The following is a 57,671-nucleotide window of genomic DNA, read 5'->3' on the forward strand; positions in this document are numbered from 1 at the left end:
AGCATCCCGTCGTTCAGGTCGGTGATGACGAGTTCGGCTTCCGGGTTGTGGGCGGCGATCGCGGCGGACGAAATCCCGGTTCCGGCGGCCGTCTCCAGGATGCGGTGCGGCCGCGAGAGCGCCACCTCCTCCCCCAGCACGTCGGCGTAGTGCTGGAAGAGCACGGGCCCGAGGCCGGTGTCGTAGTGCTCGGGGACCGAGCCGGAGAAGCGGGTGGAGTCGTCCACGGTCAGAGGCTACCGCCGCGATCATCACGCGAAAATGCCCGGGCGACTGCCGGGCTACGGAACGTGTGCAGTGCGGCGCGCAACCGCAGTCGTTCCGCAGCGCAGCAGTCGCGGGGCGCAGCGGGCTAGCCCTTGCTCTTCTTCAACTGCGAGATCGCCTTCGTGACGTCCGCCGTCGCCGCCGCGACGTCCCGGTCCGTTGCGCGGGAACCCGCGACGACGACATCCCCCACTGCGACCGCGTCATCGAGGCGGTCCAGCGAGACCGCCGAGTACGCCGAGCGATCGATGGAGCGAGCGGAGGACAGGGCCGACGTGAGCGGGGTCTTGTCCACGTCGGTGGTCGCGACCGACGCCGCATCCACCAGGCTCACGTCATCGAGGACGCCCCACGCTCCGGCCGAGAGCGCGAAGGAGGCCGTGATGTCCACGACACCGTCGGCGCCGACCCTGATCCCCGGGACGGACGCGGTGTGGAACTGCCCCCACGACGTCATCTCCAGAGGCGCGCTGTAGCTTCCCGCCGCCGTCCGGGCGGTGAGCGTCCGGGTGTCCGACGCCGGGCTGTTCGTCCCCTGCGTCGTGGCACGCAGCACGTACGTGCCGGCCGGCACTCCGGTCAGATGCTGCGAGGCGGTCGCCGTGTAGGCGGAGCCGTTCCAGAACGTCACCGCGGACGAGCCGCTGTGGGCGTCCGACGTCTGCTGCCGGGACGCGGGGCCGGTCAGCGCCCACGCGCTCATATCGGCGTCCTCGAACCCGCCGTTGATCACGTGCTCGGGGGCCACCACCGACACGGTCGCCACGGTGGCCTGCTTGCTCGTCGTCGTACCGGGGATGGAGTAGGTGCCCGGGCCGCGGATCCAGTCGACGGCCTTCGACCACTTCACGTTCGGATGCTCCACGCTCCCGTCGTTGTACGTCACGGCGACGGTCTTCGGCAGGGTCACCTGCTGACCGTCGGTGACGGTGATCGACGGCTGTTCCACCGAGACCACCGCGCGCGGAGCGACCGCGCCCGTGCGGACGTACGAGAAGGTGCTCAGCGACTCGAGCGGGGCGCCGCTCCACGAGAACAGCGACTGGTTGTCCCACGACGAACCGCCGTACCAGGGGCCCACGTTCGCCGGGTCGTACGCGCTCGCAGCGCTGGTCGCCCATCCCGAGCCGAACTTCTCCCAGAGGGCGCGGTTGGCGTCGAGCGCGGACGGAGGCCCGACCGGGAGCCAGGCCGGCTCCCAGTAGTAGACGCCGATCCCCGCAGAGCCGACCGCCGCGACGGCGGCGATGACATCCCGCAGCTCGGTCGCCTGGCCCTGGACGCTCACCGGGTACTGGGGCGCCTGCGAGGCTTGGCCGATCGAGTTCGCGAACCCGTCGCCGTCGTCGAGCGTCCGGACCCAGCTGGTCTCGGCGACCATCACCTTCTTGCCGTAGGTGGTCGCGATCTGCGAGAGCACGGCCGTGAGGTTCTGCGTCGCCCCGTGCCAGAACGGGTAGTAGGAGCTGGCGAAGACGTCGTAATCGACGCCGTACTGCTTCAGCCCCGCCGCGTAGGTCGCGTACCGTCCCGGCGTCTCCGGGTTCGTGAAGTGCACGGCCACCAGCGCGTGCGGGAGGACCTGGCGCACGGCCGACGAGCCGGCCTGGAGGAGCTCGGCGAAGGAGGCGTCGATCGCCGTCCCGGCCCGGGTGTAGCCGGCGATGCCGTTGTTGGTCTCGTTGCCGATCTGGACCAGCTTCACGTCCACGCCGGCAGCCGAGAACCGGTTCAGCGCCGACACGGTGAAGTCGTGCAGCGCTGTGGCGGTCTGATCGACGGTGAATCCCTGCCACGCCTTCGGCGCCAGCTGGCGGCCGGGGTCGGCCCAGAAGTCCGAGTACTGGAAGTCGACGTCGACGCTCAAGCCGGCAGCGGCGGCCCGCTTGCCGATCTCGACCGCGCGGGACACATCCACGTTGCCGCCGCCGTAGCCCTGGCCGGTGCTGTCGTCGAAGGGGTCGTTCCAGACCCGGATGCGGACGGAGTTCACGCCGTGCTGGGCCAGCACCGCGAACAGGTCGGCGGGTCGTCCGCTGTCGTCGCGGAAGACGACGCCGCTCTCCTCGAGCGAGAGCACCGACGAGACGTCGACCCCCATCGCGAAGTCGGGCGCGAGGCCGTCGACCTTCGTGACGGAGACACCGGCCTGAACCGGCCCGGTGTTCGCCGCCTCAGCCGCGGCGGCACCGCCCAGGCCGGCGGCGATGGTGGCGATGGCGAGGGTCGCGCCGAGCGCGAGCCTCCGTGTTCCGAACGGTCGTCGACGTCGCACGAACCGCTCCTTTCGGTCAGGCAGCGGGCGCCGAGTCGGCCGCGTCACTGCGGAGAAACTGTGTGCGCTCACAGTAGTAGCACATCGTTCGCGTCAAGACCAGCGCAGATTCCGCCGACATATGCGCAAAAGGACTGCCTGATTACTGGGAGCGTTCACAGCCTGCGGGGAAAGACCGCGGCCGTTCCAACGACAGTTCCGCTACGCGGATTCGCGGATCACGAGCTCCGTCGGCACGGTGATGGACGCGTACCCGCCGCCGTTCACCTCCTCGAGCAGCATCTGCACCATGGCCCTGCTGATGCGGTCGAACGGCTGCCGCATCGTCGTCAGCTGCGGATCGCTCTGGATCGCAGCAGGCGAGTCGTCGAAGCCGGCGACGGCGACAGCCTCCGGGACTCGCCGACCCTCGGCCTTCAGCACCTCGATCGCTGCCGCGGCCATCCGGTCGTTCGCGGCGAAAACCGCGTCAAGATCGGGCGCTGTGCGCAGCAGCTCCCGCATACCGTCGGCGCCGCTCGGTCGCCCGTAGTCGCCGTACGCCACCAGCGACTCGTCGAAGTCGTCCCCCAGCGCCTCCCGGTAGCCGGCCAGCCGCCCGCGCCCGCCCGAGGTGTCCTGCGGGCCGGCGATGTGGGCGATCCTGCGGCGGCCGGAGCTCTTCAGATAGTCCACCATCTCTCGGGCGCCGTCCTCGTCGTCGGCGGTCACGTATCCCATCTTCCGTTCGAAGCCGAGCGGGATGCCGCAGGCGACGGCCGGAAGGCCGAGACGGTTGATGGCGGACACGAAGCCCTGGCCTCCGCTGTGGGAGGAGACCAGCAGGACGCCGTCCACCGAGCCCGCGGCGATGAACTCCACCGCGCGCCGCTGCTCGTCCGGCGTGGAGGCCATGATGAGGACGAGGGAGACATCCTTCTCGGCGAGCGCATCGGCCGCCCCGCGCATCAGGATCGAGAAGTTGGGGTCCTCGAACAGCAGGTGGTGCGGTTCCGTCAGCAGGAACGCGATGGAGTGGGCACGCGCGGTCGCGAGACTCCGCGCCGCCGCATTGATGCGGTAGCCGGTCTTCTTGATGGCGGCCGTCACGGCGGCGTGCGCATCCGGACTGACCCAGTGGCCTCCGTTGAGGACACGGGACACCGTCCCGCGGGACACCCCCGCCGCGTCGGCGACGTCGTTGATCGTCGGCCGTCGTCGCGCCGCATCGCTTGCCATGACTGAATTCTAGGGACGGATCAGGCCTTCACGGCACCGGCCGCGAGGTCCACGCGCCAGAACCGCTGCAGCAGCAGGAACAGGATGATGAGCGGCACGATGGACAGCAGCGCGCCGGTGATGACGAGGGTGTACATGGCGGGGACGGTGGCGCCCTGATTGAGCAGGCCGGACAGGCCGACCGTGATAGGGAAGAGCTGATCGTTGCCCAGCATGATGTACGGCAGCATGAAGTTGTTCCAGATCGCGACGAACTGGAACAGGAAGATCGTCACCAGGCCCGGGGCCATCATCGGCAGGGCGATCCCGTGGAAGATGCGCAGCTCTCCCGCACCCTCGGTCCGGGCCGCCTCGATGACGTCGCCCGGCACGGCGGCCGCCGCGTAGATCCTGGCCAGGTAGATGCCGTACGGGCTGATGAGCTGCGGCAGGAGGACCGACCAGTACGTGTTCGTCAGCCCCACCTGCGCGAGCAGGAAGTACTGCGGGATCGCCAGGATGACCCCCGGCACGAGCACACCCATCAGCAGCACCGAGAACACCGTCGCCTTGCCGGGGAACTCGAAGCGGGCCAGCACGTACCCGCTGAGGGCGGACACGTAGGTCGAGATGAGCGCGCCCACGCCGGCGTACAGCGCGGTGTTGAGCATCCAGCGCCAGAACAGGCCGTCCCGGTACTCGGTGAGGGCGACGATGTTGTCCCAGAGGTGAGTGCTGGGCGCGAGAGTGAAGGTCGAGAACAGCTCCGACCCGTTCTTGGTGGAGGCGGTGAGCACCCACAGCACGGGCAGCAGGCAGTAGACCGCGCCCAGGAGCAGGATGGCTGTTCCGAAGACGCTGGGCCGGCCGGCGGTCGTCCGCGGCGAGCGTGTCGCCGGGACGCGGGTTGCAGTGATGGTGGTCACGTCAGTCCTCCTGACCGAACGCTCTGCGCTGGACGACGCGCAGGAAGATGAACGACAGCACGAAGGTGCCGAGGGCGATCAGGACGCTCGTCGCCGCCGCCGAGTAGATGTCGCCGCGGATGAACGCATCCCGGTACACCTTCATGAGCGGCGTCCAGCTGCTGGAGATGGCATTGGTGAGCGGCTTCAGGGTCGTCGGCTCCGCGAACACCTGGAGCGTCGCGATCACCGAGAACAGTCCCGTCATGATCAGCGACGGCACGATGATCGGGATCTTGATCCGCCAGGCGATCTGCACCTCGCTCGCGCCGTCGATCCTGGCCGCCTCGTAGATGTCTGTGGGGATGGCGCGCAGCGATGTGTAGATGACGATCATGTTGAATCCGACGCCGCCCCACAGAGCGATGTTGGCGACGCCGAAGATGACGAGATCCGGGCTGAGGATGTTCAGCGGCGTCCCGCCCAGGAGCTTGGTGAGGTAGGCGAAGGGGCTCACCGACGGGAGGTAGAGGAATCCCCACAGCAGCGAGCTGATCACTGCGGGCACGGCGTAGGGCAGGAAGATGCTGACGCGGCTGAAGCGCACGGCCCGCGATCGGCGGGAGTCGAGCAGCAGCGCGAACACCAGGGCGAGGCCGAGCATCACGGGGATGAGCACCGCGCCGTACAGCAGCACCCGTAAGACGCTGCCCAGGAACTCCGGGTCGCTGATCGCGTCGACGTAGTTGGAGATCCCGGCGAATTGGAGGCTCTTACTGCCGGAGCCGAGCCCCAGCCCCTTCACCTTCACCGTCTGGAACGACATCACGACGGTGTAGACGATGGGCGCCGCCATGAAGACGACGAACAGCACGATGGCCGGGGCCAGCATGGCGTAGGGGACGCTCACCGAGCGCCGGGCTCGGCGCCGCCGGCGCGGAGCGGCCGGGGCGTCCGTGCGCGTCGCCGCGGGGGCGCGAAGCGTTGTGGTCACGGTTTCCTCCGTACAGGGAGGGCGGGGCGGACCCGGGTCCGCCCCGCCCTGTCGGTTACTTGACGGTGAAGCCGGACTTCTTGAGGTCGGCCGTCGTCGTGGACTGCATCGTCGCGAGCGCCGCCTCGAACTGAGCCGGATCCTTCGCCTCCGCAGCCTTCGCGAACGCGTCGGTGTAGGCGGAGTAGGCGACGTTGACGTTCGGCCCGTAGGTGAACGAGGCCACCTCGGAGGACGCCTTCGCCGCGATGTCGAAGAAGTCGGACTGGTCGGAGAAGAACGCGGGCGGCGCAGTGAGCGCATCCTTCGACGCCTTCACGTCGGCCGGGTAGATGTTCGCCGTGGTGACGAGCGCCTTCACAGCGGTCGGGTCCGTATTCAGCCACGTGATGAACTCCATGGCCTCCTTCGGGTGCTTCGACTGCGCGGTGACCGCCGTCGACGAGCCGCCCCAGTTGCCGTTCGACGGCTTGGAGGCGTCCCAGTTCGGGAGGGGCGCGGCGGCCCACTTGCCCTTGGTGTCGGCGGCGTTGCCCTCGAGCACGCCAGGACCCCAGACGGAGCTCACCCAGCCGACCTGCGTGCCGTTGTTGAGCGCGGTGTTCCAGGCCGGCGTGTACATCGGCTGGTTGTCGATGACGCCCTGCTGGACGAGGCCGCCCCAGTAGTCGGCCACCTTCTTGCTGGCCGCGGAGTCGATCTTGACGCTCCACGCGTCGCCGTCGACACCCCACCAGGAGGCTCCGGCCTGCTGCGTGAGGCCGGCGAACCATCCCGGGTCGCCGGAGGAGAAGGTGCCAAGGAACTTCGTCGCGTCGGCCGAGTGGATGGCCTTGGCGTCCGCGGCGTAGTCGTCCCAAGTGGCCGGAGCCGTCAGGCCCAGCTGGTCGAAGATGTCCTTGCGGTAGTAGAACATCATCGGACCGCTATCCTGCGGGATCGCGTAGACCGAGTCGCCGCCGAGGGTGACGGAGTTCCAGGCGCCGTCGGTGAAGTGGCCCTTCAGGTCGGCGCCCCCCTGATCCTTCAGGTCGGCGAGCGCGTCGGCAGAGACCAGGGTGGGTATCTTCTGGTATTCGGCCTGCATGATGTCGGGCGCGCCGCTTCCCGCTTTGACGGCGGTGAGCAGCTTGGTCACGGCGGCGTCTCCGCCGTCCTGCTTGTTCACCGTGACCTGGATGTCGGGGTGCGCCTTGTTCCAGATGGCGGCGACCTTGTCCATGTTGGGAGCCCAGGCCCAGTAGGTGAGCTTGACCGGTCCGGAGCTGCCCGAATCGGAGGTGGAGCTGCACGCGGCAGTGGTGAGGGCGAGGGCTGCCGCCAGGGCGACGGCACCGACCCGGAGTGATGTGCGCAAGGTGTCTCCTCGTTGAGTGCGACTGTGAGCGGTATCAGTCATACACAGCCGCGTCGCGGTTGTCAATTCGAGTTTCCCAGACTTTCAGCCATCTGCAGGGTGTGCTAGAACTGGGAGCGCACACAGTCAGGAGAGGCAATGTCGCACGACGCACTGTCGGTGCCCACCACATCAGCACCGCCGTACCCCACCGAACCCCGTCCCACCCCCGAACGGCCCGTCTGGCCACGCGGCACCACGGCGCTGCGCTTCGGTGGCGACTACAACCCCGAGCAGTGGACGCGTGAGACCTGGCTCGAGGACATCGAGCTCATGAAGCGCGCCGGGGTGAACCTGGTCAGCGTCGGCATCTTCAACTGGGGCCTCATCGAGCCGCGCGAAGGCGAGTACGACTTCTCGCAGCTGGACGAGATCATGGATCTGCTCGCGGGTGCCGGTATCGATGTGGATCTCGGCACCCCGACCGCCTCCCCGCCCGCCTGGTTCTGGCGCAGCTACCCGGAGTCGCGCCCGGTGACCCGCGACGGCCTCCCCCTCGCATTCGGCTCGCGCGGCATGGCCTCCCCGAGCTCCCCCGACTATCGCAGGGCCGCGGTCCGGGTGACCGAGCAGCTCGCCCGTCGCTACGCATCCCACCCTGCGCTCGCGATGTGGCACGTCCACAACGAGTACGGCGCCCCGGTCAGCGAGTCCTACGACGAGCATTCGGTGCGCGCGTTCCGGTCGTGGCTGCAGCGCCGCTACGGCACGCTCGACGGGCTGAACACCACCTGGGGCACGGCCTTCTGGGGGCAGCGCTACCAGTCCTGGGACGAGATCGACGCCCCGCGGCGGGCCGCGACGGTCACCAATCCCACCCAGCGGCTCGACTTCGCGCGCTTCACCTCCGACGCTCTGCTGGAGTGCTTCGTCGCCGAGCGCGACATCATCCGCCGGCACACCCCCGAGCTTCCCGTCACCACCAACTTCATGGCGACCAACTGCCCCTCCGTGGATCTGTGGCGCTGGGCGCGGGAGGTCGACGTCGTGGCGAACGACCACTACCTGGTGGCCGAGCGGCCCGATAACCACATCCTCCTGTCGATGGATGCCGACCTCACCCGGTCGATCGCCGGAGGCCGCCCCTGGATGCTGATGGAGCACTCCACGTCGGCCGTCAACTGGCAGGGTCGCAACATCGCGAAGCGGCCGGGCGAGCTGAAGCGGAACAGCCTGGCACACCTGGCGCGCGGAGCCGACGCGGTCATGTTCTTCCAGTTCCGCGCGTCCCGCTCTGGCGCCGAGAAGTTCCACTCCGCGATGCTCCCGCACGCCGGGACAGAGACGAAGGTGTGGCGCGCGGTCGAGGAGCTGGGCGCCGATTTGGCCGCACTCTCCCCGCTGCGCGGCAGCACGGTCACGTCACGTGTCGCCATCCTCTGGGACTGGCAGTCGTTCTGGGCGCAGGACCTCGAATGGCGGCCCTCGGTCGACATGCAGCACCGGGAGCGGATCGAGGCGTTCTACACGGAACTGTGGCAGCTCGGTGTGACGACCGACTTCGCGCACCCCGAGTCGGATATCTCCGGGTACGACCTCGTCGTGGCCCCGAGCCTCTACCTCGTGTCGTCCGCGGCCGGCGCGAACCTCGCCCGCTACGTGGAGCAGGGCGGAACGCTCCTGGTCTCCTTCGGCAGCGGGCTCGTCGACGAGAACGAGGCGGTCCATCCCGGAGGCTTCCCCGGCCCCCTGCGCGACCCGCTGGGGCTCTCCATCGAGGAGCTGCTGCCCTTCCGTCTCGGCGAGACGGCGACCCTCGACAACGGGGGGACAGCCGACGTCTGGGCGGATGACATCATCCTCGGCTCGGCCGAGCCGGTCATCCGCTTCACGGACGGCCGCGCCGAAGGCCAGCCGGCGCTCACCCGCAACAGCTTCGGCGCCGGCACGGCGTGGTACCTGTCGACCCGTCCGGACGCGGGAACGCTCCGGCGCATCCTGGAGGGTTCCCTCGCGGAGGCCGGTGTCGCTGTGGAGGCGCCGCCTGCCGGCGTGGAGACCGTGGTGCGCTCCTCCGAGGCCTCCTCCTGGCGCATCCTGCTCAACCACAACGCGTCGGAGGTCGCGGTGGAGGCCCACGGGAGGAACGCCCTCTCCGGCGAGCGCCTCGACGGCGAGGTCACCATCGCGGCAGGCGATGTGCTCATCGTGGAGACGCCGAAGCAGCGCGGCTAGCCCGGGCGACTGCCGGGCTACGGAACGGGTGCGGTGCGGCGCGCAACCGCAATCGTTCCGCAGCGCAGCAGTCGCGGGACGGCGCGGGCCGCCCAGCATCCTCTAACCTTCCGCTATGACCGCCCGCATCGCGAACGTCACCTTCCACGCCGAGAACCCCGTCGCGCTCTCCCGCTTCTGGAGCGCGCTCATGGGCTATCCGGAGTTCACCGGCTGGGAGGACGACGAGATCGCCGCCCTCCGCGAGGCGGGTATGAGCGAGGAGGAGATCGCGGACCGCTCCGAGGCGTGGGACGGCGATCGCGCCCACCAGCGCCTCTACTTCAGCCGCTACCGTCACGGCAAGCGGCAGCGCAACCGCGTCCATCTCGACATCACGCCGTTCGGGGACCGCCGTGCCACCCGCGACGAACTGGAGGCGGAGCGCGACCGCCTGGTGGCGCTCGGCGCGACCGAGGAGAAGACCCTCAGCGGCTTCTGGGGCCCGTACGAGGAGTTCGTGATCATGATGCGCGACCCGGAGGGCAACGAGTTCTGCCTGCAATGACCGGGACACCCTTGCAGGAGCCGCACTCGGAGGGCATTCGACCGACTTCAGGATGACGGGCCGCGCTAGCGGAGGATGGCCGCGGCGACCATCCCGGCGGACGCGGTTCCGAGGACGGCCACCAAGGTCAACGAGACCCGGTGCGCTGCGGCCCACGGCGGGAGACGCCGGACGCGAGCGAGCCGGTGCGGCCGGCGGCGGGACGTCCGGCGTGGCTCTTCCGGCGCCGCGTCATCCCGGTCGAGGAGGGTGTTCGGGACGAACTCGACGAGTCCACATTGCTTGCACATGCAGACGTAACGATGCACAGCCAGTCCGACGCCGTAATAGGGGTTGGGGAAGACCCGAGCGCGGGTGCCGCAGTGCGAGCACCACCTCGGTCGTGCCGGCGGGTACGGCTCGGTCATCGAGCATGACCGTCGTCGTGTCGGCGCGGGTCGTTCGTCTTCACTGTTGCTGCCTTCGTCCATCGGGGAGGACACGGTGGCCCTCCCCACCCGAAGGAGAGGGCCACCGTGCGTCGTCGGGCCGGGGGAGCCTCGACGGATCGACGCTATGCGCACGTCGCGCGGCACGATATCCGGGCAGCGCGGAGGAGCATCCGATCTGCGCACATGGCGAGTTCGCGTGGCCGAACGCGACACGTAGACTCCCGGCATGCAACCCACGGCAGACGAGATGTTCGCGGCCCGCCGTGTCGCATCCTGCCGCGGCGTAGAGCAGGTCAGGGAGGTGCTCAGCGACGTGTTCCTGCCCGTCGACTTCCCGTCGGCGAACGGCTCCACGCCGATGGTCATGCGCCTCAACGCCCTGCGAGTTGGGCATGTCACGTGCGGGTACATGCGGTTCCGCGATGCAGTGCGCATCCAGACCTCGGAAGCGGAGAACTACCACGTCGACATCCCGACGGCGGGACGGGCGAAGATGCGCGCAGGGCTCGGGCGGCCGATCTACGGAACGCAGCAGGCCGCAGGCGTCTTCATGCCCGGACGCCCCGTCCAGCTCGACTGCGGGGACGACTTCGCGCAGCTGTCCCTGATGTTCCCCCGGGCGGCGCTCCAGCTGGAGCTGGCGAACCTTCTGGGCGAAGAGCTCCCGCGTCCCCTCGAGTTCAACGCCGAACTCGACGTGGCGACGCCCGGAGCGGGCATGATGCTCCACACTCTGCGGCTCATTGACGACGCCTCCCGACTGGACGACGGACCGCTCGCGAGCCCCCTGGTGTCGCAGCGCCTGGAGCAGGTGCTGATGCACAGCCTCCTGTTCGCGCAGCAGCACAACTACTCGGGCGCCCTGACCGGGCCTGCGCCTGCCAGCGGCACGCGGCCCGTCTCACGCGCTGTGGAGCTCCTCCGCAGCGACCCTGCGCATCCGTGGACGGTGGGCGAGCTGGCGTCGGAGGTCGCCGTGAGCGTGCGCAGCCTCCAGGACGGGTTCCGGAAGTCGCTCGGCACCACCCCCATGGCGTTCCTCCGGCGCGTCCGGCTCGACCGCGTGCACCAAGAGCTGTCCCACGCGGAGCCCGGCGCCGTCCGCGTCACCGAGGTGGCCGCCCGCTGGGGCTTCCTCCACCTCGGCAGGTTCGCCGCCGCCTACCAGGACCAGTTCGCCGAGCGCCCGTCGGACACCATGCGGTCCCCCCGCACGCCCCGCGCAGGTCGCCCTCGGTGACCACGGCTCACCGGACGGTCCAGTTCAACGGCCGAGCCCTGCTGCCGACTCGACGACCTCGTCCACGAACCCGTACGCGCGCGCTTCGTCGGCGGTGAACCAGCGGTCGCGGTCGCCGTCCTCGATGATCTGCTCGACCGGCTTGCCGGTCTGGTCGCTGGTCAGCTCCGCCATGCGGCGCTTGAAGTGCAGGATCTGCTTGGCCTGCACCTGGATGTCCGCCGACGTTCCGCCGTACCCGCCGTGCGGCTGGTGCATGACGATCGAGGCGTTCGGGAGCGCATAGCGCTTGCCGCGGGCGCCCGACGACAGCAGGAACTGCCCCATGGAGGCGGCGAAGCCGAGCGCGAGCGTGGCGACGTCGGCCTTGACGAAGTTCATGGTGTCGTAGATCGCCATTCCGGCGGTGACGGAGCCGCCCGGCGAGTTGATGTAGAGGAAGATGTCGCGGTCGGAGGCGATCGAGTCGAGCAGGAGCAGTTGCGCGCAGATCTCGTTGGCCGTCTGGTCGGTCACCTCGCTGCCGAGGAACACGATCCGCTCGTCGAGCAGCCGTTGCACTGGAGAGGTCTTATCGGTGTCCATGCCCTTCAGTCTGCGAGCGCCGCCGGGCTGAAGCCCAGGGCTTCTGCCGCTGGCAAATCTGCCGGAGGCAGACAGCCGTACCGCGATGCACGATCCGTTCAAGACCGGGAACTCGAGAGCGCCTAACGTCGGGTGCCGTGAGCACGAGCCCTTCCCCCGACGACCGGACCTTCTTCTCGTCACGCCGCGAGCTGCCGCTCGACGCGGCCTCCTGGCCGGAACTCGGGGTGGAGGTGCGGACCCTCCTGTTCTCCGCCGGCGACGTCGTCCGCCCGGATGAGCACGAGGTGCTGTGGGAAGCCGGAGCCGGCTACGACCTCTACCTCGTGCTGAACGGCGGGATCCACCTCATCGACCGCAGGGACAGCCGGGTGGTGTTCGTGGTCGAGGCCGGCGACTTCGTCGGCGAACTGGGCATGCTGATGGGGCAGCCGGCGTTCCTCGCGGGCTCCGCGATGCCGGGCAGCGTCCTCCTCCGAGTGCGGATCGCGGAGGTGAAGCGGCTGATGGCCGCATCCAGCCTCCTGAGCGACTTTCTGATGGCGGCGTTCGAAGCCCGCCGTCGGTTGCTGGTGCAGCGCGGCGAGGGAGGCCTGGTGCTCGCCGGGGACGAGGGCGACCCGGACCTCCGGAGGATGCGGGCATTCGTCGAACGCAACGACCTGCCGTACCGGATGGTTCCGCGGGCCGACCGGGAGGCGTGGGGTGCTCTGGCCGCCAGCTGCGAGCTCCCGGAGGACGGTTCCGCGGTGGTGACCGGCCGGCAGCGCGTTCTCAGGAACCCGACGACCAGAGAACTGGCGACAGCCTTCGGGCTCGACCTCGCCGCGCCCGCAGAAGGCGCGCCGACCGATCTGCTCGTCGTCGGCGCGGGGCCGGCCGGACTCGCGGCGGCTGTGTACGGCGCCTCCGAGGGGCTGCAGGTGATCCTCGTCGACGAGGTGGCCCCCGGCGGGCAGGCGGGCACGTCGTCCCGGATCGAGAACTACCTCGGCTTCGCACGCGGGATCTCGGGAGGCGAACTGACCCGGGCGGCGACGCTGCAAGCGGTCAAGTTCGGGGCGCGGCTGGTCGCTCCCCGCTCGGTGACGGCACTGCGGCGCGGGGAGAACGGCTTCGTGGCGCGCCTGGACGACGAGACGGAGGTGACCACCCGCAGCGTCGTGGTCGCCACGGGTGTGCAGTACCGCGAGCTGGAGGTGCCGGGCATCCCGGAATTGGAGGGCCGGGGTGTCTACCATGCGGCGACCGAGCTCGAGGTCCGGGAGTGCCTCGGCAGCGATGTCGTGGTGGTGGGCGGAGCCAACTCCGCCGGGCAGGCCGCCCTGTTCCTCGCCCAGTACGCTCGCCGCGTGCACGTCCTGGTGCGCCGCGACAGTCTGACGGAGACGATGTCGAGCTACCTGGCGCAGCGGCTGGTGGGCCACGACCGCATCCACGTGCACACCGGGTCGCGCCTTCGGACGGTGGAGGGCGATGACCACCTGCGCGCAGTGGTCTGGTTCGACGAGAACGTCGGCAGCGATGTGCGCGTCGAGGCGCGCGGGCTGTTCGTCATGATCGGCGCCGTCCCGCGCACGGGGTGGCTTCGTGAGGCCGGCGTCGAACTCGACGACCGCGGTTTCGTCCGGACGGATGCCGCATACGCCACCACGGTGCCCGGGGTCTTCGCCGTCGGTGACAGTCGTTCCGGTTCGGTGAAACGCGTCGCGTCGGCGGTGGGCGAAGGATCGGTCGCGGTGGCGGCGGTGCACACCTACCTTGCCGGCGCCTGATCGCCAGCCGGACGCGTGGCGAGGAAAGGCAGGTACGACGCGGAGTGATCGTGGCCGCAGGCGCACCGTTCGACATCCCCATGGAGCAGGCGGCTGGGGGTGAGCCCGGTCAAGCGGAGGCACTCTCGGTTCAGGTGCGCCTGATCCGCGTATCCGGCGTCGACGGCGATGCTCGCGATCCCGTCGGCGCCGCGTCTGCCGGTCGCTGTGGCGCCGGCTTGAGCGAGGGCGAGGAACGCTTGGAAGCGCAGCGTTCGCTGGAGCACTTTCGGGCTGAGCCCGGCCGCATGGAGAGAACGTCTCCGCAGCTGGCTTTCCGACAGGGAGACGTGCGCAGCGACCGCGCTGACCTCCATGGGGCGCCAGGGCATGAGCGCAGCGACCGCCTCCCGGACGAGCCTGTCAACGTTGTGCGCGGAACGGAACTCGCGCAGAAGAATCGCCTCCAGGGCGGCGACCGCGCGCTCCACCCCGTCCGCCTCGGCCATCGCCTCGCCGAGCCGATCCGCCAGGCCACCCCACAGCTCGGCGAGTCCGATGCTCTGGTCGACCAGCTCGTGGAGCATGACGGGCAGCGGTGGCGCCGCCGCGGGCAGGAATCGCACGCCGACGATCGTGGTGCGGGGCGGGATGACTTCCAGCCGCGGGCCGGTCAGTGGGCCGGTGAGGCGCGGGTGGCCGCCGAGGGGGATGTGGATGTCGATACCACCGGTGGGGAGGTGGCGTTGCAGGTAGGGCGCTTCGCCCGTCCGGTGCACCCAGACCGTGCGCACCACGTGCGCCAGCGCCGGCATCGGCGGCCTCTCGATGTACGAATCCACACGTCCTCCCCCTTGACCAGACTGTCACCGCCTCCCGGCCAACGACAAGTGCGGGGCGAAAAGGGACACGGGAGCGTGCTCGAGTTGAGCAGCGGTGATTCAGCGGGGGTTGGCGGCACGCCAGGCGACGTAGTCGACGACAGCGCCGCCGACATCGAATTCCGGAGCGAACCCGGTGGCCGCCGTCAGGCGGGAGATGTCGAGGTACGGGTCATCACTGGAGCCGCCCGATCGGCCGTCCAGCAGATCGACGTGCGCGCCGGGGATGGCGGCGGCCAAGGCATCCGCCAGCTCCCGGTGCGTGTAGCGGTGGCCGCTCGAAACGTTGTAGGCGGTATGGGACAACGTGCCGGCGGTCATCAGGAGTGCGATCGCGCGGCCGGTGTCGGGGGCGTAGCCGAAGTCGCCGCCATCGTCGGCATACAAGGGCGGTACGCCTTCGCCGCGACCCAGGGCTCCGACGTACGGCGGGATGATGTTGAACGGCGATTCCGGATCCATCAGCGGCCCCCAGGTGCTCCCGATCCGCAGGAGGACCGGGTGGACTCCCGTCCCCGCCAGCGTGAACGTCGTGAGCGGCTCGACAGCCTTCTTGAGTGCGACGATCGCGTGCGGGAGGTCGGCGAGCGGCAGATCGAGCTCCTCGCGCCACGGGATCTCCGGTCGGCCGGTGTAGACGCCGATGCTGCTCGCCACCGCGAATCGGCTCACGTGCCAGGCTCGGGCGGCTTCGAGCGCGGTGAGCAGTCCGGAGAGGTCGCGGCGGAAGAAGTCGACGGGGTCCGCCTCGGGGATGCTGCCGGCCAGGTGCACGATGTCGCGGATGTCGTACCGGTCGCCGAGGGCGAGGAACGCCTCCCGGTCGGTGACATCCAGCGTTTCGACCGTGACGCGGCCGGCGAGGAACGACGGCAGCGGAGTAGGACGGTGCGAGGTCACGATGACCTCTTCCCCGCGGTCGGCGAGGGCGGCGGCGGTGTGCGCGCCGATCATGCCCAGTCCACCGGTGACGAGGATCACCGCTGCACCTCGTAGTGGAGGTGCGTGACGTCGGGGGCCGCGACCACGTCCAGGATGCGGAGCCGGATGTGTGCGGGGAACTCGTGGAAGAATCGCCGACCCGCTCCGAGCAGGATCGGCACCTGATGCAGGATCAGCTCGTCCACGAGCCCGGCCTTCAGCGCCTCCGTCACCAGGACGCCGCCCATGAGACCGACGTCCTTGCCCGCCGCAAGCCGCTTGGCCTCCTCGACGGCGTCGACGATGCCGGTGCTGACGATCGTCTGCCGCGCGTTCGCCGGAGGGAACGGGGTGCGGCTGAGTACGACGAGCGGCGCGGTGGGATGCGGTGCTCCCCCGGCGAAGTCCTCCGAATCGGTGTAGGTGGTGTGGCCGGCCAGTGTTGCGCCGACCCGGGAGGCCAGCGCGTCGAAGATCCGTGCGCTCGGCTCGGTGAGATGGAACCCGTCGAAGACCTGACTGGGCACGTCACCGCTGCCGTACCAGTCGAAGAGAGCGCCACCGTCTCCGAGGCCGCGCCCGTGGCCGGGGTCGCGGCCCGTGATGAAGCCGTCGACGGAGACGGCCAGGCCGCAGATCACAGTGCTCATGCTGGAACCTCTTTCGTATCGCCTTGTGGGGAGCCGGTTGAACTGCCCGTCTGTTCGGGTGGGATCGACTGCGGGAAGTGGAAGAACTCGCTCGGGTCGTACTGGCGCTTGACGGCCGACAGGCGCGCGAGGTTGTCCCCGTGGTAGGCGGTCAGCGGGTCGTCGAGGGCGAGATCGGGGAAGTTCGGGTAGACGCGCCCGGACGCTTCAGAGTGCACGGTCGCCCAGGACCGGTCGACCCACGGGTCCTCGGGCGAGCCGACGTGCTCGAGCAGGTACCGCTCCGTGCGATGGGCGAACGCCGTGTCGCCCGTGGCGACCCGGTCGTACGCACCTCCCATCGCCGTGAACGTGAGCCGGCGCTCGACCGGCGCCCCGTCACTTGCCAGCTCTCCCATCAGTGCGGCCGTCGTCCGGTCGGTCATGGGTCGAGAGAAGAACTCCGACCGGATCCGGATGCCCTGGCCCACGGTGGCGCGGCCCCGGTCGGCGAGTGCTTCCTTGAGGGTGGAGAACGGGACTGCGCCGCTGACCTGAGGCGGCGCTATCCCGGCGGACGCGGCGAACTCCCGCAGGAGCGACTCCGTCTCGGCCGCGGGGAGCGTGGACACGCCGGTGAAGGTCGCCGTGGGCCTGCCGGAGGACGTCCTCTCGACGGTCAGATTCATCGTCAATTCGTCCGGCGCATCTCCTGCCGACCGCTGCCAAGCGGAGAGGACGCGCGCCAGGTCACCGGCGACCGGCCCCGACTCGATCGCTCGGACGACGGGCTCCGGCACGGTGGAGAGCCGAAGAAGGGTGACGACGCCGAACTGTCCGCCTCCCGCTCCGCGCAACGCCCAGAACAGGTCCGGCTCGTGCTGCTCGTCGCACTCGACGGTGCGGCCGTCCGCCAGCACCACCCGAGCCGCGAGCAGCCGGTCGCACGTGAGCCCGTGCGCTCTTCCGAGAAGCCCGATGCCCCCACCGAGCGCGAGCCCCGCCACGCCGACGGTGCTGCCGCACCCGGCCGGTAGGGTGCGGTCTCGATCGTGCAGCGCGGCGTAGAGCCCGCCCAGGAGGACGCCGGCGCCGACCTCGACGGTCTCGTCGTCGACGAAAGCGACCCCATCCAAACCGGAGAGGTCGAGGACGATGTCTCCGCTCGACGACCGACCGGCGAAGCAGTGTCCGCCTCCCCTCGGCGTCACCCGGAGTCCGGCGGCCGACGCGTATCGGATGCTCCTCACCACGTCCTGTTCGGAGCGGCAGCGCACGACGGATCGCGGTCGTGCGTCGCCAAGTGAACCCATGTACTGAGGCTACGAAGCAACCCCCGCACCACTCTTGAACAAAACGAGCATCGCGCCGGGCTGCGGCGAAAGGCCGCAGGATGGCGTGGTTCCACATTCGTGACGAATCGGTGCTCCACGGCGACCAGAGGCCGCATTCGTCACGAATCGCTAGAGCAGCGCCGAGACGCCCACGGCGGCGCTGTAGATCGCGAGGCCGGCCAGCGCGCCGACGACCGTACCGTTGATGCGGATGAACTGGAGGTCGCGGCCGATCTGGGTCTCGATCTTCTCGGTCGTCTCGGACGCGTCCCACGACTGCACGGTCTCGGTGATGACGTGCGCGATGTCGCTCCGGTAGCTCGTCACGAGGTGCAGTGCCGCGCCGGTCAATCGAGTGTTGAGGGAGGCCCGCAGCTCGTCGTCGGCCCGCACCCGGCGGGCGACGTCCGAGACGAACGCCTCCGCACGGCGCCGCAGCTCACCGTCCTCGTCCGACAGTGCGTCGATCGCCGCGGTGCGTGCCGCCGCCCACGCCGAGGCCGCCAGCTCGCGGATCCTCGGGTCGTCGAACGCGCGTCCCTTCGCCGCCTCCAGCCGCTCGATCGTCGGTTCGTCGTGCTGCAGCCGGTCGGCGAACTGCGCGAGGTACTCGTCGAGTGATCGGCGGAGGGGGTGGTCCGGATCTTTGCGGGTCTCCCGGACGAACCGGCGCACCTCGGCGTGGAGGCGCTCGTCCACGACGCGGTCGACGATCGACGGCAGCCACGACGGGAGGCGCCGCGACACCATCGGCGCGAACACGTCCGGGTTCGCCGCGAGCCACTCGTCCAGCCTGTCCAGCAGCAGGTCCACCGCCTCGTGATGGCCGCCCGACTCGAGCACCCGGGCACCGAGCCGGCCGAGCGGCGGACCCCACAACGGCGTGACGAGGTGCGTGCGCACGACTCCTTCGATGGCTTCCCGCATCCGGTCCTCGTCGAGCAGCGCCACGAGCCCGGTCATGCCGCGCGACGACTCCGCCACCACTCGGCGGGCGTTCTGCGGCTGCGAGAGCCAATCGGCGGCCGCGCCGGCGAGGTCGATCGTGCCCAGCTTGCCCGCCACCACCTCGTCGGAGAGGAAGTTCGTCTCCACGAACTCGCCCAGGCTCGCCCCGATCTCGTCCTTTCGGGTCGGGATGATCGCCGTGTGCGGGATGCGCAGCCCCAGCGGGTGCCGGAACAAGGCGGTCACCGCGAACCAGTCCGCCAGCGCGCCCACCATCGCGCCCTCGGCGGCGGCGCGCACGAACCCGAGCCAGGGGTAGCGGTCCTGCAGCGCGAAGGCCACGGCGAACACCACGGCCGCCGCGACCAGCAGACTCGCGGCGAGCGCCTTCATCCGCCGCAGCGCGAGCCGGCGTTCCGCATCGGTCGGGAGAACAGTCACGCCGAGAACAGTACGCGTGCCGTTCACGGCGTGGCGTCCGGGAAAATGCGCGCGAGGGCCGGAGTCAGCTGGGAGTGCCGACGCCGCGGAGCACGCACAGCGTCTTCGGGGCGCCGACGAAGTCGCCCTTCGCCGTCCACTTCTCAGTGCCGCCCGGCTTGACGGAAACGGTGGTCTGCGCGGTTCCGATGACGGTGGCGCTCTCGGTGGTGAAGAAGACCGTGATCACGCTGGTGCTCGCCTTCTTCCCGTGGTTGACGGCTGTGCCGGTGGCCTGCCAGCCCCCCTGAGCCTCACTGCAGCCCTGAAGTCGGACGTTCGCCCGCGCTTCCGTGCTGTCGGGGATGTCGGTCGGGATGCTCGTCGGCTGCGAGACCCCGGCCGGCAGGCCTGGAACGGACGCTGTGTGCGTCGTCTTCGTCGCCGCGCCGGGCGATTCCGTGCACCCGGCGAGACCCGCTCCGGCGGCGAGGAAGGCCAGGATCGCGCCCGTCGCCGCGAACCGTCGGAAGCGGGTGGTGCCGTCATTCATGTGGTGCAGTCCTTCTTTCGAACGCTCGCGAGTGGTTGTCGGGCCCGGTTCACGCCTGCCTGCGGCGACGGTACCCGATCACAGCCAGCAGGACCGCTCCCGTGATCATCAGGCCGGCTCCGACGGCGATGGCGTACCCGCTGAGCACCGACCCGGTGTGGGCGAGCCCCGGGTCGGCGACCGCGACGATGCTCGGGGGCTCGTCGGGGACCGTCACGGCCGACGGCGGCGACGCGACCGTCCCCCCTCCCGCCGTGGTGCCGGTCGCCGTGGCGGTGTTCGCCAGCTTTCCTGCGGCCACATCCGCTGCGGTGACCGTGTAGGTGGCTGTGCAGGTCACGACTGCTCCCGGGAGCACCGTCGCCGCAGTCGCCGGGCAGCTGATCGCCGAGAGCGCACCGGTGCCGGTGAACTTCCCTTCGACGGGTTTCACGTCCGTGAGGGTCACGTTTCCGGTGTTGGTGATCGCGAAGGAGTAGGTGACGACCTGGCCGACCCGGGTGATGAGCTCCGTGTTCGCGGTCTTCACCAGGGCCAGTGCCGGCGCCGGCGGGGCCGGGACGACCACGGTCGACGGCGGCGCCTCCACGACGGAGCCCGTCAGCGGCGTCCCGTGGGCGGTCGCCGTGTTCGTGACCTTCCCGGCGTCCACGTCGGCCTGGGTGACCGTGTAGGTCGCTGTGCAGGTGACCGACGCTCCGGGCGCGAGCGACGCGGCTCCTGCCGGGCAGGACGGTGCGCTCAATGCGCCGGTGCCCGTGAACGCGCCCTCGTCCGGCGCCACATCCGTCAGCGTCGTGTTGCCGGTATTGGTGATCAGGAAGGAGTACGTGATCACCTGACCGACGGCGTACGACGCCTTGTCGGAGGGCGACGCCGACTTCACGACGGTGATGCCGGGCGACGGCACAGCGGTGACGATCGCCGTGGAGGGCGGCGACACCGGCGGGGTGCCGGATGGCGGCGTCCCGGTCGCAGTGGCGGTGTTCGTGATCTGGCCCGCATCCACGTCCGCCTGGGTGGCGACGTAGGTCGCGGTGCAGATCACCGACGCCCCGGGAGCCAGCGGCCCGGTCGGGCACGTGGCGGCGGGGGCGGTTCCCGTGCCGGAGAACGCCGTCTCGGCGATCGTCACGTTGTCCAGCGTGACGTTGCCGGTGTTCGTGGCCACGAACGAGTAGGTGACCGACTGTCCGGCAGCAGTGATGGTGGTCGGCGTGGCCGACTTCACCAGGCCGATCGACGGGTTGGACGGCGCGGGGATCTTCACCTCCGACGGCGGCGACTCGACGGGCGGTCCGGACGGCGGCGTGCCGTGCGCGGTCGCCGTGTTCTGCACGGAACCCTGATCCACATCCGCCTGGGTCAGCGTGTAGGTCGCCGTACAGGTCACCTGGGCTCCCGGGAGCAGCGTCGCCGCCCCGGCCGGGCAGGTCGCCGCCGACATCGAACCGGACCCGGTGAACGCGGTCTCCCCCACCCCGACGTCCGTCAGGGTCGTGTTGCCGGTGTTGGTGATCAGGAACGAGTAGGTGACCTCTTGCCCCACCGTGAAGTGGCCCGGATCGTTCGGGGTCGCCGACTTGACGATCGTGATGGCCGACGCGGGCGGCACCGTGACGATCACGGTCGACGGCGGCGACACCGGAGGCGGACCCGAGGGCGGCGTCCCGGTCGCGGTGGCCGTGTTGGTCACCTGGCCGGCGTCCACATCCGCCTGGGTGAAGGTGTACTCGGCGGTGCACGTCACGGCAGCGCCGGGTGCGAGAGATGCTGCGCCCGCCGGGCACGCGATCGTCAGTGCGCCCGTGCCCGAGAAGGCGGTCTCATCCACCGTCACATCGGTGAGGGTGGTGTTGCCGGTGTTCGTCACCAGGAACGAGTAGGCGACCGTGTCGCCGACCTTCCCGGCCGTCGCCGGTGTGGCCGACTTCACCAGCGTGATGGCCGGCGCGGGCGGCACCGTGACGATCACGGTCGACGGCGGCGAGACGGGAGGCGGACCCGAGGGCGGCGTCCCGGTCGCGGTGGCGGTGTTCGTCACCCGACCAGCATCCACATCCGCCTGCGTCAGCGTGTAGTCCGCGGTGCACGTCACCGTGGCGCCCGGTGCAAGGGAGGCTGCACCCGCCGGGCAGACCGGTGCGCTCATCGTGCCCGTGCCGCTGAACGCGCCTTCGACGACGGTCACATCGGTGAGGGTGACGTTGCCCGTGTTGGTGACCAGGAACGAGTAGGCGACCGTGTCCCCGACCTTCCCTGCCGTCGTGGGGGTGGCCGACTTCACGACGGTGATGGCCGGCGCCGGCGGCACGGTGACGATCACCGTCGAAGGCGGCGACACCGGAGGCGGACCCGACGGCGGAGTCCCGGTCGCGGTGGCCGTGTTCGTCACCTGGCCGGCATCCACATCCGCCTGCGTGAGCGTGTAGTCCGCCGTGCACGTCACCGTGGCGCCCGGCGCGAGGGAGGCTGCGCCCGCCGGGCAGGTGATCGCCGACAGGGTCCCGCTGCCCGAGAACGCGGTCTCGTCCACCGTCACGTCGGTGAGGGTGACGTTACCGGTGTTCGTGACCAGGAACGAGTACGTGACCTGGTCGCCGACGGCCCCGCCGGTGGCCGGCGTGGCCGACTTGACCACGGTGATCGCCGACTCCGGGGCGGCCGTGACGATCGCCGTCGAGGGGTTCGACACCGGCGTCGACGCGTCCGGAGCGGTGCCGGTGGCGGTCGCCGTGTTGGTCACCTGACCGGCATCCACGTCGGCCTGCGTTGCGACGTAGGTCGCCGTGCAGGTGACCTGACCGCCGGGGAGCAGAGTCGCCGGCGGACACACCGGAGCCGGGGCGGCGCCCGTGCCCGAGAAGGCCGTCTCGGTGACGGACGGATCCGTCAGGGACACGTTGCCCGTGTTGGTCACCAGGAAGGAGTAGGTGACCGTCTGGCCCGCCGCGGTGATCGTCGTCGGGGTCGCCGACTTGACCAGGCTGATCGCCGGGTTCGACGGAGCCGGGATGGTCACCTCGGACGGCGGCGACACCGGCGACGGGCCCGTGGGCGGTGTGCCGGTCGCGGTCACATCGTTCGTGATCGACCCCTGGTCGACATCCGCCTGGGTCACGGTGTAGGTCGCCGTGCAGACCACCTGCGCGCCGGGTGCCAGAGAGGCCGCCCCGGCCGGGCAGACCGGCGCGGACAGGGTGCCGGAACCGGTGAACGAGCCCTCGATCGGGTGCACGTCGGTCAGGGTGACGTTGCCCGTGTTCGTGATCACGAACGAGTACGTCACCACCTGGCCCACCGTGAAGTGGCCCGCATCGCTCGGCGTCGCCGACTTGACGATCGAGATGGCCGGCGCCGGAGTGGCCGTCACCACCGCCGTCGACGGGGGCGAGACCGGAGACGGACCGTTCGGCGGAGTGCCGGACGCCGTGGCCGTGTTGACGATCTGCCCGGCATCCACGTCCGCCTGGGTCGGCGAGTACGTCGCCGTGCAGGTGATGCTCGCACCGGCGGCGAGGGATGCCGCGCCGGCCGGGCAGTCGATGACCGGCGGCGTCCCTGTGCCGCTGAAGGCCGTGTCCGTCACGGTCACGCCGGTCAACGGGACGTTGCCGGTGTTGGTCACCAGGAACGAGTAGGTCACCGGCTGGCCGGCGGCGGTGATCGTCGTCGGAGACGCGGACTTCACGAGCGAGATGCCCGGGATCTGCACCGGCGTGTTGGTGGAGCAACCGTCCGCGGCGCACGTCCCGCCTGCTCCGGTCGGGATGGCCGTGTTGGTCAACGACAGGTCGCCCGTGTCGGTCGCGTCGACCTTCACCTGGTAGGTGATGGTCGCCGTCGATCCCGGAGCCGGCGCGACCGCGAGCGGGCCCGACCAGCTCAGCGTTCCGCCGTTCTCCGACACGGTGCCCGCCGTCGCGGTGGCCGATCCGGCGACATAGGCGCCGTCGTCGGTCACTCCCGCCAGCGCATCGCTGAACGAAGCCGAGTCAGCACCCGTCGCCGCGTAGGCGGCGGTGCCGGTGTTCGTCACGGTCACCGTGTAGGTCACCACGCCGCCCTGCAGCACGGCCGCAGGCGCTGCGGACTTGCCGACGGTGTACGAACGCACCGGGGTCGTCACCGTGCAGGCGGGATCCGCGGAGCCGGTGGGGCAGTTGCTCGCCCCCGGAGGTGTGACCACCGTGTTGGCCAGGACCTTGTCCCCCGTGTCCGGATCCTTCACCGTCACGGAGTACGTGATCGTGATAGTCTGTCCCGGCATGATCGCCGGTGCGGTCCACCCGAGGATGCCGCCGGTGACCGTGGGCGTCCCGGCCGTCGCCGTCGCGTCACCGTTGTAGGTGGCGTCGTCCAGCACGCTGGAGAGGTCGTCGCTGATCGACGGGTTCACGAACGGAGCGGAGCTCGTCGCCGGCTCGGTCACCGTCACGGTGTAGTGGACGACCGCGCCCGGCGTGGCCGCCGCACCAGCATCGGAGGTCTTGGTCACGGTGTACGGCTCGGGCACGACGAACCCGGCCGGGTCGCTCGCGGTCAGCGCGGGGCCGCTGGGCGGGGTCACCGAGGCCGACGCGGTGTTCACCGTCGTGCCGACCGTGGCCGTCAGCTGGCAGCTGAACACCTGGGAGGCACCCGCGGCGAGGGAGGCGATGGTCCCTCCACAACCGGGGGCCTGCGGGTCGGAGACGACCACGCCGGCGAGCGCGCCGGTGCCCTTGTTCGTGGCGATCACCTCGAACGGCACGGTGTCACCTGCCGCGTACTGGGCGAATCCGGCAGCCGTGTTCGCGTCCAGCCAGGAGGGGTTGGCCGACGGGTCTGCGGGGCTCGGGTTGCCGCCCTTCGCCAGCACGTACTTCTTCAGGTCGAGCGCGTAGCAGTCCCCGATCGTCGTCGTCGCCGACGACAGCATCGGCAGGGCGGTGTGACCCGCGATGCTGTTCGCCGAGTTCACCATCACCTGGCCGGGCTTGTTGTCGCCCGCCGCCGGCGCGGTGCAGCTGGCGCCCGCGGGCGTGGTGAAAGCGATCCGGATGTTCTGGCTGGCCCCCGGGGCGAGCGCCGGGCCGATGATGCGCACCGCGGTCGGCTTCGCCGGCTTCGTGGTCGTCCAGCCGACGGTGTTTCCGGTGATGCTGCCCGGCGTTCCGCCGTTCGATGCGGAGCGCGGGTCGTTGCTGAGCGAGCCGGTGGATGCGGTGCTGTAGTACACGGTGGCGCCAGCGGGCGCCGTCACACCCGTGACCGTGTAGCTGCCGTCGATGGTGGTGCCCCGGCCGTCCGACGTGCTGGGAAGGATGTCGATGGTGTCGGTGTAGGGGTTGTTCACCGGGTCCTGGGAGGTGACGACGAGGTCCCAGGCCGACGAGTCGCCGTAGAACGACAGCGTGTTCGCTTCGACCGACTTGCCGAGCGTCGTCGCTCCGTTGTTCGGGACCCGGACGCTGGCGGTGGCCTGCCGCGCGGCGACGGCGCGGTTGTCGCCGGCGACATCGATCTGCGCCGTGTTCGTGAGCACCGTGCCCGGCGCGATCGACCCGTTCGCGGGGATCTGCGCCTTGTACGTGATCGGCTGGGCGGTGTTCGCCGGCACGTTCGTGAACGTGTAGGTCAGCACCTGCTGGCCGGAGCCGTTCGTCGAGAGCGTCGGCGTCGGCGTGCCGGAACCGGCGACGTACGTCATCCCGGTCGGAAGGGTGTCCGTCACGGTGAAGGTCTGCCTGGGCGGACTCTGCACGGCCAGGTCGGCTTCTGCGGTGAGGTTGAACGTGACCGGGACGCCGGGCTGCGCCGTCGTGCTCGGGGTCGTCTTCGTGATGACGCCGGTCGGTCCCTGGATGCGCATCGCATCCCGGATGCCGTTGGTGTTCGGCCCGTAGGTGCTCCCGGGGATGGTCCCCGTGGCGTTCGGGTTGGTGCTGATGTTGATGTAGTTGTTGAGCGTCGGGTAGCCCGGGAAGGTGGTCCCCGTGTTGTACGGGGCATTGAACGCGCCGACCACCCACGACTCCGCGCCGATCGGCGCTGTCGGCGGTACGTACCCCCACACCCGCAGGAAGTGGTGGAACTGCTTGTCGACGGCCGGGTTCCAGGTCATCTTCACGGCTGTCACACCGGCCGGAAGGCTCACGATGCACTTGTCATCCGAGTATGCGGGCGAGATCGACGCCGTCTGCGTGGAGCATCCGGCCGGCAGCGGGGCCGAGATCCACGGGCTTCCCGCCACGCCGACCGGCTCACCGCAGGTCTCGGTCTTCGTGTTCAGCGCATCCGTCCGGTACCAGATGTGCGCCGACGTCATGTTGGAGTACGACGCTCCGTCCGCGGCGAGGAAGTCCGCGTAGCGTGGCGTGAACGCGGCCGGGTTCTGGATCATCACACAGGAGCCCGCCAGATCCGCGCCGCCGGGTCCGCTGTAGGTGGACCAGGTAACGCTGTCGGCCTGGCCGCCGAGCGGCTGATCCGCAAGCGTGTAGGGGCCGGGATTGGTCGAGGAACCGGCGGCCGGCCAGGGGAACGTCTTGGTCTGCGCCGCTCCGGGGGCCGCCCACAGGTTCGCATCCCAGGGCGAGCGGCCGGCGGTCGGGCTGCCCATCCAGATCATGGAGAAGACGCCGGGGGTCACCAGCGTGGTGCCCGACGAGTCGTTGGCGGTGCTGGTCTCGGCCTGGCTCACGCCGTCGACGAAGGTGAACGGAGTCGGCGTCGCCGTGAACGTCACACCCGTGGTGGCGGTGATCGGGGTGGTGTAGCTGAACTTGAGCTGACCCGCCGCGATGAAGGTGCTCGTGGACGGGATCGCGTTGCCGAGGCTGTCGGTCGTGGGGACGTGCTGCAGCGAGTAGTCCAAGCCGCTCAGGGTCACCGTGTAGTGCGTTCCGCTTCCGGTGATGGTGCAGGTCGGGGCGTTCGTGCGGCTGGGGAAGGCGGAGCCCGAGTACGGAACCCCGGTCGCCTGGGCCGAGTCGTCGACCGGCGCGCAGCCCTCCCACTGGAGGCCGGGGAGCTGGCCGGCGACCGACACGCCGATGTCGACGGTGAACGAGTACGTCGCCGGCCCCGGGATGCTCCCGGTCGTCATCGCGACGCCGTAGTCGACCACGATGGACGGACGGTTTCCGCCGCTGCGGCTCGAGATGGTCGACTGCTGGTAGTTCTGGTTGGGGGCGCTCAGCACGAGGTCCATGCCGTGGGTGCCGGTGATCGGGATCCCGGTCGTCGCCGACGGGCCCGCCGTCGCGACCGCCGAGTCGGAGGTCGCGATGCCCGACACGGCGAGCCTCGACCCGACCGCTCCCGTCGCCCGCACAGCGGCCTGGATGACCGTCGCCGTCCCCTCCGTGATCGTGCCCAGGTTGCAGACGAGGGTCGATCCGTTGGCCGAGATCGAGGAGGCCGGTGTCACGCCTTTCGTCTTGCAGACCGCCGGGATCGAGGCGAATACGCCGTTCGCCACGGTGAGGGTGGCCCGCACATTGTCGACCGGGTTGTTGGCCTGCGGGTTCGTCGCGTCGTTCGTGCTGATGTGCCACTCGGAGGTGACCGCGGCCCCGTACGGCGCGCTCGCCGGGCTTCCCACCCAGTTGCTCGTGATCTCGTGCACCGCGGTCGTCGCCGCATTCGCGGGTCCCGCCAGGCTGAAGACGGAGATGGCCGCGACCGCGACGGCCGCTGCGGCCGCCAGAACCCGGTGGCCGCGCGTGGGCCGGTCGCCGAACCAGAACAGGGACCGGATGCCCGACCCCGACCGGCGGACACCACGCTGAGCAGACGTGCGACGCGTCACAGGAAGCCTCTTTCGGTTTCGCCGCGACGCCACCCGAGCACGCGGTCACGCTGAGCTAATCGCACCGCCGAGCGGTGACGCCACAACAACCGGCGCTTTTCACCCCGGGTTCACCCTGGACGCGCCCCGATCACCCCCGGTGGGGGGTCAGTCCGCCAGGTCCGCCCAGAGCGCGGTCGAGATGTACCGCTCGCCGGTGTCGGCGATCACGGCGACGACGGCCTTCCCGGCGTTCTCCGGACGGGAGGCGACCTGGAGGGCCGCCCAGACGATCGCGCCGGAGGAGATCCCGGCGAGGATACCCTCCTCGCTCGCCAGTCGCTTCGCCGTGGCGATCGAGTCGTCGAGAGCCACGTCGACGACCTCGTCGTACACCGACGTGTCGAGGATCTCGGGGACGAAGTTGGCGCCGAGACCCTGGATCTTGTGCGGGCCGGGCTTGCCGCCGGTGAGGATCGGGGAGTCGATCGGCTCGACCGCGACCACCTTCACGTCGGGCTTGCGCTCCTTGAGCACCTGGCCGACGCCGGTGATGGTGCCGTCGGTGCCGATGCCGGCGACGAAGATGTCGATGTCGCCGTCGGTGTCCGCCCAGATCTCTTCGGCCGTGGTGGCGCGGTGGACGGCGGGGTTGGCCTCGTTGGCGAACTGCCGGGCCCAGACGGCGTTGTCCGTCTCTGCGACGATCTGCTGCGCCTTCTCGACCGCGCCGCGCATCCCCTCTGGGCCGGGCGTGAGCACGATCTCCGCGCCGAACGCGCGCAGGAGCACACGACGCTCGGTGCTCATCGTCTCCGGCATGGTGAGGACCACCCGGTAGCCGCGTGCCGCGCCGACCATCGCGAGCGCGATGCCGGTGTTGCCACTGGTGCCCTCCACGATCGTCCCGCCGGGTCGCAGGTCGCCCGACTTCTCGGCTGCGTCGATGATCGCCACGCCGATCCGGTCCTTGACGCTTCCTGCGGGGTTGAAGAACTCCAGCTTCGCCAGGACCGTCGCGCCGGCGCCTGCGGCGATCCGGTTGAGCTTGACGAGCGGCGTGCGGCCGACTGCTTCTGTGATGTTCTCGTAGACCTGTGCGGACACGGGGCTCTCTTTCGGTTGAGGGATGGGTGGAGGCGGACCGGGCTCAGGCGAGCTCGGTCAGTGGGCGACGGGCGACCCGCGCAGACGGCAGGTCGTCGACGATGGTGGCTGCGGCCCGGGCGCCGTTGCCGGCGGCGATGATCATCTGCTGCGGTCCCGGCGCTACCACATCGCCGGCCGCGTACAGCCCGGGAACGGACGTCCGGCCGCCGTCGTCGGTGACGAGGAATCCGTCGTCGGACCGGTGCGGATGGAGGCCGCCGAGGAAGTCCGTCGCGACGTGCCATCGCGGGCGGACGAAACCGCCGTCGATCGGGAAGGACCGTCCGTCCTGGAGGAGGACGGAGTGCACCGCTCCGCGTTCCCCGTCGAGGTCGGCGACCGCACCACGCTCGACCCGGATCCCGAGCGCTGCCAGGGCGGTCTCCTCCGGCTCGGTGACAACGGGAGCCGCATTCGTGAACACGGTGAGGTCGTCGGTCCAACGGGCCAGGTGCACCGCCCGCCGGGCGATGTCGGGGGTCTCACCGATGAGGGCGAGGGCCTTGCCCCGCAGGTCCCAGGCGTCGCAGGCGACGCAGCTGAAGACGCTCATCCCGTAGAACGCGCGGATGCTGGGAACGCCGGGAACCGTCTCGGTGAGCCCGCTGGTCAGCAGCACGGCAGACGTCTCGACCGACCGATCCTCGCCGGGACCTCGACCGGCGATGTCGACGGTGAAGCCGTCGCCGTTCCGGCGGAGGGAGACGACCGACCGCCGCTCCACCTGCTCGACATTGTCGTAAGCCGCGAGTTCGGCCTTCGCGAGCGCACGCAGCTCGGTGGGGCGGATGCCGTCGCGGGTCAGGAAGCCGTGCGAACGGAGGGTGGCGGCGTTGCGGGGGCGGCTGGCATCCACCAGCACCGCATCCACCAGCGCCCGCGCCAGGTTCAAGGTCGCCGAGAGCCCGGCCGGGCCGCCTCCGACCACGACGACGTCAGCCATGCGCGGCCAGCTGCGGCGGGAGCGCGGCGATGAGGGGGTGGTCGTAGGTCTGGGGGCCGACCTTGGATGCTCCGCCGGGGTTGCCGAGCTCGCTGAAGAACTCGATGTTCGCGGCATGGTAGTCGGCCCACTCTGCGGGGAGGTCGTCCTCGTAGTAGATCGCCTCGACCGGGCACACCGGCTCGCACGCTCCGCAGTCCACGCACTCGTCGACGTTGATGTAGAGGGAGCGCTCGCCCTCGTAGATGCAGTCGACCGGGCACTCGTCGATGCAGGCGCGGTCCTTCACATCCACGCAGGGCAGCGCGATCACGTAGGTCATCGGACGATCACCTCGCGGTTGGAGATGGCGACCTGCTCGTCGCGCGGCACGACCTTGACCCGCTCGCGCACGACCTCACCGGCGAAGTCGGCGCCGAGGGCCCGCTCGTGGGCGTCGAGGGCGAGCCACCCCTCCCACGTGGTGAAGCGCACGCCGCGGGAGGCGAAGAAGTCGAGCACCGCTTCTTCTCCCGGGCGGGGCGCCTCGGCGAGCGCGGCGTGGTCCTCGAGCAGCTTCTCGATGGTCTCACCCGCGTCGCTCTTGGTGTGGCCGATCAGACCGACCGGGCCGCGTTTGATCCAGCCGGTCGCGTAGAGACCCGGCACCGGCTCGCCGTCGTCGAGCACGCGGCCGCCGTCGTTCGGGATGACCCCGCCCGCCTCGTCGAAGGGGACGTCGCGCACAGGGGTGCCCCGGTAGCCGATCGCCCGGTAGACGGCCTGGACCTCGTAGTCGACGAACTCGCCGGTGCCGCGGATGCCCCCGGCCCCATCCGGTTCGGTGCGCTCGAAACGGAGACCCGTGACGGCGTGCTCGCCGAGCACTTCGACCGGCTTGTGCCAGAAGTGCAGGTGCAGACGACGCGGCGCACCGGTGGGCTCGCGGTCGCGCCAGGACTGCAGGATGCGCGCCATGACCTTGGCCTGGTTGCCCGCCGCGCGCCGCTCGCCGGTCGTCACGTCATCACCGGGGCGGCCGAAGTCCTCGTCGTAGAGGACGATGTCGACTCCGGGAACCTCACCGAGCTCCCTGAGCTCGATCGGGGTGAACTTGATGTCCTCCGGACCGCGGCGGCCGAAGACGTGCACGTCCTCCACCGGCGAGGCGGCGAGGCCCGCGTGGACGTTGTCGGGGATGTCCGTCGTCAGCAGGTCGGCCGGGTGCTTGGCGAGCACGCGGGCGACGTCAAGCGCCACGTTGCCGTTGCCGAGCACCGCGACCTGCGGGGCGTCGAGCGGCCAGTGGCGCGGCACGTCGGGGTGGCCGTCGTACCAGGAGACGAAGTCGGCCGCGCCGAAGCTCCCCGGGAGGTGCAGCCCCGGGAGGTCGACCACGGAGTCGCGCTGAGCGCCGGTGGCGAAGATCACCGCGTGATAGAGGGACTGCAGCTCGTCGACCGTGATGTCGGCACCGACCTCCACGTTGCCGATCAGGCGCACGGATCCGTCGGACAGCATGTCGTGCAGGGAGGTGACGATGCCCTTGATGCGCGGGTGGTCCGGGGCGACGCCGTACCGGATCAGACCGTACGGTGCGGGGAGCGACTCGAACAGGTCGATCCTGGCGTCGATCCCCGCCTCGGCGGCGCGCGTGCGCAGGATGTTGCCGGCGTAGATGCCGGCGGGTCCGGCGCCGACGACGGCCACTCGGAAGGGTCGGGTCATTGCTGTGCCTCTCGTGTGGGTTCGCTGCTGTGCGATGCGATGGGGGTGGGAACGAGGTCGGAGTCCGCCAGCCGCACGACGTCGCCGACGACGATGACGGCCGGCGACTGCACGCCGCGCACGGCGGCCTCGGCGGCGATGGTGCCGAGCGTGCCGACGGTCACGCGCTGACCCTCGCCGTAGCCGTCCTCGACGATGGCGACCGGGCAGTCGGCGCCGCGGCGGCCTGCGGCCAGTGTCGCGGCCGTCGCGGCGAGCCCGGAGACGCCCATCAGCAGGATCACCGTGTGCTCGGGGCCTCCCGGGACGTCGTCGATGTCGGTGTGCGCGGACAGGACGGTGAAGCCTGCGGCGACGCCGCGGTGCGTGACGGGGATGCCCGCGATGGACGGGACCGCGATGGCGCTGGTCACCCCGGGCACGACCTCGACCGGGACGCCGGCGGCCCGGCAGTACTCGGCCTCCTCGCCGCCGCGCCCGAACACGAACGGGTCGCCGCCCTTCAGCCGCACGACGCGCTTGCCTGCGCGGGCGTGCTCGACCAGGAGCTCGTTGACCTGCGACTGGGGCACCGGGTGGTGGTGCGGCCGCTTGCCGACGTCGATGACCTCCACGCCGGGCGCGAGGTCGTCGAGGAGGGCGCGCGGGCCGAGCCTGTCGGCGATGACGACATCGGCGGCAGTGAGCAGCTGACGGCCGCGCACGGTGATCAGGTCGGGGTGGCCCGGGCCGCCGCCGACCAGGGCGACGGAGCCGACGCGCTGCTCGGTCATCGGGATGCCCCCGTCAGTCCACGGCGGCGCAGCAGGGCGCGCTCGACCGGTGCGAAGAGGACCAGCTCGACGACGATGCCTACCACCAGGATGGTCAGGATCGTCGCCAGCACGGTGGGCAGATCGGCGAGCTCCCTGCTCTGCTCGAGCATGGAGCCGAGGCCGAAGCCGAGCGAGCTCGCGATGATCTCGGCGGCCATCAGCGACCGCCAGGCGAACGCCCAGCCCTGGCGGAGGCCGGCGACGTAGCCGGGCAGCGCGGCCGGGAACAGGATGCTGGTCTGCAGCCGGCGGCGGTTGGCGCCGAGCACCACGCCGACCCGGCGCAGCTGCGGGGGCACCTGATCGATGCCGGCGAGGAGGCCGTTGACGATCGACGGGATCGCGCCGAGCAGCACGACGAAGTACACGGCGGCGTCCGTCAGCCCGAACCAGAGGATCGCGGCAGGGACCCAGGCGACCGACGGCAGCACCTGGAGGCCGGAGAGGATCGGGCCGACAGCCCGGCGCAGCCAGCGCACCTCGGCCAGCAGCAGCCCGAGCGGAGTGGCGATCACCACGGCGAGCAGGAACCCGAGACCGCCCCGGCCGAGGCTGGTCGCGATGGCCGTGCCGAGGCGGCCGGAGGTCGCAGCGTTGCCGATCGCCGACGCGACGTCGGCCGGGCCAGGGTACAGATCGGGTCGAGGGTGGGCGATGACGGTGTACAGCTGCCAGGCGGTCAGTGCGGCGACCACGAAGATGGCGGTGGGCAGGGCCGCTCGGACGATCCGGCGGGCGCGTCGCGGGGCGGCCTCCCGGTCGGTCTGGAGCGAGTCGAGCCCGGCCTCCAGCGCGTGCAGCTCCGAGACCCCGGTCCGGGCGGATGCGGATGCGGGAACGGGCGCGGACCCCGGTGCGACGGTTCCGGTCACGGCGGCTTCAGGCGGCATTGCGGATCAGCTCCTCTCGCAGACGTCGGGTGATCTGGTCGTCCAGGCGGGCAGTCTCGACGGGGTCGGCGCCGGCGCGCACGGTCGGCGGAACCTCCCACTCGTCGGCCACGCGACCCGGGCGCGAGCTGAGCAGCACGACGCGCTGGCCGAGTCGCAGGGCCTCGCGGACGTTGTGGGTGACGAACACGATGGTCCGGCCCGTCCGGCGCCAGATCCGCTCCAGCTCGACGTGCAGCAGGTCGCGGGTGATCGCGTCCACGGCGGCGAAGGGTTCGTCCATCAGCAGCACGTGCCGATCCTGTGCGAGGGCCCTGGCGAGGGCGACACGCTGGCGCATCCCTCCGGACAGCTCGTGCGGCCTCCGGTCGGCGGCGTGCGAGAGCGAGACCAGCTCAAGGAGCTCGTCGACGCGCGCCCGGCGCTTCCCGCGGGGGAGGCCGCCGAGGTCGAGGGCGAGTTCGACGTTGCGGCGAGCGGTCAGCCAGGGCAGCAGTGCAGCATCCTGGAACATCATGGCGACGGGCCCGCTCGGCACCCTGACCTCGCCGGCGGACGGCTCGTCCAGGCCCGCGACGAGGTTCAGGATGGTCGACTTGCCGCACCCGGACGCCCCGAGCAGGCAGACGAACTCGCCGTCGCCGATGCTCAGGTCGACGCCGTCGAGCACGACGGGAGCCGTCGCGCCGAAGCGCTTGCTCACTCCCGCCAAGGTGACGGCGGTGCGGTCTCGGTCGCTCACGGTGCTACCCCAGGCCGCCGGACGAGATGACCGGCTGTTTGGCGGCCGCCCGGACGGCGTTCAGCGCGGACAGGTCGAACAGCCCGGCGAGCGATCCCTTGGTGCCCAGCCCGACGGTCGTCGCGTGCGTGACGAGCGTCGGGAAGGTGGCTGCGGCCGGGTCGACGGTGAACGTCACGTGCTGGAGGGCGCGGGTGATCACCGGACCGGTGAGCGTCTTGCCGGTGTCCGCCTTCAGCTGCGCGTTGATGTCGGCTGCAGCCGCAGTAGTGTCCTTCAGCGCGGCGACGGCGTCGGCGTTGCCCTTCACCAGGGCCTTCACCGTCTGGGGATGCGCCTTGAGGAACGAGGTCGAGACGGCCAAGACGGTGGTCGGGAACGTCCCGCCGGGCCACAGGCTCGCCTCGTCGACGAGCACCTTCGCCCCGCCGTCGACCACGAACCGGGACACCCACGGCTCCGGGACCCACGCGCCGTCGAGCTTGCCCGCCTGGAACAGGGTGAGCGCCTGAGCGTTGTCCGTCGGCGCGATGGTCAGGTCGCCGCCGCCGGTGAGCGAAGCGTGCAGCCCCTTCTTGGTGAGCCAGTAGCGCAGCGCCACATCCTGGGTGTTGCCCAGCTGCGGCGTGGCGATAGTCCTGCCCTTCAACTGGTCGGCCGAGGTGATCCCCGGCTTCACGACGAGGGCGGCGCCCCCGACCGCGACGCCCGACACGATCTTCAGCGACTGGCCGGCGCTCTTCAGGTAGGAGTTGATGGCCGGGCTCGGCCCGATGTATGCGGCGTCGATCGCTCCGGCGCTGAGGGCCTCGATCTCGGCGGGCCCTGCGTTGAACTGGCTGGTCTTCAGGGTCGTCTTTCCGAGGGCCTTTTGCAGCAGGCCCGTGTGGATGCCGACCAGCGCCGGCGCGTGGGTGACGTTGTCGAAGTAGCCGACCCGGATGGTGGCGGCCGGAGTGCCCGCGCTCCCCGAGGCGCCTGTGCTCGCCGCCGTCGCACCCGCGCAGCCGGTGAGGCCGATCGCGGTTGCGGCGACGACCAGGGCGACGGCGGTGCGGACCAGGGTGGTGGCGGTGCGGAGCGGAGTTCGCATCGGAGAGCCCTTCAGGAGGAGACGATGCCGGCGGCGAGGGTCGCGCCGGACTGCGGGTGGATGAGCAGGAAGGCGCCGGTGCTCCGGTTGACCGCATACGGTTCCACGGGGAGCGCCTCGGCCAGCTGCAGGGAGACGTGGCCGATGTCGTTGACCTCGAGCGCGTCGGCGGGCACCACCTGCAGCGTGGTCAGGTCGCGCCGGCCGGCGATCGCGGTGAGCCGGGCCTGGACCGTTGCCGTGCCCCACTTCAGGAGGAGCCTGGCGCCAGGCACGGCACGGGACGCATCCAGCCAGAACAGCTCGGCGGACAGCTCGGCCGACGGCTCGGGGACGGTGCCCGCGGCGGCGATCACCGCACCGCGCGCCACGTCGAGGTCGTCGGCCAGGCTGAGCGCGACCGACTGCGGCGCGACCGCGGAGGACACGCTCCTCCCGGCGACGTCGATGCGCGTGACGACGGTGGTCGCGCAGCCCGGGTGAACGGTGACCCGGTCGCCGACGCTGACGGACCCCGAGGCGATGCGCCCGGCCGCCGACCGGTAGTCGCGGTAGTCGTCCGCCGCAAGCTCCGGCGCCAGAGCACCCTGCGGGCGGAGGACGAGCTGCACCGGGAGCCTCAGCTCCTGCGCGGTGGCCTCCGCCTGGTCGGCGGTCGGCAGCGACTCCAGCAGTTCCAGCAGCGCGGGTCCGTCGTACCAGGGCGTGCGCGACGATCGGTCGGCGACGTTGTCGCCGTCGACGGCGCACACCGGCACGACGTGGAGGCCGTAAATGCCGAGCTCTGCGGCCACGAGCACGAGGTCGTCGGCCACCTGGGCGACGCGATCCGCGTCGAACCCGATCAGGTCGATCTTGTTGACGGCCACGATCACATGCGGTACCCGCAGCAGGCCGATCACGGCGAGGTGGCGACGGGTCTGCTCCAGCACGCCGCTTCGGGCGTCCACCAGCAGTACGACCGCGTCGGCGGTGGTCGCACCGGTGACCATGTTGCGGGTGTACTGCACGTGGCCGGGGCAGTCGGCGAGGATGAACGACCGTGCGTCGGTGGCGAAGTACCGGTAGGCGACGTCGATCGTGATGCCCTGCTCGCGCTCGGCACGCAGCCCGTCCGTGAGCAGGGCGAGATCGAGTCCGCCGGCCTCGCCGCCGAAGCCCCGCTCGCGCGAGGTGCGCTCGACCGCCGCAAGGTGGTCGGTGAGGATCGCCTTGGAGTCGTGCAGCAGGCGGCCGACCAGGGTCGACTTCCCGTCGTCCACCGACCCGGCGGTGGCGAACCGGAACAGCGTCCCGCGGGTCGTGATGTCGACGGCCGGCCGGGTGTTCTCGTCGAGCTGGAGCGTCATCAGAAGTATCCCTGCCGTTTCCGGTCTTCCATCGCGGCTTCGGAGATGCGGTCGTCGGCGCGGGTGGCGCCGCGCTCGCTGAGCGTGGAGGCCGCGACCTCCCGCACCACGGCGGCGACATCCCGCGCGTCGGACTCCACCGCGCCGGTGCAGCTCATATCGCCGACAGTGCGATAGCGCACCAGCCGCCGCTCGACGGTCTCGCCGGGATCGGGCGGCGACACGGGTCCGGTGGCCCGCCACATGCCGTCACGGGAATACACGTCGCGTTCGTGCGCGTAGTACAGCGGCGGGAGCTCGATGCCCTCCCGCTCGATGTAGCGCCACACGTCCAGCTCTGTCCAGTTGCTGATCGGGAACGCCCGCACGTGCTGGCCCGGCGTGTGCCTGCCGTTGTACAGGCTCCACAGCTCGGGCCGCTGGTTGCGCGGATCCCACTGCCCGAAGCCGTCGCGCAACGAGAGGATGCGTTCCTTCGCACGCGCCTTGTCCTCGTCGCGGCGGGCGCCGCCGAACACCGCGTCGTGCCTGCCCGCTTCGATCGCGTCCAGCAGGGGAACGGTCTGCAGCGGGTTGCGGGTTCCGTCGGCGCGCTCGGTGAGGCGGCCGTCCTCGAGGTAGTCCTGCACTCGGGCGACGCCGAGCGGGATGCCGAACCGCTCAGCCGTCGCGTCGCGGAAGTCGAGGACCTCCGGGAAGTTGTGACCGGTGTCCACGTGCAGCAGCGAGAACGGGATCCGTGCCGGCCAGAAGGCTTTCGCCGCCAGGTGGAGGACGACCACCGAGTCCTTGCCGCCGGAGAACAGCAGGACCGGCCGTTCGAACTCGGCGACGACCTCCCGGATGATGTGGATGGACTCGCTCTCCAGCTGGTCGATCAGGTCGAGCGACGGCGGAGCGGTCAGGACGCCGGTCATTGGTGCAACCCGCATTCGGTCTTGGCGAGCCCGGCCCAGCGGCCCGAGCGCGGGTCCTCCCCTTCGGCCACCGGCTTGGTGCACGGTTCGCAGCCGATCGACGGGTACCCGTTGGAGAGCAGCAGGTTGAGCGGCACCGCGTTCGCGGTGGCGTAGTCGAGCAGCTCGTCGAACGTCCACGCGGCGAGCGGGTTGACCTTCACCAGGCCGTTCTTCTCATCCCACGCGACGTACGGCGTCGCGGTGCGGGTGGGCGCCTCCTCGCGGCGGACGCCGGTGAACCACAGCTCGTATCCGCTCAGCGCGCGCTGCAGCGGCTCGACCTTGCGACGGGCGCAGCACAGATTGGGGTCGCGGGCGAACAGCTCCGGGCCGAACTCGGCGTCCTGTTCGGCGACGGCCTGCCGCGGTGTCACATCGACCACGCGCACGTCGAGGGAGCGGGCGACCTCGTCTCGCGTCGCGTACGTCTCCACGAAGTGGTAGCCGGTGTCGAGGAACAGCACGTCCACCCCGGGCAGTGCAGAGGCCACGACGTGCGGGAGGACGGCGTCGGCCATGGAGCAGGCGACGGCGGTGTGCTCCACGGCGAAGTTCTCGGCGACCCAGCGGACGATCCGGTCGGCCGTCGCGTCCTCCAGCTCGCGGGCTCCGCTCTCGGCGAGCGCCCGGAGCGCGTCCGCCGAGCGCAGCCCGCCCGGCCTCACGGGCGGACGGCCCAGGTTGATCGCGCTCACTGAAGTGCCTCCTCGTCTGCCCGGTGCGCCCACTCGGCGAAGGTCTCCGTCTCCGCACGGTCGGCGAGGAACCTCGTCACGACCCGCTCGACGTAGTCGGCGATCCCGTCGGCCGTGACCTTGAGGCCGCGGACCGTACGCCCGAGCCCGGCCTCGTCACGGTCGCGCGAGGCGAGCCCGCCGCCGAGGTGTACCTGGAATCCGGGCACCTGCCCGCCGTTCCCGTCGGGGAGCAGCTGGCCCTTCAGCCCGATGTCGGCGGTCTGGATGCGCGCGCAGGAGTTGGGGCAGCCGTTGACGTGGAGGCTGAGCGGCGCTGGGAGGTCGAGCCCCTCCAGCCGCCGCTCCAGCTCCTGCACCGCGGTCGTGGCCGTCACCTTGGTCTCCACGATGGCGAGCTTGCAGAACTCGATGCCCGTGCAGGCGATCGTTCCCCGGCGGAACACGCTCGGGCGCGCGGACAGGCCGAGAGCCTCGAGCTCCGCAACGGTCTGCTCCACGGCGGTCTCGGGGATGTCGAGGGCGAGGATCTTCTGGTGCGGCGTCGTGCGCAGCCGGGACGAGCCGTGACGCTCCAGCAGGTCTGCGAGGGCGCCGAGCATCGTGCCGGAGACGCGGCCGACGAAGGGGGTGACCCCGATGAAGTACCGGCCGTCCTTCTGCTTGTGGACCCCGACGTGGTCGCCGGCACTCGTCGGCGCGGCCGGGGCCGGGCCGTCCGCCAGCGGGGCGCTGAGGTACTCGGTCTCGAGGACCTCCCGGAACTTCTCCGCGCCCCAGTCGGCGAGGAGGAATTTCAGGCGGGCCTTGTTGCGCAGCCTCCGATACCCGTAATCGCGGAAGATCTGCACGACCCCGTGCCACACCTCCGGCACCCGCTCGGCCGGCACGAACGCGCCCAGCCGCTCGGCAAGCCGCGGGGTGGTCGACAGACCGCCGCCGACCCACAGGTCGAATCCGACGCCCCGTTCGGGATGCTCGACCACGACGAACGACACGTCGTTGATCTCGTGGACCACGTCCTGGCTGGGGTGCCCGCTGATCGCGGTCTTGAACTTGCGAGGAAGGTTCGCCAGCTCCGGGTCGCCCAGGAATCGCTCGGCGATCTCCTCGATGAGCGGCGTCGGGTCGATCAGCTCGTCGGCGGCGATCCCCGCGACCGGCGAACCGAGGAACACACGGGGCACGTCGCCGCACGCCTCGGTCGTCGACAGCCCGACGGACTCCAGCCGCCGCCAGATCTCGGGCACGTCCTCGACCCTGATCCAGTGCAGCTGGATGTTCTGCCGGTCGGTCAGGTCGGCGGTGTCGCGCCCGAACTCGGTCGAGATGCCCGCGATCGTGCGCAACTGCTCGGTCGTCAGCTGGCCGCCGTCGATCCGGACCCGCAGCATGAAGTACTCGTCCTCGAGCTCGTGGGGCTCGAGCGTCGCGGTCTTGCCGCCGTCGATTCCGGGCTTGCGCTGCGTGTACAGCCCCCACCAGCGGAACCGGCCGTGGAGGTCGGTCGGATCGATGGATGCGAAGCCACCGTCGGCGTAGACGCGCTCGATGCGCTCCCGCACCGCGAGACCGCCGTCCTCCTGCTTCCAGGCCTCGTTCGCGTTCAGCGGAGCCTTCCCGTCGACCGCCCACTGGCCGTTCGGCCGGGCGTCCGACCGGCGCGGCCGGGCAGCCGCCGGAGCGGTGCGCTGTTCGGAGATCGTCACGCGGTAGGTCCTTCCCTCCGCCACGGGCGGATCGAGTAGGGAACCTAGGACGGATGCGAGGTCCGGCGGAAGGGCAAGGGTAATAAATGGACGCAATCCAGAAATGCCCCGCTTGCCGTCGGGCATCCTGGTCGGGCCGCGCGCCACCGCCACACCACCGGATCCCCCGTGATCGGAGCACTCATGATCGCCATCCTCACCGTCTCGCATGGAACCTCCGACCCGCTGGGCCAGCAGGCGATCGGGCGGTACGCCGAGGCGGTCCACGCCGCCGTCGACGCCGACCTCGCGCACCACGCGTTCGTCGACGTGCAGCAGCCGGATGTCGGTGAGGCCCTGCGCACCCTTCCCGCCGACGCCACGATCGTGATCGTGCCGCTGCTCCTGTCGCGCGGCTACCATCTCGGCCACGACATCCCGGCAGCCTCCGCCCCCTACGGCGACCGGGTCATCGTCGCGCCGGCGCTCGGACCGGACCCGCGACTCGCCGAGATCCTCACGCGCCGGATGCTCGAGGCCGGGCTGCGGCCCGACGACCGCATCGTGCTCGCCGCCGCAGGGTCCAGCGACAGGGCCGGTGTCGAGGACGGCCTGCAGGCGGGAGCCCTCCTCGCCGCGGCCTCCCGGCGCCCGGTGACCGTCGGATTCCTCAGCGCGGCGGAGCCGACGCTGGACACCGCCGTGTCCGCGGCCTCGTCCGACGTGCCGACGACGGCCAGAGTCCTCGCCGCGAGCTACCTGCTCGCGCGCGGCTACTTCCACCGACAGGCCGAACGTTCGAACGCGGACGTCGTGACGGAGCCGTTGCTGCGCACCGACCGGCCCCCCGAGTGGGAACTCGTCGCCGTCGCACGGGAGCGCTACTTCGCCGCGCTGTCCGACTCCGGCATCGCACTGTCACCCTTCTCGGCACCGCGCCTGCGGACGAGCGCGACCAGCGATGCGACGAGGCCGTAGCCGGCGCCGACGAGGAGGATGACCGCGGTCACCCTCACACCGGGGAAGGCCGCTCCGGGCGAAAGAGTCAGACTCGCGACCGCCAGCCCGATCAGCGCCACGCTGAGCGCGCCGAAGAAGACCAGTGCGCGTCTGCGTTCGGTTTCGGGATCGGACACGGCTTCCTCGTTTTCCGTCATGGCCGGGCGTGGCCCGTTGCGGGGACGCTAGAGCCTCCAGGCCCGGCGAGCTAGCCGCCGTGACGGAATATGACGCGGTCCACCCGGGGCGGGGCTCCCGTCGCACCGAAGCGCGTCACACCTCGAGCGCAGTGGACGCGCGGATCACCAGGCGGCACGGCAGGGACTCCACACCCGACTGCGTCTCGCCGTCGATGGCGGCGAACAGTCATCGCCCGGCGCGCGGCCGATCACGTCTGCGAGACCTTCGGCGCCGACGGCATCCAGGGGGTGTGCGGGCATCCGGAGATCGAGGTCGCGCTCGCCGAGTTCGCGCGGTACACGGGCGACCGCAAATATCTGGAGCAAGCGCGACTGTTCATCGAACGGCGCGGTCACCGCACGCTGGCCGACATCGAGTTCGGCCGGCAGTACTTCCAGGACGAGACCCCGCTGCGCGAGACGGACGTCATGAGCGGCCACGCCGTGCGCGCGCTCTACCTGGCCGCGGGCGGCGTCGATGTCGCCGTCGAGACCGGGGACGACGAGCTGCTGAGCGCGCTCCGCACGCAGATGGCGAACACCATCGGACGACGCACCTACCTGACCGGCGGAATGGGCGCGCACCACGAAGGCGAGTCGTTCGGCCTGGACTACGAGCTCCCGCCGGACCGCGCCTACTCGGAAACCTGCGCTGGCGTCGGGTCGGTCATGGTCAATTTCCGGCTGCTGCTGGCCACCGGCGAATCGCGCTACGCCGACGCGATCGAGCGAACGTTGTACAACGTGGTCGCCGGCTCGCCGGGCGAGGAGGGAACGTCGTTCTTCTACACGAACACGCTCCACCAGCGGGTGCCCGGCTCCACGCCCTCTCCCGATGAGCAGAGTCCGCGCGCCGCATCGAGCCTGCGGGCACCGTGGTTCGACGTGTCGTGCTGCCCGACCAATGTCGCGCGCACCTTCGCGTCTCTCGGCGCCTACGTCGCCACGTCGTCCGCCGACGGCCTGCAACTGCACCAGTTCGTCAGCGGCGAGGTGAAGGCCGAGCTGGCCGCGGGCCACGTCAGCGTGGCGATCGAGACCCGCTACCCCGACGAGGGGACCGTGCGCGTCACCGTGGCCGAGACGGTCGCGGACGAGTGGGAGCTGGCGATCCGGGTCCCCGGTTGGGCGCGATCCGGCGGCCTGCTCGTGGTGGGCGATAGTGAGCCTGAGACCGTCGCTCCCGGGATGGCCCGGGTGAGGCGCCGGTTCGCTGTCGGCGACGTGGTGGAGCTGCGACTCGACCCCGCCCCGCGCTTCACGTATCCCGATCCGCGGGTCGACGCGGTGCAGGGCAGCGTGGCCGTCGAGGCCGGCCCGCTGGTGCTGTGCGTCGAATCCGTCGATCTTCCGGATGGGGCCGGCGTCAACGAACTGCGGGTCGACCCCGCTGTCGCCCCGCGCGTCGCCGACGGCAGGACCGTGGTGACCGGGCGGATGGCGCGCTTCGAGCCGACCGACTGGCCCTACGACCCGGAGGCGGAAGATGTGGACGAGACCGCCGCGTTCGAGTTCGCCTTGACCCCGTACCACCGCCGCGCGAACCGCGGGCCCGCGACCATGAGAGTGTGGATGCCATGCGCGTAGCAGTGATCGGTGCCACCGGGCACGTCGGCAGCTATCTCGTCCCCCGACTGGTTCGGGCGGGCCACGAGGTCGTCGCGGTGACGCGCGGCCTGAGCCAGCCGTACCATCCGGACCCGGCGTGGGAGGCCGTGCAGAGGGGCCAGCTGGACCGCGAGGCCGGCGACGCCGACGGGACCTTCGCGCCCGCCATCGCCGACCTGGACGTCGACGCCGTGATCGACATGGTCTGCTTCACGGTCGACTCGGCCCAGAAGCTGGTCGACGGGCTGCGTGGGCGGGTGAGCCTGCTGCTCAGCTGCGGCACGATCTGGATCCACGGCCCGGGCACAGCGGTTCCTCTGGCGGAGGAGGACGCGCGGGAACCCTTCGGGGAGTACGGCGTGAACAAGGACGCGATCGAAAAACTCCTGCTGGCCGAGTCGCAGACACCGGGCGGTGTGGCCAGCGTCGTCCTGCATCCCGGTCATATCACCGGCCCCGGCTGGAACATGATCAACCCGGCAGGGAACCTCGACCTCGACGTCTGGCGGCGGCTCGCCGGCGGTGAGGAGGTCGTGCTGCCGAACTTCGGTCTCGAAACCGTCCACCACGTCCATGCCGACGACGTCGCCCAGGGATTCGAGCTGGCACTGACGAATCCTGGGGCGGTGGGGCACGGCTTCCACCTCGTCTCGGACCGCGCGCTCACCCTCCGGGGGTTCGCCGCCGCGGCGGCCGGCTGGTTCGGCGAGCAGCCGGTCCTCCGATTCGAGCCGTTCGACCGGTTCGCCGAGTCCGCGGGGCAGGACCATGCCGCGGCGACGTGGGAGCACATCTCGCGGAGCCCGTCGATCAGCATCGAGAAGAGCCGCCGCATCCTCGGCTACGAACCGCGCTACAGCAGCCTCCGAGCCGTGGGCGAAGCTCTGCAACGGCTGATCGACGACGGGAAGGTCGAGACTCGCGGTCGTGCCGTGCCGGGGCACGTCCTGCATGACCGGCCTTCCCCTTAATGGCGAGTAGATCCAGCCTTAACCGCGTTATTGGCGAGTATACTCGTCATTAACCAGCAGAGGAGGCGACGGTGATCGATACACAACCAGCGAAGGTACTTCGTGCAGCGCGCGAGATCGGAGAGGACTTCGCCGGGTGGCGGAAGGTCCTCGGGCTCTCTGCCCAGCAGGTCGCCGAGCGCGCCGACGTGACACGTGACACGCTGAGGAAGCTCGAGCACGGGGACCCCACTGTCGGGTTCCACGTCGTCCTCAAGGTCGCCCGCGCTCTCGGCATCCTCGACACCCTCGCGGGCGCGCTGGATCCCCTGACCACCGACATCGGCCGCGCCCGCGCCTCCTTGCTCTCCCGGCAGCGCGTGCGATGACTCACTACGACGGACTCCAAGTGCACCTCGAGCTCGCCGGCACGACAGTGCTCGTGGGCAACGCCCAGTTCCACCGCGGGCGCGGTGCGCTCACCTCCACCACTTTCCAGTACGACCAGAGCTACCTGGCGAACCCCGCTGGCTACGCCATCGATCCCGCGCTGCAACTGGTCACCGGTACTCAGTACGTGCAGGGGCTCCCCGGCGCGTTCGCCGACTCGGCACCCGACCGCTGGGGGCGCAACCTCATCACGAAGCGCGAGCGCGCCCTCGCCCGCGAGGAGGCACGACGCCCTCAGCAGCTCGACGATGTCGACTTCTTGACCGGCGTCGGTGACATCACCCGCCAGGGGGCTCTCCGATTCCGGCCGAACGATGGCGTCGGTTTCCTGGATCCCGGCCATACCGTTCCGAGACTGGTCCGGCTGCCCGAGCTTCTGCACGCCGCCGACGCCGCCGCACGAAGCGGCGACGACTTCGAAGCGGTGAAAGCGCTCCTCGACGCGGGAACCGGCTCCCTCGGCGGTGCTCGGCCGAAAGCGGCCGTGCTGGGCGATGACGGCAAGCAGCTGATCGCGAAATTCCCGCACCACGAGGACGACTGGGATGTCATGGCTTGGGAAGCCACCGCCCAGGAGCTCGCCGCGGCGGCCGGCGTCACTACTCCCCCACACCGGCTGGTGCGTGTCGAAGATTCGCACATCCTCCTGCTGGACCGCTTCGACCGCACGATGGGGTCGGACAGGACCGCACCCGGCCGCGTCGGGTACATCAGCGCAATGACCCTCCTGCAGCACCACGACGGCGAAGGCGCCGATTACCTCGACATCGCCGAAAGCATGGAGGAGATCAGCGCTCGCCCGAAGGACGACGCCCGGCAGCTGTTCCTCCGCGTCGCGGTCAGTGTGGGCCTGAACAACACCGACGACCACCTGCGCAATCACGGCTTTCTCCGCAGCCGCGGCGGATGGAACCTCTCCCCCACCTTCGACATCAACCCGAATCCCTCCCTCGACGCCAGGCAGACCTCGATCGCCGGCGCAGAGACAGCGGAGGACGAAACGGAGGGTTTGCGCGAGTTGGGACGCGCGTGCCGCATGACAGGCGACGAGATCGGCGCGGATCTGGCTCGCACCGCCGAGGTGATGACCGGATGGCGCACGGTCGCCACCCGCAACGGGGTGAGCCGAGCCGACATCAGTCGCTTCGAGCTGAGCTTCGATGTCGGCATCCGGACGGTTCTCGATGCCGCACGGCCCGATCCGACCGTCGTCCCGTTTGCAGGGCCGCAGCCCGGCAGGACGCGTTCAGGGCGTCGCTAACTCGTCTGCGTGTGCGACGGCGGGATCCCGACCGGCGTCGGACACCCCGGTGCTCTCCCGCGGCAGCAGCAGGTGGGGGGCGACGATCTCCTGCGCCGGCAGGGCCGGGTCGTCGATCCTGGCCGCGATGCGTGCGATCGCCTGCTCGGCGATGAAGGGCGTGTCGAGGGAGACGGTGCTGAGAGACGGCCGTGCGTAACGTCCCTCTTCGATGTCGTCGATGCCGATGATCGCCACGTCGTCGGGCACCTGCAGGCCCGCATCGAACACTGCTCGGGCTGCACCCATCGCGAGCAGATCGGAGTAGCAGAAGATCGCATCCGGCCGAGGCGACTCGGACAGCAACGACGACGCGGCGGAGTACCCATCGGCGCGACTGTAGTGGTCGGCCGAACGGACCAGCGACGTGTCGAGACCGAGCCCGGCACGCTCGAGCGCCCTCGTGTAGCCCTCCGTCCGCTGCTGGGGAGTCGCGTAGTGCTCCTTGGGCTGCGTCCCGATTGCCGCGATCCGGGTGCGGCCGATGGCGATCAGGTGCTCGGTCGCGTCGACGGCCGCCTGCACGTTGTCGATGGCGACGTGATCGAAGCGGCCATCGAACGTGTGCTCGCCGAGGAGCACCAGTGGCATGCTGCGGGACGCGTTGACCTCGCTCAGCTCGGACTCCGTGGCGAGCGGCGCGAACAGCATCCCGTCGAACAGCATGTTGCGGTCGGTGCCGCGGAGCAGGTCCTGCTCGCGATCGTGGTCGTGGCCCGTCTGGTCGATCATCACCTGGTAGCCCACGTCCGCCGCCGCCGTGATGACGTCTCGGGCGAGTTCGCTGAAGTACGGGACGTCGATCTCCGGCACGACGAGGGCGAGGAGGCCGGTCCGCCCCGTGCGGAGGGTTCGCGCGACCGGATTGGGGCGGTAGCCGAGCTCGTCGATGGCCTGCTGGACGCGCTCCCGCATCTTGGCGCTCACGTGCTCGTAGCCGCTCACCACGTTGGAGACCGTCCGCACCGAGACGCGTGCGCGCTCGGCGACGTCCCGAAGTGTTGCCGGCATCCTGCCCCTCCTGCCCTCGCAGAGCCCTCACTCTACCGTTTGCAACCGTTGCAAACATCCTGTACCGTTTTGCATACGTTGGCAAACACGGGCCTGCAGTGACCAAGACCCGGACCGCCGACAACCCGGAACCCGTCCGATCCCCCTTCGGGCGACCGCACAAAGGAGTGTCATGAAGCTCACAACCCCGAAAGGGCGAAAGACCGCGATCACGCGGTTCATCGCCCTCGGCGCAGCCGGCCTGATCGCGGTCGGCCTGTCCGGCTGCGGACCCGACATCGGCTCGGGCGACCCCAGCGCATCCAGCACGGAGCTCACCGCACCCACCGAGAAGTCGCCCAAGGGAGAGATCACGATCTGGGACCGCTCCGGCGACCTCTTCAAGGTCTTCGACGCCGCGATCGCCGACTTCAACAAGGTCTACCCCGGCATCACCGTCCACCACGAAGCCGTCGACATCGATGCCAAGCTGCAGAACACCCTGATCACGGGCACCGACGTGCCCGACGGCGTCTTCCTCGACGACGCGAAGGTCGGCGGATACTCCGAATACCTCTGGAACCTGAAGGATGTGCTGGCGCCCTATACGAAGGACATCGCCAAGCAGAAGATCGACGTCAACACGGTCAAGGGCGGCATCTACGGAGTGCCGTTCGACCTCGATCCGGGACTCCTGTTCTACAACCAGAAGGCGTTGAGCGCGGCCGGGATCGACCCGGCGTCGATCAAGACGTACGACGACCTGGTCGCTGCCGGCAAGAAATACCAGCAGTACAAGCCGGGATCGAAGCCCATCCATCTGGAGCAGAGCACCTTCCTCGGCCAGCTGCAGCTGGAGATGTACACGAGCCAGCTCGGAACGAGCATCGCCGACGCCGACGGAAAACTGCGGCTCGACTCCCCCGCGTACAAGCAGATCCTGGGCTGGCTGGACGACGTCCAGAAGCAGGGACTCGGGACGCGCGCCGAATACCTGAGCCCCAGCGACATCGGGGCGCTCGACTCGGGAGACGAGGTCTTCTATCCGTGGTCGATCTGGTTCGACTTCGCGCCCCAGCAACAGCTCACCGCCACCAAGGGCGACTGGCGCGCTATGCCCCTGCCCGCGTGGAAGGACGGCGGCGCGCGAAGCGGCGCGATGGGAGGCTCGTCCTTCGTCCTCCCCAAGGAGGGCAAGAACTCTCAGCTGGCCTGGCTGTTCTACAAGTTCCTGATGTACGACAAGGCCGGATACACCGCGGTCTACGGACCCAACGACGTCTACCCCGGCGGCCTCAACACCTCGATCCCCGCCTACGAGCCGGCAGCGAACCCCGACAAGCCCTTGTTCAAGCCGATCGAAGCGATGGGCAACCAGGACCTCTGGTCGACCGCGATCGAAGCGGGCAAGGATATCCCGGGCGGTGCGCCGTTGCCGACCTGGTGGGCGGGCGCCGTCGACTACCTCGGCAACGACATCCAGAAGATGCTGGATGGCTCACTCACGCCGGATCAGGTCATCGAGCAATCGTCGAAGGACATCCAGTCCAACCTGATCGACCGACAGTAGCCATGCCGGGCCGACCCGACCGCCGAACCGAGGAACGACCGTGACCACGACCACCGCAGCTCCGCCCGCGCCGCCCCGCGCGACCAGGGGGAGCAGAGGCTATTCGATCCGCAGAGCGCTCGCGCCCTACCTGTTCGTCCTGCCGTTCGTGGCCATCTTCCTCGCGTTCAGCATCTATCCGCTCCTGTTCACGTTGCGCCTGAGCTTCACGAACTGGCACGGATCCGGTGCGGCGGAATGGGTCGGCCTCGGCAACTACGCCTACCTTCTCGGAAGCAGCGCCTTCTGGTCGTCGCTGGCGAACTCCGGCATCCTGTGGTTGCTGATCGTCCCCATCCAACTCGTCGTCTGCATCGTCGTGGCCGTGCTGCTCGACAATGCCAAGCTCCGCCTCCGCGGGTTCTACCGGGTGGCCTTCATCGTGCCGTTCGTGACGCCGCTCGTCGCGGTGGCTCAGATCTGGATCGTGCTGTTCGATCAGAACTACGGGGCGGTGAACGGGGTCCTGAACCTCGTCGGGTTGCCGGATGTCGGGTGGCTGGTGACCAGCCAGTGGGCGAAGCCGACTCTCGCGCTGCTCTTCCTGTGGAAGACGAGCGGGTTCATCATCATCATCCTGCTGTCCGGGCTGCAGTCGATCGACTCGAACATCTACGAGGCCGCGGAGATCGACGGCGCGACCCGGGTACGGCAGGTGTGGAGCATCACCGTCCCGCTGCTGCGGCGCACGATCATGTTCGCCGTCGTCCTCCAGACGCTGGCCGTGTTCCAAATGTTCGCAGAGCCATTCGTCGTGACCAAGGGCGGCCCGTACGGCTCCACGACGACTGCAGGCCTCTTCCTCTACAACCACATCACCCGAGCCGATCTCGGGACCGGCGCAGCCAACTCGTTCCTGCTCGTCATCGTCGTCATGGCGCTGTCGCTCGGGTTCGTACGGCTCCTGCGGGCGAAGGACTGAACGTGACCACCACCACAGAGAGAACCGCCGACGCGCCCGCTCGCACCGCGCACGAGCCGCGCCGCATCCACCGTCGGCCGCTCATCGGGTCCAACGTCTTCCTGATGATCCTGACGGTCGCATTCCTCGCCCCCGTCGTCTGGGCGATCGTCTCCGCCTTCAAGCCCGCCGGCGACATCATCCGCGACCCCCTGGGATTCGATCCGACGACGTTCACGCTCGACAACTTCCGCGGGATGTTCCAGGACGTGCCGATCGCATCCGGATTTCTGAACACGGGCATCGTCCTCGTCGTCAAAGGCGCGATCACCCTGTTCTGCGCACCACTCGCCGGGTACGCCTTCGCCAAGTACGACTTCCGCGGCAAGAACCTCATCTTCGGCACCGTGCTGGTGACGCTGATGCTCCCGACCATCGTGCTCATCATCCCGCTGCTGCTGGAGATGAAAGAGCTCGGCTGGGTCAACACCTACCAGGCCCTGATCCTCCCGGGATCGGTCGACGCCTTCGCGATCTTCTGGATGCGCCAGGTCATCTCCGCCGTACCGGACGAGCTCCTCGACGCCGCCCGGGTCGACGGCTGCGGTGAATTCGGGATCTTCTGGCGCATCGTCGTCCCGGTGATCCGGCCGGGCCTCGCCGGACTCGCCGTCCTCACGATCATGAACATCTACAACGACTTCGTGTGGCCGGTCGTCGTCGCCAGCTCCAGCAAGATGGCGACCCTCCAGGTGGTGCTGTCCACACTGGCCCAGAACATCTCGGGCAACAAGGTGGGCGCCGACTACGCGACCGTCACCGGTGAACTGCTCGCGGCGAGCTCCGTCGCCCTCATCCCCCTGCTCATCCTCTTCATCGTGCTGCAGAAGCACTTCATCAACGGCATCCTCGCCGGCAGCGTCAAAGGCTGATCGCATGCGCGCCGAACCAACGAAAGGCACTCCCTCAATGCCCCTCCCGAAGCCCGAGTACCCGCGGCCCGACTTCGACCGATCCGAGCGCTGGCTCTCCCTCAACGGCGAGTGGGGATTCGAGCCGGCCGGTGGCGAACCGACGACGATCGTCGTCCCCTTCGCCTGGGAGACGACCGCGTCCGGTGTGCGCAGGACCTGGCTCGAGCGCGCGGTCTACCGGCGGACGATCACCGTGCCGGCCGAATGGGACGGCAGGCGGATCATCCTCAGCTTCGGCGCGGTGCACCATGCCACCCGCGTCGTCGTCGACGGCGCGCTCGTCGGCACGCACACGGGCGGCTACACGTCATTCGAGTTCGACGTCACCGATGCCGTTTCGCCCGGACGGGCGTCGGAGCTGGTCGTCGAGGTGGATGCGCCGGCCGACAAGCGCGAGATCCCGCACGGCAAGCAGCGCTCCATCCCCCGGGACGACTACGACGGCGTCTCCTTCACTCCGACCTCCGGCATCTGGCAGTCGGTCTGGCTGGAGGCGCGCGGTCGCACGTACGTCGCATCCGCGTCGCTCCGGGGCGACTCCCTGACCGGATTCGCGATCTCCGGCACGGTGGCCGGGGATGCGGTGACTGGCGATGCTCCTGCCGACGTCTCCGTCGTGGCGACGATCGACGGCCGCGAGACGACGCTGCCGGCGGACGCGGACGGCCGGTTCGAGGGATTCCTGAGCGTCGACGAGCCGCACCTGTGGAGTCCTTCCGACCCGCACCTCTATGCGGTCGAGTTGCGCATCGGCGAGGGCGCGTCCGCCGACCGTGTCGTCGCGACGGCCGGGCTGCGGAGGATCGAGACCAGGGGCGAGCAGCTCTTCCTCAACGGGCGTCGCCTGTACATCCGGGGCGTGCTCGATCAGGGCTACTGGGCCGAATCCGGACTCACCGCGCCGGATGACGCCGCCCTCGCCCGCGACCTGGAACTGGCCAGGGAACTCGGCTTCACCCTCGTCCGCAAGCACCTCAAGTTCGAGGAGCCGCGCTGGCTCCACTACGCCGACCGGATGGGCATGCTCGTCTGGGCGGAGCCCGCCTGCCCCAGCCGTTTCACCCCCGAGTCGGCGCGCGCATTCGAGGAGCAGCTGCCCGACATGGTCCGCCGCGACGGGAGCCATCCCTCCATCATCGTGTGGGGACTGTACAACGAGGAGTGGGGCCTCGACTGGGACATCCCGGGCAGCCCCGAGCGCGCCGCCGCCGCAGTGCACGCGTACGACACGATGCACGCCCTGGACGATTCGCGCCCCATCGTCGAGAACTCGGGTTGGGCGCACGTGCGCACCGACCTGGTCGACTGGCACTACTACGACGAGGACCCGGCGACCTGGGCGGCGAACGTCGCCGCACTCGCCTCCGGCGAGAAGGACTCGTTCGAGGTCAAGCTCGGCCCCGACTTCCTGGTCGACAAGTCCTTCTACGGCTCTGAAGACTTCCCTCGAACCGGCGTCCCCATCCTGAACAGCGAGTTCGGCGCCGGATTCACCAGCCTCGAACGCGCCTGGCACGTGCGCTGGCAGACGCAGGAGATCCGCCGCCACGACCGCTTCGCCGGCTACGTCTACACCGAACTCGCCGATGTGGAGCACGAGATGGCCGGTCTGCTCGACACCGAGCGCCGAGCCAAGGACTGGGGCGGGCTGAGCCCGGCGGACATCAACGCCGAGACGGTGCTGATCGTCGACCTCGTCCCACAGCGCGCCGGAGCGGACATCGCGATCCCCGCCGGCCCCCTCCGCTTGGATGTGCGCGCCTCGCACCACGGCGAGTCCGCGCTCGCCGGGGTCCTTCTCGCAGCGTGGACGGCGCCCGGTTCGCAAGCCCCTCCCACCGACCGTGAGGCGGCGGATGCGCGAGCGGAGCTCTCCGTCGTGCCGTTCGTGGTCTCCGACGCTGTCACCCTGGCGCTCCCCGCGCCCGGGCGCGCAGCCCGCCTGCACCTGTGGCTCGACGTCGACGGCGCAACTGTCGCGCACACGTTCGTGGATGCGGCGCCGATCGAGGAGCCGAACCGGCGCGGAGCGCGCGCGAGCTGACCAGGGGCGGGTCCCTGCATCCCGTCGGAACGGTGAGGAACTCCGGCTTCGAGACCTCACTCCTCGTCCCGCCCTCCGACCGCTACGCCGTGCAGGCACTCGCGGCCGACGGATCGGTGCTCGGGACGTCCAGCGCGGTCGGCGTCTGAGGGGGCCGGCCCACTCGCAGCCGTGTGGGGCGCGTAGAGTCGCTGCATGTCCGAAGAGGATCTCGGATCCCATGAGCATTACGCGGAACAGCTTCGAAGCCGTGCGGCCGCAGCAGCCCTGACAGGTCAGGACTTGCGCCTGGCCGTGCTCTCCGCTGCCGCAGGTGCAGACGTTCCCGAGCCATACGGGGCGCTGGTTCGCCAGATTACCGAGGACTCTGCGCGTGTCACCGATGGCCAAGTACAGGCAGTCCGCCAGTCCGCGGGTTCCGACAAAGCTGCATTCGAAGTGGTCCTCACCGCCGCGATCGGAGCCGGTTTGGATCGGTGGGACGCGGCGCAACAGGCGATCAGCGAGGCAGACGATGCGGCTCGCTGAGATCGACCGCGGGGACACCCTCCGGCACCGCATGCTCATCGGCATGATCTCCCGGGTCTCCGGCATGAGGCTGCCGGATGCCGCACGTGTCGCGTTCTATCACCACGACTTCGCCGGGCCGGCGCTCGGCGCGTGGGTGCAGAAGACGATGCGGGGCCCCAGCCCGTGGACCATAAGCGAGCGGGAGCTGATGGCCGCGACGGTCGCACGCTGGAACGCGTGCCCGTTCTGCGTGGGCGCCCACTCCGCCGTCGCCGTCCGCGGCATCGATCGGGCCGTCACCGAAGCCGTGCTTCTGGACTACCGCTCCGCTCCCATCTCGACCCGGTTCAGGGCCGCGCTGACGTTCATCGAAAAGATGACCCTCACACCGAACCTTCTCACCGCCGACGACGCCCGGGCCGCCTTCACGGACGGGCTGACTGTCGATGAGCTCCGTGACGCTGCTGCTGTTGCTGCCGTTTTCAACGTCATCACCCGCTATGCGAACGCGCTCGAGTTCGCCATTCCCCCCGACGCGGAGTTCGACAAGGCCGCCGGGATGCTGCTGCGACGGGGGTACTCGTAACCGTCGGGATGGTGGAGGACGCGTACCGCTCGTCCATCGCAGGAGACGACAGTCAGGTGGGTTTGGGGGAAAGCAAACCCCCGCGTCCCTCATCAAGGCGGGGATCGCGGGGGCTTGCACGTGGCGGTACCGGTGGGATTTGAACCCACGGTGGGCTTTCACCCACACAACTTTTCGAGAGTTGCACCTTCGGCCGCTCGGACACGGTACCGCGGACTATCGTACGCGATTCGGGCGGGCGTCTCCAATCGAGCGGAGGCGGTGCCGGGGTCGGCCGTCCGGGGTACTGTTCCGTCCATGAGAGCAGTCGGGCGCATCCTCCTCGCCGCCGCCGGCCTCCTCACGGGGGCACTCGCGGTGGGCGGCTGGCGGAGCGTTCAGGCGAAGAAGTCGTCCGTCGCCGAGGGGCGGGTGCGGCTCAACGAGATGCTCCCGGTGCACTCCAAATGGTGGCGGGATGCGGCCAAAGACCCCGGCGAGCTGCTGTACGTGGCGATCGGCGACAGCGCCGCCCAGGGCATCGGGGCCTCAGCGCCGAAGAACAGCTACGTCGGCGTGATCGCCGATCACCTCCGAGCGGTGACGGGCCGGTCGGTCCGGGTCGAGAACCTGTCGGTGTCGGGCGCGACCGTCGCCCTCGCGGTGGCCGACCAGCTGCCGCGCTTCGCCACCCTGCAACCCGACATCGTGACCGTCTCGATCGGAGCGAACGACATCGCGTCCTTCGACCCGGTGAGGTTCCGGGACGGCATCCGGGCGGTCCTGGCCGCGGTTCCGGACCACGCGATCGTGGCCGACCTCCCCTACTTCTACCTGCCCTGGAACGAACGGCTGGTGGCCGAGGGCAACCAGATCCTGCGCGAGGAGGCCGCAGCTCGCGGTCTCACGGTCGCGCCCCTCCACTCCACTATGCGGCGGCAGGGGCTGCGCGGCGCGTTCACGCAGTTCGCCGAAGACCTCTTCCACCCCAACGACCACGGCTACCGGGTGTGGGCGTCCGCGTTCCTCCCCGCGGTCACGGCACGCGCTCGCGAGCTGTACCCGCGACAGGGAGAGGATGCGGCGGCCGAAGCCCTCAGTGCGTGACCCCGGCAGGCGCCAAATGCGCCAGCACACGCTCCCAGGCGGGCACGACCGCCAGGTGGCCGACGCCCGGGATGGCTTCGAGGCGCGCATCGGGGAGCGCCTTCTGGTACCAGGCGCCGTGGGCGTGCCCGGCGAGCGGATCGGCCTGCCCGACGACCACCAGCGTCTTGGCCGCGACGTCGGCGAGCTCGAACCCCCACGGCCGGGCGGTGTAGCTGAGGATGTCGCCGGCGACCCCTCCTGTGCCCTGGCGGAACGCCTCCTTCAGCATGCGCCCCAACCGATCGCGGACCCCCGGGCGTGACAGCGCCTGCTGGTCGACGGCGCCGATTCCGAGCAGGTCGAGGGGGACATCGCCCGGCTCCGACGCAGCCGCGACGGCGTCGGCCTGCGGCTGCAGCATGGCGCTCAGCCGGCTCAGTGCCTCGCCCGGAGCCATGGCGCTGAGCTGATGGGACAGCGCCTGCAGCTGGGGGTCGATCCACGGGACGGCCTCGTTCGGAGCGGGCGTTCCGATGATCGCGACACGGTCGACGAGCTGTGGATGCCGTGCGGCGACGGCGAGCGCGATGCGGCCGCCTGCCGTCCATCCGGCCACGCCGACCGTGCGCGGGCGGGTGACGCCGATGACCGATTCCGCCACCACGACGGACCGCAGGTACTCGGCGATGTCGTCCGCGGCCTGCACAATGCTCGGCCAGCTCCCCAGCGGCCACGGGTCGCTCGAACCGTAGCCGGGACGGTCGATCGCGATGATGTGCGCGTTCCTCTCTGCGGACGCGTCCGGATCGGGGTCGAACACCGACGAGCCTGGCGCCGCATGGCAGAACACCACGAGGCGCTCCGCGTCGGGATCACCGAAACCGGAGACTCCGACGACACGGCCGGAACGGAGAGTGAAGGTGCGGTCAGCCATGCGGCCCATTGTGCACTCGGGGACCGACACGCAGAAGTGCTCACATCCTCCCTGCTCGGCGGGATGTCCACCAGCCGCCGCGATCCTCCCGCCGATGACGGTGGCTCCCCGTAGTGTTGAGCCCGATCGAGGAGGTGCCGTGCCCAAGGCGTCCGTCAACTACCGCTGCTCCGAATGCGGCTGGTCCACCGCCAAGTGGGTGGGCCGGTGCCCGGACTGCGAGGCGTGGGGAACCGTCGCCGAAGCACCACAGGCCACAGGGGTGCTGCGTGCACTCAAGCCGGTGACGATCGCCGCCGGCCGGGAGGCCCGGGCCATCACGTCCATCGAGGCGGACGGCACGCCGCGGCGCCCCAGCGGCATCGGCGAGTTCGACCGCGTCCTCGGCGGCGGAATCGTGCCGGGTGCGGCGATCCTGCTCAGCGGGGAGCCGGGCGTCGGCAAGTCGACGTTGCTGCTCGAGGTCGCCTCCCGTGCAGCGCGCACCCGCAACCGCGTCCTCTACGTGAGCGCCGAGGAGTCGGTGAGCCAGGTCAGGATGCGCGCCGAGCGCACCGGGGCCGTCCACGACGAGCTCTACCTGGCCTCCGAAACAGACCTCGGCACCATCGTCGCGCAGATCGATGCCGTCCAGCCGTCCCTCGTGATCGTCGACTCGGTCCAGACCGTGTCCAATGGAGCGACCGAGGGGATCGCCGGGGGTCCCAGCCAGGTGCGGGAGGTCGCCAGCACGCTCATCCGTGTGGCCAAGGAGCGTGACCTCCCGATCCTCATCGTCGGTCACGTCACCAAAGACGGTTCCATCGCCGGTCCCCGCCTGCTCGAGCACCTGGTCGACGTGGTGTGCCAGTTCGAAGGCGACCGCCAGACGGCCCTGCGGTTCATCCGCGCCCTGAAGAACCGGTTCGGCCCGACCGACGAGGTCGGCTGCTTCGAGATGGCCGGCGACGGCATCGCCGAGGTGCCGGACCCGAGCGGGCTGTTCCTCAGCCGCAACACCACCCCCGTCTCCGGGACGTGCGTCACCGTCGCGATGGAGGGTCGACGCCCGCTGCCGGTGGAGGTGCAGGCCCTCGTCGTCGCGACGACCGCCCCCAACCCGCGGCGCGTGACCAACGGGGTCGACTCCTCCCGCGTCGCGATGCTCCTGGCCGTGCTCGAGCGCCGGGCGGGCATCCGGCTCGGCGACAAAGACGTCTACGTCTCCACGGTCGGCGGTGTGCGCCTCACCGAACCGGGCGCCGATCTGGCGATCGCGCTGGCGATCGCCTCCGCGGCGACCGACCGTGCCATCCCCCACACCCTCGCCGCCTTCGGTGAGATCAGCCTCGCCGGCGAGATCCGGCCGGTGGTCAGCGGAAAGCAGCGGACGGCGGAGGCGGCCCGGCTGGGGTTCGCCACGCGGGTGGACGACCGGAGCGCCTCCATCCGGGAGGCTCTCCGCCTGGCGTTCACGGCGGGCGCCACCGACCGGGAGCGGGAACTCGACGCCGCCTTCTGACCGGAACGTCGAAAAGCGGTCATGCCGAACGACGCCTAGGTGACGACACCAGGGTGACGCCGATCGGGTGACACCCGGCTGACGTCACCCAGAACCGGAAGGAACCGCTATGCCGCAGTACGCCATCCTCATCTACTCCGACGCCACGATCGACCACGACCCCGCCGAACCGGCGGAACACGACCAGCACTCCGCCGAGCTCATCGAAAGCGGAGCGCTCACGGCCTCCTACGCCCTCTGGCCCGGCGACACCGCGAAGGCCGTGCGCGGAAGCGGCGTCACCGATGGCCCCTACACCGAGAGCAAAGAGATCATCGCGGGCGTCGGCATCATCGAGGCCGCAGACCTCGACGCCGCCCTGGCACTCGCCCGCCAGAACCCGGCGACCCGCTACGGCTCCGGCGTCGAGGTGCGCGAGATCTTCGCCACCTACACCCGCGGCGCCTCCTCACCGACAACACATTCGTGACGAATCGGCGTTCTCGCCGAGGCAATCCTCACATTCGTGACGAATCGGCGTCTTCGCCGAGACCGCGGGGACGTCAGATTCGTGACGAATCGGCGTTCTCGCCGACAAATTCGCCACATTCGTCACGAATCGGGGGCGCACGGCGGCCTCGGGGATGGGCCCCGAGACGACGACGTCACTGCAGGATGAACTGCTTGGTCTCCGAGCTCTTGATCCCCGAGACGCTCGTCTCCAGGTGGTACGACGCGCCCGCGGCGGGAACCTGCTCCCGCTTGGCCTGACAGGTCGACGGGTCCGACCGCGTGCGATCCCAGGTGATCGGCGTCTGCGACGAGATCGTCTTGCCGGGCTGCAGCAGCACCTCGGCATCCACTTTGTCGGCCTGGCAGTCGGTCGACTTCCAGTAGACCTCCGAGCCGCTGGTGATCGTGAACAGCTGCTGGGCCGTCCCCGCATCGATCGTGCACGCCGCCGAGCCCGTGTTCGTCAGAGCGACCGAGAGTTGCGGCAGCTCGCCCGCGGCGTACTCCCCCTTGTCGGTGACGGCCTCCACCTTCACGTCGGCGGGCTTGCACGGCTGACCGGAGGCGGATGCACTGCTGGTCGGGATGCTCGTAGCGGCAGCCGGCGTCGCGCTGGAACTGCTGCCCGGCACGGGCTGCTTCTTCGGCTCACCGCTCGACGCGCCGGGGCGGACCACGATGAGGACGATGACGACGACGACCGCGATCACGCCAAGGAGGACGATGAGCCGGCGGCGCCAGTAGACGCTGCTCGACTGGGGGCCGACCGGGTTCTTGAACGTCGACATGCCCGCACTATAGCCAGCGGGCCGGGATGCGAGCGGCAGGCGCGCCCGCCCATCCCGCAGCGCTCAGAGACGCTTCAGCATGCGGGTGTTGCCCAGAGTGTTCGGCTTCACCCGGGCGAGGTCGAGGAACTCTGCCACACCCTCGTCGTGCGAGCGCACGAGCTCGGCATACAGTTGCGGGTCGACGGTCTCCGCACCCATGTCGACGAAGCCGTTGCGGGCGAAGAAACCGACCTCGAACGTCAGGCAGAACAGCCGGCTGAGCCCGAGCTCGCGGGCATCCGACTCCAGCCGGTTCAGCAGCGCACGGCCGACGCCCTTGCCCAGCCACTCGTCGGCGACGGCCAGCGTGCGGACCTCCGCAAGGTCGCTCCACATGACGTGCAGTGCACCGCAGCCGATCAGGTGACCGTCGGGATCCTCCGCGACGCGGAACTCCTGGACCGCCTCGTAGAAGGTCACCGTCTCTTTGCCGAGGAGGATGCGTCGCTGCACGAGCGGCTCCACCAGCTCCTGGATGCGCTGCACGTCT

Annotated in this window: 50 protein-coding genes and 1 tRNA gene (2 of these 51 cut by a window edge); 18 read left to right on the forward strand and 33 right to left on the reverse strand. The window is 70.0% G+C overall.

What is annotated here, in order from left to right:
• The 6 genes from SB754_RS12910 to SB754_RS12935 form a co-directional block, all read right to left on the reverse strand.
• On the reverse strand, positions 1–227 hold the start of the coding sequence (locus SB754_RS12910; protein ID WP_410782706.1) for a class I SAM-dependent methyltransferase. It extends 571 nt beyond the left edge of the window; only the first 227 of its 798 coding nucleotides appear in the window; it begins with the start codon at positions 225–227; its stop codon lies off the left edge, out of view.
• Between the two features lie 125 nt (positions 228–352).
• Positions 353–2,542, reverse strand: a complete 2,190-nt coding sequence (locus SB754_RS12915; protein ID WP_410782707.1) for a glycosyl hydrolase 53 family protein — start codon at positions 2,540–2,542, stop codon at positions 353–355.
• Between the two features lie 201 nt (positions 2,543–2,743).
• On the reverse strand, positions 2,744–3,760 hold the full coding sequence (locus SB754_RS12920; RefSeq protein WP_410782708.1) for a LacI family DNA-binding transcriptional regulator: 1,017 nt from the start codon (positions 3,758–3,760) through the stop codon (positions 2,744–2,746).
• 20 nt (positions 3,761–3,780) lie between these two features.
• Entirely contained in the window at positions 3,781–4,656 is an 876-nt protein-coding gene (locus SB754_RS12925; protein WP_410783322.1) for a carbohydrate ABC transporter permease, read from the reverse strand.
• A gap of 10 nt (positions 4,657–4,666) precedes the next feature.
• Positions 4,667–5,536, reverse strand: a complete 870-nt coding sequence (locus SB754_RS12930; RefSeq protein WP_410783323.1) for a carbohydrate ABC transporter permease — start codon at positions 5,534–5,536, stop codon at positions 4,667–4,669.
• Between the two features lie 157 nt (positions 5,537–5,693).
• Positions 5,694–6,995 carry an ABC transporter substrate-binding protein gene (locus SB754_RS12935; protein ID WP_410782709.1) on the reverse strand — a complete coding sequence of 434 codons (1,302 nt, stop codon included), beginning with the start codon at positions 6,993–6,995 and terminating at the stop codon, positions 5,694–5,696.
• 138 nt (positions 6,996–7,133) lie between these two features.
• On the opposite strand from SB754_RS12935, the gene SB754_RS12940 reads away from it, so the two are divergent.
• Together SB754_RS12940 and SB754_RS12945 are read left to right on the forward strand one after the other, a co-directional pair.
• Positions 7,134–9,209: a beta-galactosidase gene (locus tag SB754_RS12940; protein WP_410782710.1), complete on the forward strand. Its 2,076-nt coding sequence runs from the start codon at positions 7,134–7,136 to the stop codon at positions 9,207–9,209.
• A gap of 115 nt (positions 9,210–9,324) precedes the next feature.
• Entirely contained in the window at positions 9,325–9,756 is a 432-nt protein-coding gene (locus SB754_RS12945) for a VOC family protein (protein WP_410782711.1), read from the forward strand.
• 65 nt (positions 9,757–9,821) lie between these two features.
• On the opposite strand, the gene SB754_RS12950 is transcribed toward SB754_RS12945, so the two are convergent.
• Complete coding sequence (locus SB754_RS12950) at positions 9,822–10,046, reverse strand: hypothetical protein (protein WP_410782712.1); 225 nt, start codon at positions 10,044–10,046, stop codon at positions 9,822–9,824.
• 367 nt (positions 10,047–10,413) lie between these two features.
• Here SB754_RS12950 and SB754_RS12955 point away from each other — a divergent pair, with 367 nt between their 5' ends.
• Positions 10,414–11,427, forward strand: a complete 1,014-nt coding sequence (locus SB754_RS12955) for an AraC family transcriptional regulator (RefSeq protein WP_410782713.1) — start codon at positions 10,414–10,416, stop codon at positions 11,425–11,427.
• Between the two features lie 24 nt (positions 11,428–11,451).
• On the opposite strand, the gene SB754_RS12960 is transcribed toward SB754_RS12955, so the two are convergent.
• Positions 11,452–12,012 carry an ATP-dependent Clp protease proteolytic subunit gene (locus SB754_RS12960; RefSeq protein WP_410782714.1) on the reverse strand — a complete coding sequence of 187 codons (561 nt, stop codon included), beginning with the start codon at positions 12,010–12,012 and terminating at the stop codon, positions 11,452–11,454.
• Between the two features lie 137 nt (positions 12,013–12,149).
• On the opposite strand from SB754_RS12960, the gene SB754_RS12965 reads away from it, so the two are divergent.
• Positions 12,150–13,787 (forward strand): FAD-dependent oxidoreductase, encoded by a 1,638-nt coding sequence (locus tag SB754_RS12965; protein WP_410782715.1) that lies wholly within the window; start codon positions 12,150–12,152, stop codon positions 13,785–13,787.
• On the opposite strand, the gene SB754_RS12970 is transcribed toward SB754_RS12965, so the two are convergent.
• The 19 genes from SB754_RS12970 to SB754_RS13060 all read right to left on the reverse strand — a co-directional run bounded on the left by SB754_RS12970 (position 13,769) and on the right by SB754_RS13060 (position 39,271).
• Complete coding sequence (locus SB754_RS12970; protein WP_410782716.1) at positions 13,769–14,608, reverse strand: helix-turn-helix domain-containing protein; 840 nt, start codon at positions 14,606–14,608, stop codon at positions 13,769–13,771. The genes SB754_RS12965 and SB754_RS12970 overlap by 19 nt on opposite strands.
• A 99-nt stretch (positions 14,609–14,707) precedes the next feature.
• Positions 14,708–15,628: an NAD-dependent epimerase/dehydratase family protein gene (locus SB754_RS12975; RefSeq protein WP_410782717.1), complete on the reverse strand. Its 921-nt coding sequence runs from the start codon at positions 15,626–15,628 to the stop codon at positions 14,708–14,710.
• Positions 15,625–16,218 carry a dihydrofolate reductase family protein gene (locus tag SB754_RS12980; protein WP_410782718.1) on the reverse strand — a complete coding sequence of 198 codons (594 nt, stop codon included), beginning with the start codon at positions 16,216–16,218 and terminating at the stop codon, positions 15,625–15,627. The genes SB754_RS12975 and SB754_RS12980 overlap by 4 nt, the downstream gene beginning before the upstream one ends.
• Positions 16,215–17,510, reverse strand: a complete 1,296-nt coding sequence (locus tag SB754_RS12985; protein ID WP_410782719.1) for an FAD-binding oxidoreductase — start codon at positions 17,508–17,510, stop codon at positions 16,215–16,217. The genes SB754_RS12980 and SB754_RS12985 overlap by 4 nt, the downstream gene beginning before the upstream one ends.
• A gap of 150 nt (positions 17,511–17,660) precedes the next feature.
• On the reverse strand, positions 17,661–18,872 hold the full coding sequence (locus tag SB754_RS12990; protein WP_410783324.1) for a DUF445 domain-containing protein: 1,212 nt from the start codon (positions 18,870–18,872) through the stop codon (positions 17,661–17,663).
• 112 nt (positions 18,873–18,984) lie between these two features.
• Positions 18,985–19,452: a hypothetical protein gene (locus SB754_RS12995; RefSeq protein ID WP_410782720.1), complete on the reverse strand. Its 468-nt coding sequence runs from the start codon at positions 19,450–19,452 to the stop codon at positions 18,985–18,987.
• Between the two features lie 49 nt (positions 19,453–19,501).
• Positions 19,502–27,247, reverse strand: a complete 7,746-nt coding sequence (locus SB754_RS13000; RefSeq protein WP_410782722.1) for a hypothetical protein — start codon at positions 27,245–27,247, stop codon at positions 19,502–19,504.
• Between the two features lie 147 nt (positions 27,248–27,394).
• Complete coding sequence (cysK, locus tag SB754_RS13005) at positions 27,395–28,333, reverse strand: cysteine synthase A (protein ID WP_410782723.1); 939 nt, start codon at positions 28,331–28,333, stop codon at positions 27,395–27,397.
• 43 nt (positions 28,334–28,376) lie between these two features.
• A complete protein-coding gene (locus SB754_RS13010) occupies positions 28,377–29,318 on the reverse strand; it encodes an NAD(P)/FAD-dependent oxidoreductase (protein ID WP_410782724.1) in 942 nt (313 codons plus the stop codon).
• Positions 29,311–29,640: a ferredoxin gene (gene fdxA, locus SB754_RS13015; protein ID WP_410782725.1), complete on the reverse strand. Its 330-nt coding sequence runs from the start codon at positions 29,638–29,640 to the stop codon at positions 29,311–29,313. The genes SB754_RS13010 and fdxA overlap by 8 nt, the downstream gene beginning before the upstream one ends.
• Positions 29,637–31,025, reverse strand: coding sequence for an FAD-dependent oxidoreductase (locus tag SB754_RS13020; protein WP_410782726.1), 1,389 nt, complete (start codon positions 31,023–31,025; stop codon positions 29,637–29,639). The genes fdxA and SB754_RS13020 overlap by 4 nt, the downstream gene beginning before the upstream one ends.
• Positions 31,022–31,798: a uroporphyrinogen-III C-methyltransferase gene (gene cobA / locus SB754_RS13025; protein WP_410782728.1), complete on the reverse strand. Its 777-nt coding sequence runs from the start codon at positions 31,796–31,798 to the stop codon at positions 31,022–31,024. Before cobA ends, SB754_RS13020 begins: the two co-directional genes overlap by 4 nt.
• A complete protein-coding gene (locus SB754_RS13030; RefSeq protein WP_410782729.1) occupies positions 31,795–32,730 on the reverse strand; it encodes an ABC transporter permease in 936 nt (311 codons plus the stop codon). The genes cobA and SB754_RS13030 overlap by 4 nt, the downstream gene beginning before the upstream one ends.
• On the reverse strand, positions 32,720–33,472 hold the full coding sequence (locus SB754_RS13035; protein ID WP_410782730.1) for an ABC transporter ATP-binding protein: 753 nt from the start codon (positions 33,470–33,472) through the stop codon (positions 32,720–32,722). Before SB754_RS13035 ends, SB754_RS13030 begins: the two co-directional genes overlap by 11 nt.
• Positions 33,473–33,476: 4 nt before the next feature.
• Positions 33,477–34,565 (reverse strand): ABC transporter substrate-binding protein, encoded by a 1,089-nt coding sequence (locus SB754_RS13040; RefSeq protein WP_410782731.1) that lies wholly within the window; start codon positions 34,563–34,565, stop codon positions 33,477–33,479.
• Positions 34,566–34,576: 11 nt separating this feature from the next.
• Positions 34,577–35,914, reverse strand: coding sequence for a sulfate adenylyltransferase subunit 1 (locus tag SB754_RS13045; RefSeq protein WP_410782732.1), 1,338 nt, complete (start codon positions 35,912–35,914; stop codon positions 34,577–34,579).
• Complete coding sequence (gene cysD / locus SB754_RS13050) at positions 35,914–36,831, reverse strand: sulfate adenylyltransferase subunit CysD (protein ID WP_410782733.1); 918 nt, start codon at positions 36,829–36,831, stop codon at positions 35,914–35,916. The genes SB754_RS13045 and cysD overlap by 1 nt, the downstream gene beginning before the upstream one ends.
• Complete coding sequence (locus SB754_RS13055; RefSeq protein ID WP_410782734.1) at positions 36,828–37,568, reverse strand: phosphoadenylyl-sulfate reductase; 741 nt, start codon at positions 37,566–37,568, stop codon at positions 36,828–36,830. The genes cysD and SB754_RS13055 overlap by 4 nt, the downstream gene beginning before the upstream one ends.
• Positions 37,565–39,271 (reverse strand): nitrite/sulfite reductase, encoded by a 1,707-nt coding sequence (locus SB754_RS13060; protein ID WP_410783325.1) that lies wholly within the window; start codon positions 39,269–39,271, stop codon positions 37,565–37,567. Before SB754_RS13060 ends, SB754_RS13055 begins: the two co-directional genes overlap by 4 nt.
• A gap of 174 nt (positions 39,272–39,445) precedes the next feature.
• On the opposite strand from SB754_RS13060, the gene SB754_RS13065 reads away from it, so the two are divergent.
• Positions 39,446–40,234, forward strand: a complete 789-nt coding sequence (locus SB754_RS13065; protein ID WP_410782735.1) for a sirohydrochlorin chelatase — start codon at positions 39,446–39,448, stop codon at positions 40,232–40,234.
• Here SB754_RS13065 and SB754_RS13070 read toward each other — a convergent pair.
• Entirely contained in the window at positions 40,138–40,392 is a 255-nt protein-coding gene (locus tag SB754_RS13070) for a hypothetical protein (RefSeq protein ID WP_410782736.1), read from the reverse strand. The genes SB754_RS13065 and SB754_RS13070 overlap by 97 nt on opposite strands.
• Before the next feature lie 90 nt (positions 40,393–40,482).
• Here SB754_RS13070 and SB754_RS13075 point away from each other — a divergent pair, with 90 nt between their 5' ends.
• The 4 genes from SB754_RS13075 (at position 40,483) to SB754_RS13090 (ending at position 44,703) form a co-directional block, all read left to right on the forward strand.
• Positions 40,483–42,021 (forward strand): glycoside hydrolase family 127 protein, encoded by a 1,539-nt coding sequence (locus tag SB754_RS13075; RefSeq protein ID WP_410782737.1) that lies wholly within the window; start codon positions 40,483–40,485, stop codon positions 42,019–42,021.
• On the forward strand, positions 42,012–43,013 hold the full coding sequence (locus SB754_RS13080; RefSeq protein ID WP_410782738.1) for an NAD-dependent epimerase/dehydratase family protein: 1,002 nt from the start codon (positions 42,012–42,014) through the stop codon (positions 43,011–43,013). The genes SB754_RS13075 and SB754_RS13080 overlap by 10 nt, the downstream gene beginning before the upstream one ends.
• A 71-nt stretch (positions 43,014–43,084) precedes the next feature.
• Complete coding sequence (locus tag SB754_RS13085; protein WP_410782739.1) at positions 43,085–43,381, forward strand: helix-turn-helix domain-containing protein; 297 nt, start codon at positions 43,085–43,087, stop codon at positions 43,379–43,381.
• Entirely contained in the window at positions 43,378–44,703 is a 1,326-nt protein-coding gene (locus SB754_RS13090) for a type II toxin-antitoxin system HipA family toxin (protein ID WP_410782740.1), read from the forward strand. Before SB754_RS13085 ends, SB754_RS13090 begins: the two co-directional genes overlap by 4 nt.
• Here the strand turns inward: SB754_RS13090 and SB754_RS13095 are convergent.
• Positions 44,689–45,753, reverse strand: a complete 1,065-nt coding sequence (locus SB754_RS13095) for a LacI family DNA-binding transcriptional regulator (RefSeq protein WP_410782741.1) — start codon at positions 45,751–45,753, stop codon at positions 44,689–44,691. The two genes, SB754_RS13090 and SB754_RS13095, sit on opposite strands and share 15 nt — an antisense overlap.
• Positions 45,754–45,925: 172 nt before the next feature.
• On the opposite strand from SB754_RS13095, the gene SB754_RS13100 reads away from it, so the two are divergent.
• The 6 genes from SB754_RS13100 to SB754_RS13125 all read left to right on the forward strand — a co-directional run bounded on the left by SB754_RS13100 (position 45,926) and on the right by SB754_RS13125 (position 52,356).
• Positions 45,926–47,302, forward strand: coding sequence for an ABC transporter substrate-binding protein (locus SB754_RS13100; RefSeq protein ID WP_410782742.1), 1,377 nt, complete (start codon positions 45,926–45,928; stop codon positions 47,300–47,302).
• Positions 47,303–47,342: 40 nt separating this feature from the next.
• Positions 47,343–48,263, forward strand: coding sequence for a carbohydrate ABC transporter permease (locus tag SB754_RS13105; protein ID WP_410782743.1), 921 nt, complete (start codon positions 47,343–47,345; stop codon positions 48,261–48,263).
• A 2-nt stretch (positions 48,264–48,265) separates the two neighbouring features.
• Positions 48,266–49,174, forward strand: coding sequence for a carbohydrate ABC transporter permease (locus SB754_RS13110; RefSeq protein WP_410782744.1), 909 nt, complete (start codon positions 48,266–48,268; stop codon positions 49,172–49,174).
• Positions 49,175–49,211: 37 nt separating this feature from the next.
• Positions 49,212–51,260: a glycoside hydrolase family 2 protein gene (locus SB754_RS13115; protein ID WP_410782745.1), complete on the forward strand. Its 2,049-nt coding sequence runs from the start codon at positions 49,212–49,214 to the stop codon at positions 51,258–51,260.
• 195 nt (positions 51,261–51,455) lie between these two features.
• Complete coding sequence (locus tag SB754_RS13120; RefSeq protein ID WP_410782746.1) at positions 51,456–51,788, forward strand: hypothetical protein; 333 nt, start codon at positions 51,456–51,458, stop codon at positions 51,786–51,788.
• A complete protein-coding gene (locus tag SB754_RS13125; protein ID WP_410782747.1) occupies positions 51,775–52,356 on the forward strand; it encodes a carboxymuconolactone decarboxylase family protein in 582 nt (193 codons plus the stop codon). The genes SB754_RS13120 and SB754_RS13125 overlap by 14 nt, the downstream gene beginning before the upstream one ends.
• Positions 52,357–52,477: 121 nt before the next feature.
• On the opposite strand, the gene SB754_RS13130 is transcribed toward SB754_RS13125, so the two are convergent.
• Positions 52,478–52,567, reverse strand: a tRNA-Ser gene (locus SB754_RS13130).
• Positions 52,568–52,653: 86 nt separating this feature from the next.
• Between SB754_RS13130 and SB754_RS13135 the strand changes: the two genes are divergently transcribed.
• Positions 52,654–53,442: an SGNH/GDSL hydrolase family protein gene (locus tag SB754_RS13135; RefSeq protein WP_410782748.1), complete on the forward strand. Its 789-nt coding sequence runs from the start codon at positions 52,654–52,656 to the stop codon at positions 53,440–53,442.
• Here SB754_RS13135 and SB754_RS13140 read toward each other — a convergent pair.
• A complete protein-coding gene (locus SB754_RS13140) occupies positions 53,432–54,358 on the reverse strand; it encodes an alpha/beta fold hydrolase (protein ID WP_410782749.1) in 927 nt (308 codons plus the stop codon). The genes SB754_RS13135 and SB754_RS13140 overlap by 11 nt on opposite strands.
• Positions 54,359–54,497: 139 nt before the next feature.
• On the opposite strand from SB754_RS13140, the gene radA reads away from it, so the two are divergent.
• Positions 54,498–55,859, forward strand: a complete 1,362-nt coding sequence (radA, locus tag SB754_RS13145) for a DNA repair protein RadA (RefSeq protein WP_410782750.1) — start codon at positions 54,498–54,500, stop codon at positions 55,857–55,859.
• 109 nt (positions 55,860–55,968) lie between these two features.
• Positions 55,969–56,328 carry a YciI family protein gene (locus tag SB754_RS13150; RefSeq protein WP_410782751.1) on the forward strand — a complete coding sequence of 120 codons (360 nt, stop codon included), beginning with the start codon at positions 55,969–55,971 and terminating at the stop codon, positions 56,326–56,328.
• A gap of 175 nt (positions 56,329–56,503) precedes the next feature.
• Here SB754_RS13150 and SB754_RS13155 read toward each other — a convergent pair whose 3' ends face one another.
• Positions 56,504–57,139, reverse strand: coding sequence for a hypothetical protein (locus tag SB754_RS13155; RefSeq protein WP_410782752.1), 636 nt, complete (start codon positions 57,137–57,139; stop codon positions 56,504–56,506).
• Between the two features lie 63 nt (positions 57,140–57,202).
• On the reverse strand, positions 57,203–57,671 hold the 3' portion of the coding sequence (locus SB754_RS13160; protein WP_410782753.1) for an amino-acid N-acetyltransferase. The gene runs 47 nt beyond the window's last position; 469 of the gene's 516 nt are visible here — the last part of the coding sequence; the start codon falls outside the window, past its right edge; it ends in the stop codon at positions 57,203–57,205.

This window comes from Leifsonia sp. SIMBA_070 (assembly GCF_046534635.1).
Classification (GTDB): Bacteria; Actinomycetota; Actinomycetes; order Actinomycetales; family Microbacteriaceae; genus Leifsonia.

What these genes read in the sequence shown, in the direction of transcription:
- SB754_RS12920 (WP_410782708.1), bottom strand. Translation starts at nt 3,760, where the DNA reads ATGGCAAGCGATGCGGCGCGACGACGGCCGACGATCAACGACGTCGCC.
- SB754_RS12930 (WP_410783323.1), bottom strand. Translation starts at nt 5,536, where the DNA reads ATGCTGGCCCCGGCCATCGTGCTGTTCGTCGTCTTCATGGCGGCGCCC.
- SB754_RS12940 (WP_410782710.1), top strand. Translation starts at nt 7,134, where the DNA reads ATGTCGCACGACGCACTGTCGGTGCCCACCACATCAGCACCGCCGTAC.
- SB754_RS12945 (WP_410782711.1), top strand. Translation starts at nt 9,325, where the DNA reads ATGACCGCCCGCATCGCGAACGTCACCTTCCACGCCGAGAACCCCGTC.
- SB754_RS12950 (WP_410782712.1), bottom strand. Translation starts at nt 10,046, where the DNA reads ATGTGCAAGCAATGTGGACTCGTCGAGTTCGTCCCGAACACCCTCCTC.
- SB754_RS12955 (WP_410782713.1), top strand. Translation starts at nt 10,414, where the DNA reads ATGCAACCCACGGCAGACGAGATGTTCGCGGCCCGCCGTGTCGCATCC.
- SB754_RS12960 (WP_410782714.1), bottom strand. Translation starts at nt 12,012, where the DNA reads ATGGACACCGATAAGACCTCTCCAGTGCAACGGCTGCTCGACGAGCGG.
- SB754_RS12980 (WP_410782718.1), bottom strand. Translation starts at nt 16,218, where the DNA reads ATGAGCACTGTGATCTGCGGCCTGGCCGTCTCCGTCGACGGCTTCATC.
- SB754_RS12985 (WP_410782719.1), bottom strand. Translation starts at nt 17,510, where the DNA reads ATGGGTTCACTTGGCGACGCACGACCGCGATCCGTCGTGCGCTGCCGC.
- SB754_RS12990 (WP_410783324.1), bottom strand. Translation starts at nt 18,872, where the DNA reads ATGAAGGCGCTCGCCGCGAGTCTGCTGGTCGCGGCGGCCGTGGTGTTC.
- SB754_RS12995 (WP_410782720.1), bottom strand. Translation starts at nt 19,452, where the DNA reads ATGAATGACGGCACCACCCGCTTCCGACGGTTCGCGGCGACGGGCGCG.
- SB754_RS13010 (WP_410782724.1), bottom strand. Translation starts at nt 29,318, where the DNA reads ATGGCTGACGTCGTCGTGGTCGGAGGCGGCCCGGCCGGGCTCTCGGCG.
- fdxA (WP_410782725.1), bottom strand. Translation starts at nt 29,640, where the DNA reads ATGACCTACGTGATCGCGCTGCCCTGCGTGGATGTGAAGGACCGCGCC.
- SB754_RS13020 (WP_410782726.1), bottom strand. Translation starts at nt 31,025, where the DNA reads ATGACCCGACCCTTCCGAGTGGCCGTCGTCGGCGCCGGACCCGCCGGC.
- cobA (WP_410782728.1), bottom strand. Translation starts at nt 31,798, where the DNA reads ATGACCGAGCAGCGCGTCGGCTCCGTCGCCCTGGTCGGCGGCGGCCCG.
- SB754_RS13030 (WP_410782729.1), bottom strand. Translation starts at nt 32,730, where the DNA reads ATGCCGCCTGAAGCCGCCGTGACCGGAACCGTCGCACCGGGGTCCGCG.
- SB754_RS13040 (WP_410782731.1), bottom strand. Translation starts at nt 34,565, where the DNA reads ATGCGAACTCCGCTCCGCACCGCCACCACCCTGGTCCGCACCGCCGTC.
- SB754_RS13045 (WP_410782732.1), bottom strand. Translation starts at nt 35,914, where the DNA reads ATGACGCTCCAGCTCGACGAGAACACCCGGCCGGCCGTCGACATCACG.
- cysD (WP_410782733.1), bottom strand. Translation starts at nt 36,831, where the DNA reads ATGACCGGCGTCCTGACCGCTCCGCCGTCGCTCGACCTGATCGACCAG.
- SB754_RS13075 (WP_410782737.1), top strand. Translation starts at nt 40,483, where the DNA reads ATGACGCGGTCCACCCGGGGCGGGGCTCCCGTCGCACCGAAGCGCGTC.
- SB754_RS13080 (WP_410782738.1), top strand. Translation starts at nt 42,012, where the DNA reads ATGCGCGTAGCAGTGATCGGTGCCACCGGGCACGTCGGCAGCTATCTC.
- SB754_RS13090 (WP_410782740.1), top strand. Translation starts at nt 43,378, where the DNA reads ATGACTCACTACGACGGACTCCAAGTGCACCTCGAGCTCGCCGGCACG.
- SB754_RS13095 (WP_410782741.1), bottom strand. Translation starts at nt 45,753, where the DNA reads ATGCCGGCAACACTTCGGGACGTCGCCGAGCGCGCACGCGTCTCGGTG.
- SB754_RS13100 (WP_410782742.1), top strand. Translation starts at nt 45,926, where the DNA reads ATGAAGCTCACAACCCCGAAAGGGCGAAAGACCGCGATCACGCGGTTC.
- SB754_RS13115 (WP_410782745.1), top strand. Translation starts at nt 49,212, where the DNA reads ATGCCCCTCCCGAAGCCCGAGTACCCGCGGCCCGACTTCGACCGATCC.
- SB754_RS13120 (WP_410782746.1), top strand. Translation starts at nt 51,456, where the DNA reads ATGTCCGAAGAGGATCTCGGATCCCATGAGCATTACGCGGAACAGCTT.
- SB754_RS13125 (WP_410782747.1), top strand. Translation starts at nt 51,775, where the DNA reads ATGCGGCTCGCTGAGATCGACCGCGGGGACACCCTCCGGCACCGCATG.
- SB754_RS13135 (WP_410782748.1), top strand. Translation starts at nt 52,654, where the DNA reads ATGAGAGCAGTCGGGCGCATCCTCCTCGCCGCCGCCGGCCTCCTCACG.
- SB754_RS13140 (WP_410782749.1), bottom strand. Translation starts at nt 54,358, where the DNA reads ATGGCTGACCGCACCTTCACTCTCCGTTCCGGCCGTGTCGTCGGAGTC.
- SB754_RS13150 (WP_410782751.1), top strand. Translation starts at nt 55,969, where the DNA reads ATGCCGCAGTACGCCATCCTCATCTACTCCGACGCCACGATCGACCAC.
- SB754_RS13155 (WP_410782752.1), bottom strand. Translation starts at nt 57,139, where the DNA reads ATGTCGACGTTCAAGAACCCGGTCGGCCCCCAGTCGAGCAGCGTCTAC.